Consider the following 56,342-nt stretch of genomic DNA (forward strand, 5'->3'; position numbering starts at 1 on the left):
AAATTAGGGTGTCTATATTTTGTCCGGTTATCCATGCATTAAAAATATCTATAAAACATTCTTACAAGTAAGCAGTGTAAGATACTCTGGTTTGGCGTTATCAGAAGTAAGCCCATAGCCTTTATCTCATGACACTATTAGTCGATGGCTACGACCTAAAGACCTATGGCGATTAGTTCAACCTTCTATAGACAAAAAAAGCCCTTGCGTACTAATTGCCGATGATACATTAAGCATGTTGCTCAATAGTGAAATAAAGTTGCTTAAAATAAAAACAAGTTAGATACATCTAAAAAATACAAAAATAGTTTATTTTTTAATCTTATATGGGTTATTTTTAATGCAAAAATTGATGATTTTATCATCATCGGCTGGTTTTTTTGTAAGTCATAATTAATTTTGCTATTGAGCAACAGGCTTATTGATTGCCAAAACACGTAGTAAAAAAATAGAGATGGTCCATTATCAATATTCAGGTAATGAACATGATGTTATTGCTGGCATAGGTTTAGTTAATTTACGTTGGCATAATCTAACAACTGTTGGATCAATTCCTATTGATTATCGTATTTATGATAAAGATTCTGATGGAAAAACAAAAAACACGCACTTTTCCGAAGTGCTCGCTCTTGCTAAAAAAAGAGGGATCATACCAGAAGCGGTAGTGATGGATGCCTGGTATTCTAGCCTGGATAATCTGAAATCAATTCGCTCTCATGGTTGGGTCTGGGTAACCACGCTGAGGAAAAACAGGATTGTTAACCATAACAAACAACTGAACAAGTTAGACATCTCAGAAGAAGGAACTCCAATACACTTACGAGGCTACGGTTGGGTGACTGTTTTCAAATTTACAACCAAAAACGGCCGCATTGATTACAGAGTAACAAACAAAGACAATCCCACCCGTCAATACGTCAAATCTATCATGGATGCCCGTTGGTCCGTTGAAGTTTATCATCCAGAAGTTAAACAAAATTGTGGTATTGAACGCTGTCAGGCTCGCACTAGCCGAGCGCAAAGAAATCATATATTTCTCGCTATTTCTGCGTGGTTTGAACAACATAAACGTCGTATATCTGAAAAAATACCCCTTTATCAACAAAATTGGGACGTAATCAAAAATGCTATTGCTAAGCACATCCGTGTTTTATTAGCGTACCCAATTAGTTTTGTGCAAAACTCGTGTCCAATAAACTCAAACGCGGCGAACTAAAAACCGGATCCACATTGATACCATAAGCACCATAGCCATAAATCAAAATCGGATTTTTGCTTTTTTGCCATCGATCCTTTACGATATACCAACGAAACTGGCACTTTTGTTCCATCCACGAGTTTCGCACAGGCATATAAAATTCCAGAAATGGCTTAAAAGCAATGGTTAATTTGCAAGTTACTAAAACGTATAAATTTGTTTAAATTACAATAAGTTGCTTTTAATTTATAAGATTTTGTCTATTTATATATTATGCTGAATTAAACTTAAAAATAAAGCGTTTTTTTATTGGTGCGAAACTTGTGACACTATCTGATGAAAATTCGACCTGCAACAGTTCCAATAAACCGATTCTCTCTCCTTTTAGCAATAATGGATGGCTTTTACTCCTCACCTTAAGTGCGATTCAATTTCCTAACCATGAACATCCTGTTGGCAAATTTTTAGTTATTTAATAACACAAAATTAATAAATAAAGGCCTATGATACTAATCGATAAAACAACTATTTTAAATAAATATTTAAACAATTAATCAACAAAATTAACGGCTATATTTTATCTTGCCATAATATAAAAAACCTCTGTTGTCGTGAGTAACAGAGGTCTAAATTTGTGGTTAATTTTATTCTATTAATGGCTGAGTTTGTGCTTCCGCTGCAGCTAGCGCAACCATATTAACGATACGTCGTACCGATACAATCGGTGTTAATATATGTACTGGTTTTGCTACTCCCATTAATACCGGCCCCACAGTGACGCCATTAGAACTGGTAACACGAAGTAAGTTATAACTAATACGCGCAGCTTCCATATTAGGCATAATCAGCAAATTAGCCGATCCTTTTAATGTACTATCCGGCATAATATCTCGCCGAATGTTTTCAACTAATGCTGCATCGCCGTGCATTTCCCCATCAATTTCCAACTCAGGATCGGCACGTTTGACTAATGCCAATGTTTTACGCATTTTTTGTGCTGATGGACAGTCTGAAGAACCAAAACTTGAGCGAGATAATAGTGCCACTTTAGGCTCAATACCAAAACGCCTTACCGCCTGTGCCGCCATCAAAGTAAGTTCCGCCAGCTCCTCAGTGGTTGGATTGTCATTCACATAGGTATCTGCAATAAAAGTATTTCCCGTTGGCAACATCAAGGCATTCATTGCACCCGCTACTGAACTATTCTGCCGGAAGCCAAGCACATTTTTTATAATGGTAAAATGTTGATTATAACTACCAACAGTACCACAAATCATGCCATCGGCTTCACCTTGGCGGATCATCAACGCACCAATTAAGGTTGGGTTATTGATCACTTCTCTACGCGCCATTTCCTGCGAAACACCATGGCGTTTCATTAATTGATAATATTGTTGCCAATAGGTTTTAAAACGCGGATCATTTTCATTGTTAATCAACTCAAAATCTTCACCAATTTTAATTTGTAACCCAAGCTTTTCAATCCGCTTTTCAATCACACTGGGTCGACCAATTAAAATGGGATAAGCCAAACCTAAGGATATTAATTCTTGTGTTGCATGCAATATTCGTTTTTCCTCACCTTCCGCTAATACAATCCGTTTTTTTTCTTTGCGGGCCATAGAAAAAATCGGCTTCATAAATAGATGGGTGCTATAAACAAACTCATTAAGTTTTTCTATATAAGAATCAAAATCTGTAATTGGTCGTGTTGCTACACCAGATTCCATTGCCGCTTTAGCGACTGCTGGCGCAATTTTAACAATTAAGCGCGTATCAAAAGGTTTTGGAATAATATAATCAGCACCAAATTTCAACTCCCGATCACCGTAAGCGGAAATAACAACGTCATTCTGCTCGGCTAATGCCAAATCAGCAATTGCCTGAACACAGGCTAGTTTCATCTCTTCATTAATCGTGGTTGCCCCAACATCCAGCGCGCCGCGAAAGATAAAAGGAAAACAGAGTACATTGTTTACCTGATTAGGATAGTCAGAACGCCCAGTGCAGATAATCGCATCAGGTCGTGCTGCTTTTGCTATTGAAGGAAGAATTTCTGGTTCCGGATTGGCTAATGCTAAGATAAGCGGTGCATTAGCCATCGATTTTACCATTTCCGCAGTCAACACACCCGGCGCTGAGCAGCCTAAGAAAATATCCGCGCCTGGGATAACATCAGCTAGAGTACGTAAACCATTATCTTCAGTTGCATAAGCGGCTTTAGTCTCATCCATCACTTCATCGCGACCACGATAAATAACGCCTTTTGAGTCACAGACAATAATATTGCTACGATTAAGACCTAATGCAACCAATAAATTCATGCAGGCGATAGAAGCCGCACCTGCACCTGAAACAACTAAGCGAACCTGGTCAATTTTTTTATTAACAATGCGTAAACCATTCAATATTGCGGCGGTTGAAATAATGGCAGTACCATGCTGATCATCATGGAAAACAGGGATTTGCATTTTTTCACGCAGTTTTTTCTCAATATAAAAACATTCTGGTGCTTTAATATCTTCCAAATTGATTCCGCCAAAGGTTGGCTCCAATGCGGCAATAACATCGATCAGTTTATCAGGGTTAGATTCGTCTATTTCGATATCAAATACATCAATGCCGGAAAAATTTTTAAATAAAACACCTTTTCCTTCCATAACCGGTTTACCAGCCAAAGCACCAATATTTCCCAGTCCTAACACTGCGGTACCATTAGAAACTACGGCCACTAAATTAGCCTTAGCTGTATATTTGTAAGCAGTCAAAGGATCAGCTGCAATTTCAAGACAAGGATAAGCAACACCGGGAGAATATGCGAGGGCCAGATCTCGTTGTGCCGTTAATGGCTTAGTCGGTGTAACTTCAATTTTACCTGGTTGGGGAAACTCATGAAAATCTAGCGCACTTTGTTTTAATTTTTCATCCATTGTGTGTCCTTAGAGAATTTTTATTAGAAAAACATCCCCATTATAGTAATCTCTATCAATGAAATCATGACATATACAACAATTTCGGCAGAAACTAGCTAAACTTGAATATTCTATAGCTAGGCGACTTAATTTTGATTACAAGGTGTGTTATGAGTTATACAATTGATTTTCGACGTAAAGTAATATCTGTAAGGAAAGCCGAAGGTTTAACAATTCGAGAAACTGCGAAACAATTCCGTATTGGAAAAGCGTCTTTAGTACGTTGGCTTAAACGACCAGAGCCAAAAAATTCAACGCCACGTAAGAGGAAGCTCGATAAAAATGCTTTAGCAAAAGATGTGGAACAGTATCCAGATGCTTACCAAAAGGAACGGGCAGAGCGATTCGGTGTTTGTAAAAAGACTATTTGGCAATCCCTTAAAAAGCTGGGATTAACCTATAAAAAAAAAACTCTATTCCATCCAAAAACCAACGAAAGCGACAGGCTGGCACATCAGCAAAAAAGACAACAGTATGAAAAAAAAAGATAAATCTGTTGTTTTTATTGATGAAAGTGGTTTTTCACATGACACTCCACGAACTCACGGCTATTCCCCAAAAGGTCACCGTTGTTTTGGTCTGAAAAACTGGGGTGCTAAGGGAAGAACAAATGTTATTGGCGCTTTATTGGGAACAACCCTTTTTGCTATCGGATTATTTGATTGCAATATTAATCGTGATGTTTTTTATGTTTGGATCACAAAAATATTGCTCCCAGAACTTCCTGAAAATTCTGTTATTTTTATGGACAACGCTAGCTTTCACAAAGGTAAGAATATTGAACAGGCAATTATAAACGCAGGACACCAGATAGAATATTTGCCTGTGTATTCACCAGATTTAAATCCTATAGAACATAAATGGTCTCAAGCTAAACGTAAAAAGATGGAAACAGGATGCACTATCGATGACCTGTTTTTAATACATATGCTGTAATCAAAATTAAGTCGCCTAGCTATATCAACAAAATCAATATAACTAAATAACCTGAGTTCGGGATAAGCATTATCAATTATGCTTGAAGATATGTTCCTGCCACCGGCATCTTTGGTTTAGATGGAATTAAACAATATGCAACCAGCCCTGCTAATAAATTCACTACAAAGTTAGCAGGAGAGCGGTGCCGCGTATGCTCTATAGCTAAGCGACTTAATTTTGATTACAGCATATGTATTAAAAACAGGTCATCGATAGTGCATCCTGTTTCCATCTTTTTACGTTTAGCTTGAGACCATTTATGTTCTATAGGATTTAAATCTGGTGAATACACAGGCAAATATTCTATCTGGTGTCCTGCGTTTATAATTGCCTGTTCAATATTCTTACCTTTGTGAAAGCTAGCGTTGTCCATAAAAATAACAGAATTTTCAGGAAGTTCTGGGAGCAATATTTTTGTGATCCAAACATAAAAAACATCACGATTAATATTGCAATCAAATAATCCGATAGCAAAAAGGGTTGTTCCCAATAAAGCGCCAATAACATTTGTTCTTCCCTTAGCACCCCAGTTTTTCAGGCCAAAACAACGGTGACCTTTTGGGGAATAGCCGTGAGTTCGTGGAGTGTCATGTGAAAAACCACTTTCATCAATAAAAACAACAGATTTATCTTTTTTTTTCATACTGTTGTCTTTTTTGCTGATGTGCCAGCCTGTCGCTTTCGTTGGTTTTTGGATGGAATAGAGTTTTTTTTATAGGTTAATCCCAGCTTTTTAAGGGATTGCCAAATAGTCTTTTTACAAACACCGAATCGCTCTGCCCGTTCCTTTTGGTAAGCATCTGGATACTGTTCCTTTGCTAAAGCATTTTTATCGAGCTTTCTCTTACGTGGCGTTGAATTTTTTGGCTCTGGTCGTTTAAGCCAACGTACTAAAGACGCTTTTCCAATACGGAATTGTTTCGCAGTTTCTCGAATTGTTAAACCTTCGGCTTTCCTTACAGATATTACTTTACGTCGAAAATCAATTGTATAACTCATAACACACCTTGTAATCAAAATTAAGTCGCCTAGCTATATCTGACAAAGAACTCATCAAATACCGTTTCAATGACAGAACGATGACGCAAGATGGCTTTGTCGAAACAAGTCTGTTCAACAGGCTTCATTTTCTTCTTGATATTCGTTATAAGGTTAATTCCCATTGTTTTCAGTTGCTGTTTCAGTGAAGCCGATAAATACCCTTTATCCGCATACAAACAACCAGAAAGATCTTTTATCAGCTCAGGTAATGGTTTCCGATCATCTGTGTTTCCTGGTGTAAGTCGAAAACTGAGTATTTCCCCCAAATGATTGATAATTACATGAAGTTTGAAACCAAAGAACCAACCTGTTCACGAGTTTCGCACCAATAAAAAACGCTCTATTTTTAAGTTTAATTCAGCATAATATATGAATAGACAAAATCTTATAAATTAAAATCAACTTATTGTAATTTAAACAAATTTATACGTTTTAGTAACTTGCAAATTAACCATTGCTTTTAAGTCATTTCTGGAATTTTATATGCCTGTGCGAAACTCGTGACTACGTGTTTTGGCAATTAGTGTATCGTCAGCTATTAGTACGCAAGGGCTTTTTTTGTCTATAGATGTTTCAACTAATCTCCACAGGTCTTTAGGTCGAAAACACCTGCTTTTTAGCCATCGACTAATAGTGTCATGAGACAAAGGTGATGGGCTTACTTCTGATAACGCCAAACCAGAGTATCTTGTAAGAATGTTTTGTAGATATATTTAATGCATGGATAAACTGACAAAATATAAACACCCTAATTTTTTCTTGTTTTTAAATTTATACTTCTTTTTTGGAGATTGCGAAACTCGTGTAATATTGAAATTAAAATATAAAACTGGTGACCTTTATATTATTAAATTTTTTATAATCATAAAATTTAAGACTATTGAATTTAAAATTATAAAATTCAATGTGTTTTTTATTTAAGATAATTACCTTTTGGTTATTTCATTAATATTGTTTTTCTTATATTCTTGCAATGTTTTATTTTTTCAAAAAACTTTAAAGACTAATAATTAAAATCAGTTGTAAAAACCCATTTATTTCTACAGGTATTTAAAAAGGAATATACTATGTCTAATCATTCAATAATGTTGGTTGATGAACATTCCCTAATACGTCATAGTTTAAAACAACTCATTAAAGCTGCAGATGAATTTAGTGTCGCCGGTGAAGTAAGTAATGGCGTTGATGTTATTAATATAGCCAATCAATTAAAGCCAGATATTATTATGATGGATATTAATATATCTAACATGTATGGTCTTGAAGTTATTCGTCAAATTAGAAAAGAGGGGGATTAAATCTTATATATTAATTCTCTCTTTTTCTGCTAATAGAATTGATGTTTATAATGCTATCGATGCTGGTGCTAACGGTTATTTGTTAAAAAATTGCGAATTAGATATGTTACTTAATAGCCTGAAAAGCGCCACAAATGGTTTGCCAGTTTTTAGCAATCAAATTCATCAGCATTTAAATAATCGTCATCAATATCAAGATCCACTTTCTTCTATTAACAAAACGTGAATTTAAAGTATTACGTGAAATTGCTAATCGATTAAAAAATAGAGAAATATCTAAATCTCTTTTTGTTTCTGAAGAAACAGTCAAAGTACATATTCGTAATTTGCTGAAAAAACTTAATGTGCGTTCTCGCTTAGAAGCCAGCCTAGTTTATGTGCGCGCTAAATAAACTTAACATAGATAAAATATCATTAAAGGATGAAGAAATGATTTATTAAAACATCATCATCTAACATATAGTATATTTATATGCATTGCTTAATTAACACATCATTTTATGTGATGTAGAATATATTTTATTGAATTATTTTATAATCGATTTCTAATAAATTTAATAAGTATTCTACTTAATAGTAGCCCTATATAGATTATTATCGCATTTTGCAGCATTATAGAGATCTTTGCTACATATCAAAAAAGGAAATTATGATGTCAACATCAGCAAGTTACATACTTTATGGTATAAAAAATTGTGATACTATTAAAAAGGCACGTCAATGGCTGGATAATCACCATATAATCTATCAATTCCATGATTATCGCACGGATGGGATATCAAGTGAATTACTCGAAATTTTTATTCAATACTTAGACTGGGAAGCCTTGATCAATAAACGTGGTACGACCTGGAAAAAATTGTCCGATGAGCAAAAAGTTAATATTATTGATGTCGCTAGTGCTAAAGAGTTAATGTTAAAATATCCAGCAATTATTAAACGCCCATTATTAACAACTACTGGTAACCATTATCTACTCGGTTTTTCTATAGACGAATACCAACAATTTATTCATCACAGAGGCTAACTATGATTTGTCCTGTTCTTAAGCTTGCTCAACAACTTATTCAACAACCCTCTGTTAGCCCCGATGATAATGGCTGTCAAACAATTTTAATTAATCGATTGAAAAAACTTGGTTTTTCAATTGAAGTCATGCCCTTTGACGATACCACCAATCTATGGGCATATCATGGCGGACAAGGCGAAACGCTGGCTTTTGCTGGACATACCGATGTTGTTCCGCCAGGTGCAACTCACAATTGGCGTTATCCTCCTTTTATACCAACATTAAATAATGGACTGCTCTATGGCCGAGGAGCAGCCGATATGAAAGGTTCCCTTGCTGCAATGATTATTGCCGCCGAAAGATTTATTAGCGATTTTCCCAACCATTCTGGCCGATTAGCCTTCTTAATTACCTCTGACGAAGAGGCTAAAGCCACTAATGGTACGGTAAAAGTGGTTAATGAATTAATGATACGTAATGAACAAATTGATTATTGCATAGTTAGTGAACCATCTAGCCAGATTAAGATTGGTGATATTATCAAGAATGGTCGTCGAGGATCACTCTACGCCAAACTCACCATCCAAGGAACGCAAGGGCACATTGCCTACCCCCATTTAGCCAATAATCCAATACATAGTTCATTGCCTTTTTTACATGAACTAGTTAATAAAAAATGGGATGCAGGCAATGCTTATTTTCCTTCCACCAGCATGCAGATTTCCAATATTCATGCTGGTACTGGCAGTAACAATATTATTCCTGGCGAGATAGTTATACAATTCAATTTTCGCTTTAGCAACGAGCTCACCGAGCAACAAATTCGCCACCAAGTTGAAGCAATACTAGAAAAATATCAACTCAATTATAAAATTGAGTGGTCATTATCCGGCCATCCCTTTTTAACAGAAAAAGGTAAATTAATTAATATTGTCAGCCAGGTGATAAAACAATATTGCGGCTATCAACCTCAGCTATCAACTGATGGAGGAACATCTGATGGCCGTTTTATTGCTAAAATGGGGGCACAAATTGTTGAATTAGGCCCTTTAAATACAACCATTCATAAAGTTGATGAATGTGTTAGTGTTGCTGATCTTCAGAAATTAAGTCTTTTTTATCAGGAAATTATGCAAAAAATATTATTATGAACACAAAATTTAAATTCACTAGCTATATCATTAACTAAATAATAAATTGGGTTAATTTTTTCCCATCGATTTGTGGCAACCTTAATAGATAAGCGAGCAATATCGCTAAGATAATGAGGAGTGCCCCCTGATCCACCAACTTTCTACAAACCAAAGCGAAAAAATAAAACTAAATAAAATAATAACAATTATCTTAATTTTAACCCCTTTAGGCAGCGCTCTATATTGTTGCCAATGACGAATATACACGAGTTTCGCACAAAACTAATTTGGGTACGCTAATAAAACACGGATGTGCTCAGTAATAGCATTTTTGATTACGTTCCAATTTTGTTGATAAAGGGTTATTTTTTCAGATATACGACGTTTATGTTGTTCAAACCACGCAGAAATAGCGAGAAAAATATGATTTCTTTGCGCTTGTCTACGATCACCGAAAACTGATCCCACTTTTTAGCTAAATACGATCAATCAAAATTGATCCACTATTTTACTCGGTTATTGCTCCTGAGCGCCGCTTATCTTTCAATCGATAGCTTTCACCGCTCAATTGCAGTACATGCGAATGATGAAGTAAACGATCAAGCATAGCGGTGGTTAATGTGTATTAGTCTTAACTTAATCTGAGAATTCTGATTTAAAAAAGAGCGTTACTGGTTTTAATTAACATCATTAGATAATTAAATAAAAGGTAATTCTATGTATCAAACAAATAATCCTATCATCAAACATAAAGTCGGGTTACTTAACCTCGCTGAAGAGCTTAATAACGTCTCAAAAGCCTGTAAGATTATGGGGGTATCCCGAGATACGTTTTATCGCTACCAGGAACTTGTTAACGATGGTGGGATAGACGCTTTAATTAATCAAAATCGACGGGTGCCTAACGTAAAAAATAGAGTAGATGAACAGATTGAAAGCGCTGTAGTCGAGTATGCGATTGAATACCCTGCACACGGTCAACACCGCAGTAGTAATGAACTAAGAAAAAAAGGCATTTTTGTTTCGGGGAGTGGCGTTCGCTCTATTTGGCTGCGCCATAATCTCGAAAATTTTACAAAACGCCTAAAAGCGCTTGAAGATAAAATCGCAACAAAAGGAATTATCCTGTCAGAATCACAAATCAGTGCTCTAGAAAAGAAAGCGCAAGATGATGAAGCCTGTGGTGAGATTGAAACAGCGCATCCAGGTTATCTGGGTTCACAAGATACTTTTTATGTCGGTCATTTAAAGGCGTTGGTCGTGTTTATCAACAAACTTACATTGATACTTACAGTAAAGTCGTTCATTGTAAGCTTTACACAACAAAAAGCGCGATAACGGCGGCAGATTTATTAAATGACAAGGTTCTCCCTTTTTATTCCCAGCATGGGTTACCGGTGTTACGTATACTGACGGACAGAGGCAGTGAGTATTGTGGTAAAGTTGAACATCACGATTATCAACTTTATCTCGCTATCAATGATATTGATCATACAAAAACTAAAGCTCGTTCACCTCAAACTAATGGGATTTGTGAACGCTTTCATAAAACTGTATTACAAGAGTTCTATCAGGTGGCTTTTCGTAAGAAAATCTATAGGGCTTTAGATGAATTACAAGCTGATTTAGATAAATGGTTAGCGGAATATAATAACCAACGCACTCATCAAAGAAAAATGTGTTGCGGTCGAACGCCTATGGCAACTTTACACGATGGAAAACAACTTTGGAGAGAAAAAGATTTAGATCAAATTTAACCTGACAGGTACTGTATAAATAACCGGTAACTGTCAGATCAAGTCTGAGCTACTACAGAAAACGTGGCGATGAGCGAGAAAAACACCAGGCGGCTAATAACAAAAAAGGGGTAGTGGGTAATAATGGCAAAAGTATACCCAATATCGCTAAGATAATGCGAAACCAGCCAACAATAATGAGTAAAATTCGTTGTAAACGCATACTGAAATCTATAATAGTTATACGATGAAAGGAAAAAAGAGTATACTTTATTTACTACATTTGCTAATGAAAAAACAGCTATGCATTGGATAACTGATTACTGGTGGATTATTATTATTTTGCTTCTGATTGGTATCATTTGGAGTGCCATCAAACAGATGCAAAGAATTGATCTTAAACGTTTTTTAGATAACAAACCGAAACTTCCTCCTCACCGTAATTTTAACGACAAATGGGATGATGAAGATGACTGGCCTAAGCAAAAGAAGCATTAACCCATGATTTAAGTTTTTCTGCTCGCTGACAGTCCAATTCTGATAATGCTGCAGCAATATCGTTGCGTACCTGTTTTAACCACATTTTTTGACCTGTCAATTTTAACTGCTGACAGCATATCTCAATAGATAAATTATGTTCACAGTGAATTCTAGTCGCTGCTAAAACCAGTGACGACTGCATTAATAACCGTCGGATCGCTGGATAGCTAGATGAAAAACTTCTATTACCGTAAGCAAAACCTGCCAAAACCTGCCAATCTTCATCACTTAATTGATCATCGCTAATTGCTGTTAGTGTTAAACCGGTTAACTGATTGATATAAAAAGCGTCCCGCTTTAACAAATATTGTGCCCGTGACACCAACTGTTTAGCCTCTGTTGATAAAGGCAATACCGCCATAGCGGTATAATATCCACTGATCGCTTCTTTACGGCTGCCAACTCTGACCAAATGAAAACCATTTTGCTGCCATAATGACTGCAACTGCTCACAATAGCCAAAGCTAACAGAAAGAAAATCTTTCCCCTCTTTCATCGCCTGCTGCTTATAAAAAGTGAGTAATTTTGTTGCCACACCCTGACGACGAAAAGCTGCAGCAACGGTTATACGGCTGATTCGCTGAGAATTCATTTGTGCCGCTTGCGGAAAATAGCTATGTGCTGCTAAAGATTGAACAACTAAATTACCTCTAGGTCGACGCCGTCCAGCCCATACTTCATGGGCAAGCGGCGCAGATAATCCACCTTCATCCACTAACCATAACACAGCTAACAAATTTTCCTTTTGCTGTGCAACCAATAAATGCATCCCTTGCGCATCCAATAATCGTCTTAAATCAAGCGGTGAGGTACGATAATGCGCATTAGTCAGCAAGCCATATATTGCTGATAATAATTTTGGCTTTTCAATTAATGAAGACTGCGATATAGGTAACAACGCCATGTGATGGTTATTTAATTTAGTTACCGTTGTTGATTTTGGTAAATATTCTTTTAATAACAAGCTATTGTTTAACCAATTTTCCAACGGATCATTTGATGCCCAGCGGATCGGCGTGGTTAAAGTGAAAATGTGACATTGCGCTAATTGCGCACAAAGTTTTAGCAAAAATCCACGCCCTGTGCCTTCATAGCCATCAACAGTGGTAGTAAAGAGTAAACGTGAAAAATAGTACGTTAATTGATTTAGTTGCGCAATCGGGATCATCGCCGCTTCATCAATAATTAACCAATCAACCTTGCGTGGTTTTTGTAATCGACAATCAGCCAATAAATGGTCAATTGACCAATAGCGAATTTTTTTGTCGGTATAGTGAGTTAATACCATTGACGCTGATTTTGCCGGCGCACAAACCCAACATTCCCTCTGCCAACGTTCAATTAACATACCTGCTAACGCAGATTTTCCACGACCACGCGGGGCAACTAATGCCCAAACTCCCACCTTACCAGTCAGCAGGCGCTGCAAAATTTTTTGTTGTTCAATCGTTGGTTCTCCATTCGGCTGATGCCAGGCAGTTAATTGTGGTAGCATATTAGCGGTAAAAGGTTTACCTTCACACCACAGCAAAACATTAGCATCATGTTGTAGATGATACTTTAACCAACAGACAAAATTTGGCACTGCTATTTTCGACGCCACTTCATTCCAGCGTTGACTATCTTGATCCGGCTGTTGAGACCAAGTCCTCCACTCAGGCAGGCAAAGAATGAGATAACTACCCGCTTTTAATGTCCCTGCCAACATCAGCAATGCTTCAGTATTAAAACCCTTAGTGGCATCAAAAACGCCATGTAAGAACTCTTGTCCTAATAGTGACACCGCGTTTTGTGGTGGTATAGCATCAAGCCAATGTGGTGAAATGGTTTGCCAATCGCCAATTATCCCCTGCCTAAGTGCAATTAGCTGTTCAATGATCCAGTTGCTATTACCGCTTAGCACGAGTAAGCGGCGTTGCCCCTGAATGCGCAACTGAGATTGTAAATTAATCAGGCTTGTAATAGTCACTAAAACTTACCAATTAGTAACGAGAGAAGACCTGCTGCTATTAATGGACCAACTGGAACACCACGGAAAACAGCAACACCTATCACTGTGCCAACCAATAATCCGGCAACTGTTGACGGTTGATTAGACATCAAAGAGACGCCTCTACTGCCAAGCCAAGAGACCAAAATTCCAATCACAATCGCCAATAACGATTTCCAGTTAAAAAAAGAGTTAATAACATCTTGTGGCGAGATCTTGCCACTCGCGATAGGGGCCATTACACCAATAGTTAAAATCAAAATACCGGTGGTTAAGCCATATTTTTCAACCCAAGGGAAAAAATTATTAAGCGGCGTAATGCGAACAACTAGCAAAAATAGCATCGCCAATGTCACCGTCATGTTATAACTAATTATTCCTAAGCCGGTCAACACTAATAAAATAAGTAATGTTGGATCAAAATTACCCATAAAATTATTTACCCATAAAAATATATAATTAATTTATCCTATCAAAAAATCATGACTGATCAAAATAAATAATAAAACCTATTAGCCGCTAAAATTATGCTAACTCGAGGCAACTTTTATCGCGCTATATATAGTGCGCCAAAAGTATTACAACTTTTAAAATCCCCGCTATCATAGCCTTTTTTAAACCAAGTATAACGCTGCTCAGAGGTACCATGGGTAAAACTATCGGGCACAATACGTCCTTGGCTTTGTTGCTGTAAACGATCATCACCAATTGCCTGGGCCGCCGCTAATGCTTGTTGTAAATCGCCTTCTTCTAGCAGACTTTGCTCATCCATTTTATTGCCCCAAATACCAGCAAAACAGTCAGCTTGCAGTTCAAGCTTAACCGAAAGTTTATTAGCATCAGTACGACTCATACTTTATTGAGCCTCTTTAACTTTCTGAATCAATGCCTAGTAAATGTTGAACATGATGACCTACTTCATGTGCTACAACATAGCCTTGCGCAAAATCACCACCTGCACCAAGCTTATTTTTCATCTCTTCATAAAATGACAGATCAATATAAACTTTTTGATCAGCAGGACAATAAAATGGCCCCATAATTGCCTGACCAGTACCATAAGCAGTGGTAGTATAATCTCGATAAAGCACTAATTTAGGATAAGTATAACTACACCCCAAGCGACTAAACTCTTTTTACCAGACGTCTTCAGTTGACGCTAATATAACTGAGGTAAAATCAGCTAATTGTTGATCTTTAGCACTGATCGGTTAGTAATTTGCTTGTTGAGAGGAGTTAATGCTGGATCCGCCGGTGATAAAGCTGGTTAAATCGATACCATAATAGCCGGCAACGAGAACAACCACTAAAATGAATAAACCACTTTTCCCACGTAACAGCAATCGCATACTACCGCCACCAAAAGGTGATCCCATTCTACCCGATTGATTTCGTCTGTCTTCAATATTATCGCTCCTGCGATGATCCCGCCAGCGCATAATAATCTCCCAATATGACATGAATAATTAGCCCTTGTTGGGATTATAGCGAATCATCGTCATTCTTGTGTAATTATTATCTCACAGTGGTGTAAAATTTAATAAATTCATTTCAATGCTACTGATTAAATAGAAAATAGTTATAAGAAAAAACTAGCAAAAATCGGTGGCAGGTCACAGCGAAGCAGTAAATATTAATACTACGACTCTATTGATTATCTGTATAATCACTCTTGTAGCGGCCATCATATTGTGACCAATCGATATCATTGCCAAATAGGTTAAAGTGATTTTTTTCATAACTATTGTATACATTATTAACTATCTAGTTATCTAATAGCCGTTTAATTCTGCCATAATTTTAGTTAATAATTTAATATTAAAATTATTCCATATCTTTAATAATTAACCATCTACTTAACTTAATCGAATTTAATTAATACAATTCAACTGTTTTCATTTCATCTTTATAAAATAAGATTAAAATTTTACTATAGTAATTCACAATATAGTCTATTCAGCGACTTAATTTAATAAAATCGCGTAGCAGCTAATTAATATTTAAGCTGCTCTTATGTATGTTTTAATAAAAGTAAATTAATAACTAATGACTAGCTATCAATAAAATAAAGTTTTTCTAAGCCAATCTTTACTCGACATCTTTTGCTAGCAAAAAACTTCTTTAATCTAAGCAAACACCTATGCGCTTAGCAACCTCTTCATAAGCTTCAATTAATCCCCCTAAACTCTGGCGAAAACGATCTTTATCTAATTTATCCTTGGTTTTTTTATCCCATAAGCGACTGCCATCTGGCGAAAATTCATCACCCAAAACAACTTGACCATTAAATAAACCAAACTCCAGTTTAAAATCGACCAAAATCAACTCCGCTTTATCAAAAAGCGCATTCAATACTTCGTTCGCTTTATAACTTAATCGTTTCATTTCGCTTAGATGCGCTCTACTAACCCAACCAAAAGTTTCACAGTAAGATTCATTAATCATGGGATCATGCTGCGCATCATTTTTCAAAAACAAATCAAAAATAGGTGGCTCAAGCAACGTACCTTCTTCGATACCAAGCCGTTTAACTAAAGAACCAGCTGATCGATTACGAATAACGCATTCAATCGGGATCATGGTTAATTTTTTTACTAATGATTCAGTATCTGACAGTAATCGTTCCATTTGGGTTGGAATGCCAGCTTGCCCCAGTTTTTGCATAATGAAATGATTAAATTTATTATTTATCATTCCTTTACGTTCAAACTGCTCTATACGCTTACCATCTAGTGCCGATGTATCATTGCGGAATTCTAATACTAATAAATTAGGATCATCCGTAAAATATACGGTTTTCGCTTTTCCACGATACAACTCAGCTTTTTTCTGCATTTTATTTACTCCGAAATTTGATCATTTTAATAAAAAAACGCTTAAATATGGCATTAACGCAAGACGCAAACGTTTACTTTGTTAGGAAAAGGAGAATAACAGATTAGCGGTTATTTATGTTAATTAAATTACTTTACTGGAAACATTTTAATTAGCCTAAAAACTGACCGAGCAAAACAAAAAAAAGATGATCCATAGTGAATAAATCACTACCAACCATCCATTATTTATATAAGCAATGTTATAGCTAATCGTAATAAACCCAGTTTTATTAACTAATTACTACTCACTTTACTAAATGCCGCTTTTAATGCCGCGACCATTTCATCATTTTGTTTTTGTGTTAAGGTTGTCCCTTTTACCGCCATAAATTGCAGACTACTGCGATTATTCATATCGCCAACTTGTAATTTATAATCCCCTTTTGTCATGGTTGGATTATCGACGCCAATCGCTTGCCAATCACTATCACTCATACCATTAAAAGTGAGGGTAATTGATCCGGTCGAACGACTACGGTCACCAACTTGCATACCAATGCTTTCAAGCACAGAGGGTAATCTATCCCAAACAACATCATAAGGCGCACGTACAATGATTTGAGGTAAGCCACTGCTATCACTACCCGTTTGCACATCAATAATGGCATAACGACCTTGGGCACCAGAACTGGTTGTGGTACTACGTAGTTTATTTATTGAATCAATCAACTCATTTAACATTAAAATATTATAGCGCTGTATTTCTGCCTGATCGGTGATGCTCTCTTCACCCTGCTTTATACCTTCATTAGTTACCGTGATGACTATTTGATTATTTTGTGGGTTAAGCTGAATTTTCTGCCGGGTTTGTATCGCAATATCTTCATCTCCTCTCGGCCAGGTAATCCAATCTGTAATTAAGGAGTAGTCGGGATCATTTTTTTGCCTAACTTTAATCATTTTTTGTTGCAAAATAGCGTTAATTTGCGACCAAAGGGCGCTGTTTTCAGCTGTATTAGTTAAAAATAAGCGACTCGCTGTTAGGCTATTTTCAGTATGGGTATCACTAAGTAACGAAAGTGTTTGAATAGGAGGACGAATATCTAATGCTTTACCTACAGCGCCATTTTGATTAGCTGGCGGAATATCATATTCACCGTTTTGTAACGGTAACAATATACCTTGAGGGATCGTCAAATTTTTTAACGGGGGTGTATTTAAGTATGATTCGTCACCACTGACTTGACGCTTATAACGTTGATTGCTTGTGCAGGCTACCAAAAATATAGCGAGTGACAGCCCTGCAAGCTTAATAGCCTTTGATTTGTACAATATTGTTGCCATTAAATTTCCCTAAATTTTTTGTAAATCAGCGATCTTTAGCGCCTTTTGTACCGCTATCTGACCGGTCAGTGTTAATGGTGTCATCGGTAAGCGCAATGTATCAGAATTAATAAGTCCTAACTGATAGCAAGCCCATTTAACTGGAATCGGATTAGGCTCGATAAATAATTGATGATGCAATTCACTTAGTCGATAATTTAACTTATGCGCTTCGGCATACTTTTCTGATAATGCTAATTTGCATATTTCAGCCATTAATTTGGCGGCAATATTGGCTGTTACTGAAATTACTCCTTGCCCACCTAATTGCATAAATTCTAACGCAGTTGCATCATCACCGCTAAGCAAAATAAAATTTTCATCATTAATTAATCTGCGAATGCGATTCACACGACTTAAATCACCACTAGCTTCCTTAAGGGCAACAATATTACCTAACTTTGCTAATCTGGCAACTGTCTCGGGCAATAAATCACATCCGGTGCGCGAAGGAACATTGTATAAGATTTGCGGTAAATTTGTCTGTTCGGCAATGGCGTTAAAATGCTGATAAAGTCCTTCTTGTGAAGGTTTGTTATAGTAAGGTGTTACCGCCAAACAGGCAACAACCCCCGTTTTTTCCAAAGATTTAGTTAATGCAATAGCTTGTTTGGTAGCATTTGCGCCACTGCCTGCAATAATAGGAATTCTGCCATCAGCATACTCTAATGTCGTCAATACCACATCCAAGTGCTCGTTATGATCAAGTGTTGCTGATTCTCCAGTTGTGCCAATAGATACAATCGCGGTTGTGCCATTATTAACATGATAATCAATCAGTTTTTTCAGACTGGGTTTATCTATTTGCCCTTTTATATCCATTGGGGTAACAATCGCAGCAAGACTGCCACGCAAAAAATTCCGATATTTAATAGAATTATTAACCATAACCTTTTTCCTAAATGAGACATTAAAATTATGGTACTTTTTCAGTCTAAAGAAAAAAACCTTCTTACTACACAAAATTTAATGAAACTTATTAATAACCACTCTGTTTTAAGAAAAATAAATAATGATTATCATTCTATTTCCAGTTTATTTTTCTCGCTCAATTTATTATTTTATCAGCAAATAAATCTTTTAAAATTAAAAAATCAGCAAAAATGTGATCATTTCATTCCATTAAATATCATTTTATCACTACTCAGTATGTAAACTTATTATATTGATATATTTGTTTTTTTATCTTGGCAGGAACTTTTTTTTATGGTTACCATAAGATATTCAGAAATCATAAATTTATAAGGAAAACGACTTGCCACATAGTGAACAACAATCAATCATTATTATTGTACTTGTTGCAGATCATCTAGGTAAGATTAATACCGTTATCCAACTGGTCAGCAAATGTCAATGTAATATTGAAGATAGCTGTATGGCTATATTTGGCAAACAATTCTTCTTTATTATGATGTTATCAGATAGCAAGCAATCAATTTCTTTAATAGAAGCAATGTTGCTTAAGCATGATACTGAATTAAAATTATTATCTATTATGCAAAAAACCACTTCTGGCGTTTATAAAGAATATTTTTCAATAATAATTGCCAATGTTATTGTTAATGTCGCTCCCGCTATAGTTGAACAATTTACTTGTTTATTTATCACTCATAACTTCAACCTAACCAAACTGGTTGCAAAAATACAACCAGCGACAAACAAATATGATCAACAACTTGAAATTCATATGAATGCCCAAAGTTTTATTAGTGATAATGAGTGAATTAACAAAATAGATTTAAACAAATTGTGCACAAAATTAAATGTACAATTAGCATTATCAGCAAATCGCAATAACATATAGAATTAAACGGAGAGAATCTAATGAGCCCATTGAAAGCCGGTGATAAGGCCCCCCAATTTAGCCTTCCTGACCAAGATGGCGAAATAATCAATTTATCTGATTATCTTGGTCAACGAATTTTGATTTATTTTTATCCTAAAGCAATGACTCCCGGCTGTACAATACAAGCTTGTGGATTACGTGACGAAATGGATAAATTAAAACAAATGGGTGTTGAAGTTTTTGGTATAAGTACTGATAAAGCAGAAAAGTTATTACGTTTCACTGAAAAAGAGATGCTAAATTTTACATTACTATCGGATCACAAGCACGAGGTAGCGGAAAAATTCGGTGTATGGGGAGCAAAGCAATTTATGGGAAAAACGTTTGATGGCATTCATCGCATCAGTTTTCTGATTAATGCAAAAGGTGAGATTGAACATGTGTTTGACAAATTCAAAACCAGTGATCATCACCAAATTATACTGAATTATCTTAATACTCATCCGTGATTAAAATCGATTGTTAATTGCCCCTGCCTGTTTTGGTGGCAATTAACAATTAAAAAATTATTTTTCAGTTACTAGATTATCTTCTGGCCACACATGACATGCATAACGGCTTTAATTAAAGTAGCCAATGGAATGGCAAAAAATACCCCCCAAAAAAACCAAAGCCCACCAAATACTACAACAGATAAAATAATAACTAACGGATGCAAATTAACCGCTTCAGAGAATAAAATGGGCACCACAATAAGTTGCCATCAAGCCCTTGAACAATTAAATAAGCGATTAGTAAAGTCCCAAAGTCAGGTCCAATACCCCATTGAAAAAGAGCAACTAAAACTACTTGGATGGTAACTACCACAGCACCAATATAGGGGGATCAAAACAGAAATACCAACTAGTACTGACAAAAATAGCGAGTAGCGTAAACCTAAAAAAACAAACGCGATATGAAGTACAGATACCAACAATAACAATTTCAATAACTTTACCAAGGATATAGTTAGTGATCTGTTTGTTCATTTCCTGCCAAACTTGTCCGACTAATAACCGATCACGAGGTAAAATACGCTGCAATCCACGTATCATTCTAGTTTTATCTTTCAGTAAAAAAATACCATCAGCGGTACTAAAACCAGATATATTACTATGGTAATAATACCAATTGACATACTATCCTAGTAAAGTTTGCTATCATAAAAAATATCATTTAACAATATAATCAATCGTAAGGGATACTTCCGGTTTATGAATACAAAATTTACTAAACCACTCATTACTCTTGTAATAACAATAATGTTAGCAGTTCCTATGAAGCCTGTTTATACCGCTATTGAAGATAATTTGCCCGATATTGGTACCACAGCAGGTGGTACACTAACTATTGATCAAGAGATCATTATCGGTGACGCACTAATACGCCAATTACGTGCTAGCATACCACTTATTTACGATCCCTTGTTAAATCAATATATTAATCATCTTGGCATGCGCTTAGTAAAAAATACCCACTCAGTAAAAACTCCGTTCCATTTTTACCTGATAAATAATCCTAATATTAATGCTTACGCTTATTTTGGTGGTAACGTCGTTCTCCATTCTGCCCTGTTTCGTTATAGCCAAAATGAAAGTCAGCTGGCCTCAGTGATCGCCCATGAAATTTCTCATGTAACACAAAGACATCTTGCCCGTATGCTAGAAGATCGTGAACGGAATGCACCATTAGCCTGGATAGGCGCCATTGGTTCAGCACTGTTAGTGATGGCTAATCCACAAGCAGGTATTGCGACACTGACAGGAACATTAGCTGGTGTGCAACAAGGTATAATAAGCTTTACTCAATCTAACGAGCAAGAAGCTGACCGAATTGGTATACAGATTTTACGTCGCGCCGGATTCGATCCGCGCGCCATGTCTGATTTTATGCAAATTTCAGCCGAGCAGAGCCATTATATGTCAAAACTACCTGAGATGCTATTAACCCATCCACTACCAGATAGTCGTTTAGCGGATGCACTAAATCGTTCAAATCAATATCCGAAAGTGAATCTCCCACCATCGTTGAATTTTATGCTGGCTCGGGTACGCATTCTTGCCATGTGTACAGACGGGCAAAAACCGGTTCTTGAACAAATTTTATCTCAGTATAGCCAAGGTGATACTAAAGAAAGAATGGCGGCTGATTATGGTCATGCGCTACAGCTTAATGAAGATAAAAAATATCAGGCTGCTGGCAATATTGTACACTTACTTTTGGCTAAGCAACCTGCTAATCCCTGGTTTATTGATCTAATGACCTATATAGATATAGGGTCAAATCAACCACTAAAGGCTATTTCTCGTTTACAAAATGCACTAACCAAAACACCAAATGACCCAATTCTACAAATTGATCTGGCAAATGCCTATATTGCTAATAATCAGTATGATCAAGGCAGTCAATTATTGCGTAAATACACCTTCGATAACCCCAATGACTTAAATGGTTGGACTTTGTTGGCAGAAGTTTCAGCTAAGCAAGGTAAGCGTAGTGAACAGTTAGCAGCTTATGCTGAAGGCATGGCTTTGCGTGGTAATTATGGTACTGCCATTCAATATCTTACCGATGCCAGTCGGCTAACAAAAACCGGTAGTTATGATCAAGCAAGATATGATGCCCGTATTGATACACTACGCCAGTTACAAACACGTGATAAACAATTACAAAAACGCTAAGGAAATTACCTTATGTCTCAACAAGTGACGATTTACCATAATCCTCGTTGTTCAAAAAGTCGACAGACCCTACAGCTATTAGAAGATATGGGGGTTAAACCACGCATCATTGAATATCTTAAAACACCTCCAAGTATCAATAGCTTGAAAACTTTACTTTCACAACTGGGTTTCACTGAACCGCGTCAATTAATGAGAAGCAACGAAACAATTTATCAAACAGCTCGTTATCAGATTATATATTACTGCAAGCAATTCATGATAACCCAATATTGATTGAGCGACCTATCGTTGTCGTTGATAACCATGCTCAGCTAGGACGGACGTCCACCAGAACAAGTAAAAAAGCTATTTAAATAATCCTGCATCTTTAAGAAGTAAAGTAAGTTTACCTCTTAAATTAAAGTTTAAGAATATCCTTAACAAAGGGAATAGTCAGTTTGCGTTGAGCAACAATCGAAGCATGATCTAACTCATCTAACATAGTAAATAATGTGCGGGTTTTCCTATCCAAACGCTTTAAAACAAAACGACTAACCTCTTCAGATAACTGGAAACCGCGTAATTTAGCGCGTAATTGCAGTGCCTGGATCTTATCTTCATCACTAAGTGGATGAAGTTTATAAATCTGTCCCCAATCAAGTCTGGATGCTAAATCAGGTAATGCTAAATCAATTAATCTAGGCGGCCTATCACCGGTTATCAATAAACAGCTTTTGCCGTTTTCCAAGATACGATTATATAAATTAAAAAGTGCTATTTCCCACTCTTCATCATCGGCAATACAATGAGCATTATCAATGCAAACCAGAGCTAAATGTTCCATACCGTCTAAAACATCAGGGACAAAATAGCTACGTTTATCCAGAGGAACATAACCAACTGCCTCGCCTTTTTGTGACAATTCACTACATGCAGCGTGTAATAAATGACTTTTTCCACTACCTTCTTGCTGAGACCAAAAATAAATATAGCTGCTATGGGATTGGTTAATAGCAGATTTGATAGCCGCTAATAAAATACCATTTTCGCCAGTAATAAAACTGGCAAAGGTTTCATCATCAGGCGTAGATAAAGGTAATGAAAGCTGCGACGGCGTATTCAGAAGCACCTCTTTCTGTATAGAGTAAGAAAACACATACAGCTTAACACAAAAGTTGTAATTAGATGAACTCAAACAATATCATCCGATGGAACTAATAATTTACCTACTATCCCAGTAAAAATTAGCTATTTTTTAATCGGCTCTACCGACTCAAGCTTAGTAGTTATATAAGTTTTTTCCGGACGAATAATATTAATCAGGCGAAAAACTAACGACATAATAATACGTAGTAGATCAGACTTGATCTGACAGTTACCGGTTATTTATACAGTACCTGTCAGGTTAAATTTGATTTAAATCTTTCTCTCTCCAAAGTTGTTTTCCATCGTGTAAAGTTGCCATAGGAGTTCGACCGCAACACATTTTTCCTTGACGAGTGCGTTGGTTATTATATTCCGCTAACCATTTATCTAAATCAGCTTGTAATTCATCTAAAGCCCTATAGATTTTCTTACGAAAAGCCACCTGATAGAACTCTGTAATACAGTTTTATGAAAGCGTTCACAAATCCCATTAGTTTGAGGTGAACGAGCTTTAGTTTTTGTGTGATCAATATCATTGATAGCGAGATAAAGTTGATAATCGTGATGTTCAACTTTACCACAATACTCACTGCCTCTGTCCGTCAGTATACGTAACACTGGTAACCCATGCTGGGAATAAAAAGGGAGAACCTTGTCATTTAATAAATCTGCCGCCGTTATCGCGCTTTTTGTTGTGTAAAGCTTACAATGAACGACTTTACTGTAAGTATCAATGTAAGTTTGTTGATAAACACGATCTGACAGGATAATTCCTTCTGTTGCGATTTTATCTTCAAGCGTTTTTAGGCGTTTTGTAAAATTTTCGAGATTATGGCGCAGCTAAATAGAGCGAACGCCACTCCCCGAAACAAAAATGCCTTTTTTTCTTAGTTCATTACTACTGCGGTGTTGACCGTGTGCAGGGTATTCAATCGCATACTCAACTACAGCGCTTTCAATCTGTTCATCTACTCTATTTTGATTAATTAAAGCGTCTATCCCACCATCGTTAACAAGTTCCTGGTAGCGATAAAACGTATCTCGGGATACCCCCATAATCTTACAGGCTTTTGAGACGTTATTAAGCTCTTCAGCGAGGTTAAGTAACCCGACTTTATGTTTGATGATAGGATTATTTGTTTGATACATAGAATTACCTTTTATTTAATTATCTAATGATGTTAATTAAAACCGGTAACGCTCTTTTTTAAATCAGAATTGTCAGATTAAGTTAAGACTAATACAGATTATTGAAGGTTTCATATTTTACGTCCTTACGATATTTTTGAATTCCCCCTTTTGATGGGGTTGGTCGGGCGCTCAAAACCGTCGTAAGTCGGCGGGCATATTTCCCTTTCGGGTATTGTATTAGCCTCACGCCCGATCATATCAAAATACTATGGACATAAAAAAACCACATGGCTTTCGAGTGTGGGAACCGCTTACGAAGGTGTTTTGAGCACCTAATTTAGAATATAGCGCATGATTTCTTCTTCCGTCAATGGTTATTTAAAAGGTCAATGGTTTATTATGCAGCTGCAATCTCGTTCATCATGACACCTAACAATCTAGGAAACTGGTTATCGTAGAAATGGGGTTGAGTCTGACGGGGATTATTAGGGTCAGTCAGATTTTTACCAAACTGTAGTCCTTTTTCCGTCAATGACCAAAATAGTTTTTCTTTGTCAGGATGTTTAGTACTTGGGCGCGATTTACGCTCGACGATTCCGAGAAGTTGTAACCGTTTAAAGCCAGATTGTGGACTATAAGGCTTTGTAGTGGCATACTAAATTTGGCCACCTAAGTTGAGGTGATATGCTTACCTCATAATTTTTATAGGTGCCGAAATGAGTAAAATAATTACTGCTGAATTTAAATGTGAAACCGCCAAATTAGTCCTTGACCAAAATTACACCTACCAGGAAGCCGCGAAAGGCATGAACGTCAGTCTTTCAGCGATTAGCCGGTGGGTAAGAGCCCTTCGTTTAGAACGTCAAGGGAAAACATCGCCTGGTCTGCCATTAACACCTGAACAAATTGAGTTCAGAGAAATGAAGAAAAAAATCCACCGGCTGGAAATGGAGAATGACATCTTAAAAAAGGCTACTGCGCTCTTAATGTCCGACTCACTGAAAAATTTTCGGTAGTTGAAAAGCTAAGAGTGCTTTATCCGGTGAAAACTTTGTGTCGTATTTTTAATGTTCACCGAAGCAGTTATCGCTATTGGTGTCGGCCTAAGGAGCCAGATATTGAGCGGACGATAAAACGTAGCCTAGTCAGCGAAGCGTGGAACGTTAGTGGCGGCTCTGCTGGCGCAAGGACTATCGCCACGATGGTTACCAATACACACAACGTGAAACTTGGGCGGTGGTTAGCGGGTAAGTTGATGAAAGAATTAATCATCGTCAGTTGCCAAGAGCGAAAACATAAATACAACCGCGGTGGAAATGAACGTATTGATATTCCAAATCTGCTCAATAGGCAGTTCGCTGTTACAAAGCCTGACCAGGGGTGCGGCGATGTAACCTATATTTGGACAGGCTCACGATGGGCCTATCTGGCTGTGGTATTGGATTTGTTCGCCCGAAAACCGGTGGGCTGGGCAATGTCATTTGCACCAGACTCAGAATTAACCGCCAAAGCACTACAAATGGCTTGGGAACTACGTGGGCATCCCAAACAGGTGATGTTCCATAGTGATCAGGGAAGTCATTATACCAGTCGTCAGTATAGGCAGGCATTGTGGCGTTATCAGATGACCCAAAGTATCAGTCGCAGAGGGAATTGTTGGGATAATAGTCCGATGGAACGATTCTTCCGTAGTCTGAAGACCGAATGGGTGCCAACGACTGGCTACCAAAGCTTTAGTACTGCTCAATCAGCCATTATTCGCTACATAACCCACTACTATAGCGATATAAGACCTCACTGGTATAACGGTGGATTAACGCCAAACTAATCAGAGCGACTGTTCCGTGAACAGTCAGGTAGGGTGGCCAATTTTAGTTGACCACTACACTTGCCATGCAGTAGTAAAAGCTCAGTAAAAGAGTGCGTCACTTCGCTTGAACCTGTTAAACTCCCTTCTGGTGCATCAACGGCGTAAGCGGGTAGTATATAGCTAGGCGACTTAATTTTGATTACAGCATATGTATTAAAAACAGGTCATCGATAGTGCATCCTGTTTCCATCTTTTTACGTTTAGCTTGAGACCATTTATGTTCTATAGGATTTAAATCTGGTGAATACACAGGCAAATATTCTATCTGGTGTCCTGCGTTTATAATTGCCTGTTCAATATTCTTACCTTTGTGAAAGCTAGCGTTGTCCATAAAAATAACAGAATTTTCAGGAAGTTCTGGGAGCAATATTTTTGTGATCCAAACATAAAAAACATCACGGTTAATATTGCAATCAAATAATCCGATAGCAAAAAGGGTTGCTCCCAATAAAGCGCCAATAACATTTGTTCTTCCCTTAGCACCCCAGTTTTTCAGGCCAAAACAACGGTGACCTTTTGGGGAATAGCCGTGAGTTCGTGGAGTGTCATGTGAAAAACCACTTTCATCAATAAAAACAACAGATTTATCTTTTTTTTCATACTGTTGTCTTTTTTGCTGATGTGCCAGCCTGTCGCTTTCGTTGGTTTTTGGATGGAATAGAGTTTTTTTTATAGGTTAATCCCAGCTTTTTAAGGGATTGCCAAATAGTCTTTTTACAAACACCGAATCGCTCTGCCCGTTCCTTTTGGTAAGCATCTGGATACTGTTCCACATCTTTTGCTAAAGCATTTTTATCGAGCTTCCTCTTACGTGGCGTTGAATTTTTTGGCTCTGGTCGTTTAAGCCAACGTACTAAAGACGCTTTTCCAATACGGAATTGTTTCGCAGTTTCTCGAATTGTTAAACCTTCGGCTTTCCTTACAGATATTACTTTACGTCGAAAATCAATTGTATAACTCATAACACACCTTGTAATCAAAATTAAGTCGCCTAGCTATATCCGGCATTCCAAGGGAAGATTGGAGTTTTTTCATCGCTCCCAACATGGCGGAAGGCGCAATACGTAGCTCTTGCTTATAAAAAGCGATCATGGCTAAACCAGCTTGTACTTTTTCGACAAGTATTCCGTTATTGCTTTTTACCGAATCACGAAATCGCTCATAAACCTGAACTTCAAAAGCGGGGTCTATCCATGCTGCATATCGAATGGCGATAATTTCAACTGCCCAGCTGCCAGATTCAAGTCCACCTTTGATGATGTTGACCGAAGCACTCTGCGATGCTTCGCTTACTTTTTGCGCAAAAGTGCTGATACCCTCGCTTCTCAGAAACACAGATGGCCGCTGAGACTCAGTTGCTTTACCTTGTGCAACTGCCACACGGTGTAAATCATTCAGACAATAACGCCCGAAAGCATCTTGACGGACAACGGTATTTTCAATAACAACTAATTTAGACATAAAAATATTTCTCCGTAATGAAACGAATTAAGGTATTAACGTGAAAGATTTTGCAGATTGAACCCTAAACCCGTTATACTTACCAAAAAGGAGGATTCCCTATGGGTCAGTTTGCATTTGATACACTACAAGCATCTGAAGAGCTTCAAACGGCTGGACTTACTAGTCAGCAAGCTAAAGCTATTTCACTTGTTGTACGTAGATCGCATGAAGTTGCGGATGTAGCGACCAAAGCTGATATTGTTGAGGTAAATCGCAATATTGCTGATGTTCGTAAAGACTTATCTGCTGAAATAGCTGATGTTCGTAAAGACTTATCTGCTGAAATAGCTGATGTTCGCAAAGATATGGCTGCTCGTTTTGAGAAGAACGAAGCTCAGATACAAGCACGTTTTGAAAAAACTGACGCTCAGATAGCCTTAATTCGTAAGGATGTTGAACATATTGCTACAGGACTACTTTTAAAGCTGGGTAGTGTGATAGTTTTGACTATCGGTGCTGCAACAGCAATACTCAAATTCTTCTAGTCCCTATGTTGCAGGTTCAAATCCTGCACAGCCCGCCAATTTCACGGTATATCTTCATCAGTCTTAAATTCTCTTTTTTAAGACGCTTATTTTCTTTTGTTAAGTTAAGCACTGTATAATTTCTTTCAAAGTTCTTGTTTCCATGTCGTCGTCATTCCATATATCAATGCTACTTAAGTATTTTGCATCGCTCAAATGACGACTACCATTAGTAATCCCAACCAGATTACCCATATTGGGATGCTTTGCCGTTACAATGCGTGGATTGTCCAATCTCATTATGTGTACTCCTTGTTAACATTTGCTGAAAAGTTAGGACGTGTGCCAAGTGCCTCTTGGTGTCCGATTACAGTCATTACGGACGGGTAAACGCAATCAAACTATATTTAGCTATTTGAAAGATAATTTATAGTATGTTGACTGTCCCACGAGCGCATAGCCGCATTCACACATCCTAAAACTGATTAATTGCCTGATGATTTAGCCACCAGGTGGGAGTGTGTTAGTCTTAACTTAATCCGACAATTCTGATTTAAAAAAGAGCGTTACCGGTTTTAATTAACATCATTAGATAATTAAATAAAAGGTAATTCTATGTATCAAACAAATAATCCTATCATCAAACATAAAGTCGGGTTACTTAACCTCGCTGAAGAGCTTAGTATAGCTAGGCGACTTAATTTTGATTACAAGGTGTGTTATGAGTTATACAATTGATTTTCGACGTAAAGTAATATCTGTAAGGAAAGCCGAAGGTTTAACAATTCGAGAAACTGCGAAACAATTCCGTATTGGAAAAGCGTCTTTAGTACGTTGGCTTAAACGACCAGAGCCAAAAAATTCAACGCCACGTAAGAGGAAGCTCGATAAAAATGCTTTAGCAAAAGATGTGGAACAGTATCCAGATGCTTACCAAAAGGAACGGGCAGAGCGATTCGGTGTTTGTAAAAAGACTATTTGGCAATCCCTTAAAAAGCTGGGATTAACCTATAAAAAAAACTCTATTCCATCCAAAAACCAACGAAAGCGACAGGCTGGCACATCAGCAAAAAAGACAACAGTATGAAAAAAAAGATAAATCTGTTGTTTTTATTGATGAAAGTGGTTTTTCACATGACACTCCACGAACTCACGGCTATTCCCCAAAAGGTCACCGTTGTTTTGGCCTGAAAAACTGGGGTGCTAAGGGAAGAACAAATGTTATTGGCGCTTTATTGGGAACAACCCTTTTTGCTATCGGATTATTTGATTGCAATATTAATCGTGATGTTTTTTATGTTTGGATCACAAAAATATTGCTCCCAGAACTTCCTGAAAATTCTGTTATTTTTATGGACAACGCTAGCTTTCACAAAGGTAAGAATATTGAACAGGCAATTATAAACGCAGGACACCAGATAGAATATTTGCCTGTGTATTCACCAGATTTAAATCCTATAGAACATAAATGGTCTCAAGCTAAACGTAAAAAGATGGAAACAGGATGCACTATCGATGACCTGTTTTTAATACATATGCTGTAATCAAAATTAAGTCGCCTAGCTATAACGTCTCAAAAGCCTGTAAGATTATGGGGGTATCCCGAGATACGTTTTATCGCTACCAGGAACTTGTTAACGATGGTGGGATAGACGCTTTAATTAATCAAAATCGACGGGTGCCTAACGTAAAAAATAGAGTAGATGAACAGATTGAAAGCGCTGTAGTCGAGTATGCGATTGAATACCCTGCACACGGTCAACACCGCAGTAGTAATGAACTAAGAAAAAAAGGCATTTTTGTTTCGGGGAGTGGCGTTCGCTCTATTTGGCTGCGCCATAATCTCGAAAATTTTACAAAACGCCTAAAAGCGCTTGAAGATAAAATCGCAACAGAAGGAATTATCCTGTCAGAATCACAAATCAGTGCTCTAGAAAAGAAAGCGCAAGATGATGAAGCCTGTGGTGAGATTGAAACAGCGCATCCAGGTTATCTGGGTTCACAAGATACTTTTTATGTCGGTCATTTAAAAGGCGTTGGTCGTGTTTATCAACAAACTTACATTGATACTTACAGTAAAGTCGTTCATTGTAAGCTTTACACAACAAAAAGCGCGATAACGGCGGCAGATTTATTAAATGACAAGGTTCTCCCTTTTTATTCCCAGCATGGGTTACCGGTGTTACGTATACTGACGGACAGAGGCAGTGAGTATTGTGGTAAAGTTGAACATCACGATTATCAACTTTATCTCGCTATCAATGATATTGATCATACAAAAACTAAAGCTCGTTCACCTCAAACTAATGGGATTTGTGAACGCTTTCATAAAACTGTATTACAAGAGTTCTATCAGGTGGCTTTTCGTAAGAAAATCTATAGGGCTTTAAATGAATTACAAGCTGATTTAGATAAATGGTTAGCGGAATATAATAACCAACGCACTCATCAAGGAAAAATGTGTTGCGGTCGAACTCCTATGGCAACTTTACACGATGGAAAACAACTTTGGAGAGAGAAAGATTTAAATCAAATTTAGCCTGACAGGTACTGTATAAATAACCGGTAACTGTCAGATTAAGTCTGAGCTACTACAGCCTGAAAAGCTTTAACTTGAATAGACAACTCTTCGTTCTTCGCTTTCTGAACTTCAGCTTGCCCTTGCATCAATACCCCTTGAGCGGCTACAAGTTCAGCATTAGGTTGTTGGGCTTGCTGTTGAGCCTGATCAACAACTTGGGCTTCTTCTGCATTACGAGGCTTAACAACGCCTTGAGTTAATAACTGCTTGCGATTGTAATCTTTGAACTCGTCGAGCCCTTCCCCGTCCATATTGTCTAGAATAATCCCCTGAACAACTGCACGCATTGGGTCTTGCGGTAACATTCCAGCCAACAGATTAGTCAGAACTGAAACAGTAGCATCACGTCTCGCGGTATAAGATGGCCCCACATCAACGGTGACATCATAACGACCCGTCGATAAGTCATTCATCGCTACCACTTTTCCTGTCTGCTTATCTTTGATGGCAACCGACATTAACGCTATATCATCAGTGCCATCATCATTAACAATACGGACTTCTCTGTCTGAACCATAGACTTCACGTGCCATCGATAACCAAACTTCACCTGCTCGCTTAAGACTTTTGGCCATGTTATCAAGGTAAATAAATGAGGACATATAGTTAGGCGACTTAATTTTGATTACAGCATATGTATTAAAAACAGGTCATCGATAGTGCATCCTGTTTCCATCTTTTTACGTTTAGCTTGAGACCATTTATGTTCTATAGGATTTAAATCTGGTGAATACACAGGCAAATATTCTATCTGGTGTCCTGCGTTTATAATTGCCTGTTCAATATTCTTACCTTTGTGAAAGCTAGCGTTGTCCATAAAAATAACAGAATTTTCAGGAAGTTCTGGGAGCAATATTTTTGTGATCCAAACATAAAAAACATCACGATTAATATTGCAATCAAATAATCCGATAGCAAAAAGGGTTGTTCCCAATAAAGCGCCAATAACATTTGTTCTTCCCTTAGCACCCCAGTTTTTCAGGCCAAAACAACGGTGACCTTTTGGGGAATAGCCGTGAGTTCGTGGAGTGTCATGTGAAAAACCACTTTCATCAATAAAAACAACAGATTTATCTTTTTTTTCATACTGTTGTCTTTTTTGCTGATGTGCCAGCCTGTCGCTTTCGTTGGTTTTTGGATGGAATAGAGTTTTTTTTATAGGTTAATCCCAGCTTTTTAAGGGATTGCCAAATAGTCTTTTTACAAACACCGAATCGCTCTGCCCGTTCCTTTTGGTAAGCATCTGGATACTGTTCCACATCTTTTGCTAAAGCATTTTTATCGAGCTTCCTCTTACGTGGCGTTGAATTTTTTGGCTCTGGTCGTTTAAGCCAACGTACTAAAGACGCTTTTCCAATACGGAATTGTTTCGCAGTTTCTCGAATTGTTAAACCTTCGGCTTTCCTTACAGATATTACTTTACGTCGAAAATCAATTGTATAACTCATAACACACCTTGTAATCAAAATTAAGTCGCCTAGCTATATCAGAACGATGCATCAGATTATTAACCGTCTCTTTAGCTATATTGCTTGGCATTTGTTGCATAGCCTGACTTGAACCGGTTACTTCTTGAATATCACTACTAGTTTGTTGTAATAATGCCGCCATTGCCTGATTGAGTGGCTGCGGTTGGGTGTATCCTATTGGCGTTGGTGGAGCAATAATATTGCCTTGTTTGTCAACAATCTCATTTAATAAGCGTGTTGCTTAATAGTGAAATAAGGGTATTGGTGATTGAAGTAAATTTTAGGCTGTTCTGAGATGGAAATTCCAAAGACCGGCACTAAGGAGTAAAAAGGTATCATCAATAAAGGGTCTACGATTCCGTAAAATTTGGGTCATACAACCGAGGCGCTTGATACCCGCGATGGCGTGTTCAACCGTAATACGGATGCCCGAGATTATTTTATTTTCTTGTTTTTGTTCAGGCGATAAAGGTCTTTTTCGAGTTCCTTTTTTTGGGATTTGTGTATTAGGATGCTGTTTATCTATACCTTGAAAACCGGTATCGGCCCAGATGGTTACCTCAGGGGGAATATGGCGAATTATATCGACTTTATCGAGTAAGCGTTTATCGTGACGGCGCCCATTTTTGATCATGGGGATAAATCCAATTTTCCTCGTTTCGTCAGTCATAATAAGCCCTTTTCGAGTGGTCTGTCTTTTCTTTCCCGAATACATTTTTTTTCGCCGACGCAGATTCTTAGGCTTTTGGACAGGTCGCTCTGTCCCATCAATAAAGACGTCTTTAACTCCAGGAAAGGCGCGAAAAAATTCCTCAGCAGAGCGAATTTGACGAGCGGGCAAAACACATTCTCGCCCCAAGGTCATCTCTAAAACCGGCAATAATATTTTTACCCAGCGACATACCCGTGTTCTATCTAAACCAAAAAGAAGTCCTTGCAAATCATAGGTCGGATAACATTTTAAATACAATAAAATAAAAAGCAGTTTATCTAATGGGGTTGGGATAAATCCTTTCTGCCCTGCACCCATCTGCCGCTCGTGATCTTTTCGATTCTTTTTCCGATAAATCAAATAACAAGCTGAAAATTCAGCGGCTAAATTTTTCAATTCTTCGACTGATAATCCAATGATTGCTTTACATAAACGATTATCTCGTAACAACCGCTCTTTGTTGATCATTTCAAACCGTTATTTTCTAAGTTAAACCTCTTTTTATTGTCTATAGCGTGACAAAAAATGCAAGTCTCTATTCAGCAACTATTTTAATGGTAAAAAAGCGGGTCTGTCCTTATTTCTAGTTTCCCAATATTTCTCCAGTTTTTTTATCTGACTTTTACCAACAATCGGAATTGAGCCCGTATCCTGAGTCGCAGAATCTGCCAGCATCGACACTTGTAAGTTATACAATCGTTGTGCATCCATGGCTTTTGCTATATGCCCCTCAACTCGCTCAATATCATCGATAAACCACCGCTTACCATAGACTGGAATTAACGGAATATGATCACCTGGTATTCGTTGAGCTTTCTCGAGGAATCCATCACCATCAATCACTGAGACATAAACACGTTTGCGCTTTATGGTTCGCCGAGCTTCCTCAATAAAGCCTATGTCTTCAAGATCATCCTGAACAAGTTGAAGTTGATCACTGTCATAGGTGACTTTTTCATTAGTGAAGGGATTTCTAAAACTAATAACATCGACGGATTCTTTTTTTACTTCATAATACTTGGCAATATAAACAATATCATTATCAAACCACTTATAATCCCAAGTTCTCTCAATTCTGCTATCTAACGTCGACGGATCTTTATTGTATTCAGTTTTGTATTTATCAACTGACAGTGAATACATACAGAAAGCCCATTCAGCATCAGACTTATCATATTTCTTTGCGTCAGGATCAAACCAAACGGAGCGGGCAGGATCATATATTGGCTCCAAGCAAATACGCTGTCTTTCATCCATGGGTTCAAGTTCATTGACTAAATTTGTCGTCAGCCTGAAACAACCAAATCCACCTGTCGCTGCATCATCGAATGCATTATCACATGCCTCACCACCGTCGGTTTCTTCGTAATCAGCACGAAATAAGCCATTTAATTTATTGGCTAATTCTTCGCTAGCTTCCTTGTCACCAGGCCTAAATTTCACCGTAATTCGATTATTGCGATATTCGCTAATGATTCTGTTTAATTCATTAGATATTTTATTGATTTCAAATTTGGGATATTTCTCAAAATGTTTTTTTACTTCAGAGCCAGCGGCCGTTGCACCTTCCCATTGCCCACCAGGAACTCGCGCAAATCTTGTCGCCTCAATACATTTACTTCTTACTTCTCCTTGCGATGAATGCGCACGGTCAAATCTGAGCATAATTTGCTCATGTCTTTTATGTAATGTTTCAGCCATAATTACCAACTAGAAGATGAGGGAACGAATATTTCAGTGTCTTCTTTTAAACGAATGGGATTAGCAAATGACATCATGAGGGTATCAGCCATATTGGGTGATTTTATTCCTTTTGATCTCATCTCCTCTTTGCTAATCAATTGGATTAATCGATTACCCGCGGTGCGTTTTCGTTGTTGTTTAACCAATTCAGACTTAAGTTGTGATAGTTTTTTTATTTTTGATGATAGACTTATCAACTCATCCGGATCAATATATTCTCTCTTTTTTACTGCTCGCCAAGTTTTATAAAATCGGTCAGCTAAATAGACCCAATATTGCGCGCGTTTATTTCTAAACGTATCACGGTTAGTTCTGTCATCATTATTTGTTGATGAAATATATTCACCATTCCCTGGAACATATATTTCATTAGGATAATCAGGAGAATCACCAGCGCCAAAGCCAGTTACAACCATCTTATTACCATCGTTACTCTGTCTTAGATGAGTTTTTACTGTACCCGCACCTAAACCAATGTTGTCATAAATAAAATCATCAGCTCGATAGTCAAATGCTTCATCAAAAGCCCTAATAGTTGCATCTGCCACATCACCTTCTGACCAACTCACACAATCCTCAACAAGAACGCCATAGCGTTTTGATAATGCTTTTTCATCCTGACCAGAATCGGCAGGGTCAAAGGTAACAACACGAATGCCTCTTGGCCTAAGTCCTAACTTGATGTGAGTATCGATCGCAGCATCCACCCACTCAGGCTGAATTAATGCATCATCATAATTAGCATCACACTCGCCACCGTAAACATGAAGCCATTTTTTATAGTTTTCACGTTTCATCTTCTCAGCATCATTTTTGAGTTCTTCTGGTAACCAAGGATTATCCAGATAACTCACTTTACCGACATATATTTCATCATCTTCGTAATAGCCTTGAACATCAATTATTTCCTTGTAAGGCTTAACGAAACGCTTATATACAGCGCCATCTTCTTCTGCCGGATTAAATGAAAACCACAGCTCAGAACCTGACTTACGGATGGTTGGAATAAGTATATCAAGACTTTTTTCGGATACTGTTTCAGCCTCTTCTACCCATGCAACATCAAAATCATGCTTTGACTTGATAGAAGCAATATTACGTGCTAACTGTCCATATTTGAAAATAGAATCATTGATACCTTTAAGGCAATTATCAAGAATACGAAACCGATTTTGTAACCTCAGCGTTTCTACCTCTGCTTGTAAAACAGCGTGTACAGAATCTTCTATAGAATTCATAAATTCACGCAAACACAAAAATCTGCGCCTATTAATCGATGCTGTTATTAATGCTATCTTAGCAAAAGAAAGCGTTTTCATGCCGCCACGACCACCAAAGTAAACTTTTATGCGTTTCGGTTTAAACATTGGCGCGAACTTTTCACTAATTTGCACCTTCACTTATAGTCATTCCTATAAATTCAATACTAATTTTGTTGTCCGTTTCAATTGCGCCGCCATTTTTACCTGACAATTCAGTTTCTTGCTTGTCAGCATATCCATGTTTACTTAACATCAATTTGGCAATAGTAGGATTGAATTCCCCTTTCAAACCAGAATTTAGCAATTTATTTTCTTGCAATGCGAGAATTCCTTCAACGATGTCCGAAAATTCAACATTTGTTGATGACCATTCATAAATTGTCGATCGAGAAATATTGAGATAACAAGCTAAACCAGCGATATTAGGCACAACATCCCCTACTGTTTTATATTCGCCCATTAAATAGGCCTTGGCCTTTTCAAGACTCATGGCTAACTTACTTGGGCGTCCAATTTTCTTTTTGCTCACCATAAGTTACTCTCTAGGTTTACTGGAAAAGGAGTAAAGCCTCTTTCCCTTTTTGAATTGACTTTTGCGCACGGGCGACAGGTGTACTTTCTGCGCCGGATTCGTGCCATAAATCCTTAAATATCTCAAATTTCAGCTTCTCGTCTTTCACAAAATCGATGGTGATTTGTGCTGCTGCTGTATCAAGTAATACCAATCTTAAAATATCAAGACGCACTTGTTGTTCTGCGGTTATTTCTTTCATCATTTCACCTATTTATTTCGAATTAATATTTATGTTTAGCCGCACTCATCGCCCATCGCTTAGCCTGATTGAGACAATCCGCTATCATCTTGCCTCTTCTACTAGCTGGCTGTTTGCGATAATAGCGGATGGCTTCACGGGTGGCTAAGCTGGCGACAGAGGTAGAAAAGCCGAGCTTGATTAACTCGGCCTTGACATTGGTTTCAATGAATTGCTCAGGAGTCATCCTTCTAACCTCATGCTCCCACCAATTAAATCAAGGGAGATTTGAGATAACTCCATTACTGTTTTTTCAGCTTTTTTAAGAATGGGTAAATCATCTTGACGCTTACGTAATCGACGACCAGCATCCGAAGAGTCTTTATCAGACTCTTTTCTGGCTGTAGCAACAATATTTTGTAATTGCTCAATAGTAAAAGCTAATCCTTTATTTTCTTCCAACTCCGTCATGTAGTCATAGATTTTAGCCTGTAACTCATAGCTGTAGCTCATTGCCATTAGACAGGCTTCACGTTTTGGAAATCGGTAAATTTTTCGAATAGACTGGGCACCGTTTCCAGTGGTGAAAATATCATCAGCTAAAAATTTAGCAGATGTTTCTCCAAGAACTTTGGGTACTTTTGCCATAAAATTATTGTGCTGTAATTTACGATATTTTTTGCAAGGAAACGTTAATGCTTCTGCTTCCGCTTTTGATTTCCGGTCAGCATTAATGTAATCCACCATTTCCAGACTGGTCATTGTTGGCATTTCTGTTACTAAAAAATTGTCATTTTTAGTTGTTACTAATTTCATCGTACTTTTCCTTATAGAAAATCGAACCTGCGCGCACAGAACAGCCGCCCACAGAAAAGCACCATTTTAAACGGCGTTCTTCAGGCTCGACTTTCTATAAGGTTCTGTGTTTTATTGATGCGCGTGCGTGGCGCTGAGATTGTTAAGATTTGAACGTGCCAATGACCGATTCAGTGACACTGTGTTTTGATGTACTGCTGTAGATATTCCGTCTGCTTTTCGTTCTCAGCTATCATCGCTCTGAGACGGAAATAATCTTCTCGAGCTGCCTTACTAAGTTGTGGGGTGGCTTCATTATGTCGGCTCTGGGTGGTAGCGGTTTTGGGTATTGGACACACGGCATTGACGTGCAACTGCTTAGTGCCAGCACGAACAGCATCATTGAGCTTAGCAATTTCAGCTTTGGCATTATTTAATTTCTCCGTGTGTTGAATATCGAGTTGGTGCAAAGAATCAATCTTTTGCTGCTGTAATTTCACGGCTTCAATTTGTGCGCGATATTGCTGTTTTAACGTTTGGTAATCTTGCTTGACGATTTGGTAACGAAAGTTGATGAAAATGAGTGATAAAATCAATGCAGCAACAATCACTACGATAAATGTGTAAGGTCGCCATAACATATTACGCTCTCAATTTCCCGACGGGTAATTAGCCCTTTCCAAACTTCGCCTTTCACATAAACCCACCGCTTCATCTCATCACATGCCCCTTTTCGGTCATTGTCGTTGAGCTTTTTGAGCAAGGTCGATTTGGCAAAATTGCCCACGCCCACGTTATAAGCAAATGAGTAAAGGGCTGCCTGTGTTAGCGTGTTGATATTGACCTTAATCAACGGGTCAACATAACGTTTAACGGCTTTTAAATCGTCATTAAGCCACTTATCGCAGTCTTCTTGCGTGTACATCCGGTTACGCACAATATCCTTGCCTGTATGACCATAACAAACAGAGAGTACACCACCTCCATCGAAGTAAGGTTTAAATTTTAATCCTTCAAAATGCGTTATCATCGTTGAGGCTAAAAACAACGCACTACCACCCGTTGCCATCAATATTTTTTTCGGTATTTTCATACTGACGCTCTTTGAGTTTGTACTCCTTTTTGCGGTAGTACACGTTGATAAAGAATGTCCCTATCGTGCAGACAATACCGACTACGGCTACCCACTGCTCAAGGGTGAAGAAACCCCAAATAGTGGTCATAATGCCCCAAAGGTAGGCGGTGGGTGTTGAGTATTTTTCAGACATGCGCATATACCCTCCCGTTGAGGGTTCCATTGCTTTGAATTAAACAGGGCGCCAAACCGCCTTACTCGTTTAGGTTTCTGGCTTTGTGAGTATGGCGGGGGCGTAAATGAAAAAAGCCACATTAAGTGGCTTAATTAAAATTAAAAGTTACTGTGATTTAATGAGTTTTAAGTCATTACTTCGGTATTGCTTTTGTACTTGATAGAAATTTTCATGAGAGCCTAAATTTAAAAGATATAATTCTATTTTATCTTCCAACCAACAATAACCAAGCAATGTTAACTGTTTATTGAGTTGAAATTTATGCACCCTAAGGAAACTTAAATCACCCCTTTTTTGCTCGCCAATTTTTGGATTATCTAATATTTTTTGAATCTCGTCTTCTACCAAAGAAAGAAGCTGATCGGGTAATTTACTTAATGCTTTTGTGAAACGCCTTGTTTCGTAAACATTAATCTTCTGACTTTTTTGTCCTTCTGACATATTGCGACACCTTACCGTTATCGACTTCATTTTTAGCCAGCAAAGAATCAAGAATAAAAGCGTACGGTAAATCCGGATTGTCTTCAGCCATCCGACCAATCTTAGCCCAATGTTCAATCTGCTTTGGCACACTTCTACTGAAAGTGAGTGCATGACTCTTCACTTCGCTTACGAAGTCATCATCTAAACGTATACTTGTAGCCATTTCTTATTTCCTCTGTGATTGTACTACACGCGGGCGAGACGCATACTCAATAGTGAGCAAATTAAGATTACGTCATTTTGTTGCATTTAGCAACATATAAATGCAAAATCAAAGGATGAAAATCCGAATTTCAGCAAAATCAAAAAATAAACCCCACGCTTTCACATGGGGCTATGCACTACTGCCTTATTTATAGCTAGGCGACTTAATTTTGATTACAGCATATGTATTAAAAACAGGTCATCGATAGTGCATCCTGTTTCCATCTTTTTACGTTTAGCTTGAGACCATTTATGTTCTATAGGATTTAAATCTGGTGAATACACAGGCAAATATTCTATCTGGTGTCCTGCGTTTATAATTGCCTGTTCAATATTCTTACCTTTGTGAAAGCTAGCGTTGTCCATAAAAATAACAGAATTTTCAGGAAGTTCTGGGAGCAATATTTTTGTGATCCAAACATAAAAAACATCACGATTAATATTGCAATCAAATAATCCGATAGCAAAAAGGGTTGTTCCCAATAAAGCGCCAATAACATTTGTTCTTCCCTTAGCACCCCAGTTTTTCAGGCCAAAACAACGGTGACCTTTTGGGGAATAGCCGTGAGTTCGTGGAGTGTCATGTGAAAAACCACTTTCATCAATAAAAACAACAGATTTATCTTTTTTTTCATACTGTTGTCTTTTTTGCTGATGTGCCAGCCTGTCGCTTTCGTTGGTTTTTGGATGGAATAGAGTTTTTTTTATAGGTTAATCCCAGCTTTTTAAGGGATTGCCAAATAGTCTTTTTACAAACACCGAATCGCTCTGCCCGTTCCTTTTGGTAAGCATCTGGATACTGTTCCACATCTTTTGCTAAAGCATTTTTATCGAGCTTCCTCTTACGTGGCGTTGAATTTTTTGGCTCTGGTCGTTTAAGCCAACGTACTAAAGACGCTTTTCCAATACGGAATTGTTTCGCAGTTTCTCGAATTGTTAAACCTTCGGCTTTCCTTACAGATATTACTTTACGTCGAAAATCAATTGTATAACTCATAACACACCTTGTAATCAAAATTAAGTCGCCTAGCTATACCTTATATACCATACGAGCTTATAAAAAGTAGTGCGCTAGCAAGATATAATTATTTCGTTAATAACACAATAAAAAACCCCGCAAAAAGCGAGGCTCTATGATTTTTTATATAACTGTATCAGCTTACCTTAAAATTATTGGCCATTTATCCATTAAAGTCAAGTCATAATTTGGTAAAATTAACCACTTTAGCCACAGAGTTTTGATTTTTCATGACAGTTAATAGCGGATTGTGTATTAAATACAAACTGGCATTGAAAATATCATCAATCTCCCTTCTGCATGTTCTAGGTGATGGTCTTTTCCATCTTCCCCCCGCCCTGGTCATCATCCTTCTGGGTTTCGCTATTTTGTGATAATAGTTGGCTATGCTTAATTTTGACTTTCCGTAAACGTAATAACTTAATAGAATCTGGTAGGCTTTCTCATCAATACGCATAACAGCATCAACCACTTGAGAAATGAGCAATCCTTCATCATCGTTACACATTGGCCTCGAAGGTATCACTTCCCCTTTCGCCTTTTGCATGAATCGCCAGATGATATTGAATTGCCATTTATCAAGTTCTCCTGAGCATACCCACGCCCCCCACAACTCAAGCCAACCATTTACCCAGTCATACTGTGCTTTTGTTAATTCCAGCGACTTAACCGCCCTCATCTGTCCTCCGGCAATAAAATATGAATAGAGGCATGGTTTCAATGCCCTGCGTTGAATAGTAATGGTGGTTTCTTGATTATTTGATTTCCCAAATGGTGATAATTAATTTTCCGCCCTTAACGATTTCCTTTCGCTCAACGTGCAACACATCTATCTGAGAATCATCAACTATCAAACTGCCATGACAAAGTGCATCAATCGGTGCTTTCATCAGGTTATAGCTAGGCGACTTAATTTTGATTACAAGGTGTGTTATGAGTTATACAATTGATTTTCGACGTAAAGTAATATCTGTAAGGAAAGCCGAAGGTTTAACAATTCGAGAAACTGCGAAACAATTCCGTATTGGAAAAGCGTCTTTAGTACGTTGGCTTAAACGACCAGAGCCAAAAAATTCAACGCCACGTAAGAGGAAGCTCGATAAAAATGCTTTAGCAAAAGATGTGGAACAGTATCCAGATGCTTACCAAAAGGAACGGGCAGAGCGATTCGGTGTTTGTAAAAAGACTATTTGGCAATCCCTTAAAAAGCTGGGATTAACCTATAAAAAAAAACTCTATTCCATCCAAAAACCAACGAAAGCGACAGGCTGGCACATCAGCAAAAAAGACAACAGTATGAAAAAAAAGATAAATCTGTTGTTTTTATTGATGAAAGTGGTTTTTCACATGACACTCCACGAACTCACGGCTATTCCCCAAAAGGTCACCGTTGTTTTGGCCTGAAAAACTGGGGTGCTAAGGGAAGAACAAATGTTATTGGCGCTTTATTGGGAACAACCCTTTTTGCTATCGGATTATTTGATTGCAATATTAATCGTGATGTTTTTTATGTTTGGATCACAAAAATATTGCTCCCAGAACTTCCTGAAAATTCTGTTATTTTTATGGACAACGCTAGCTTTCACAAAGGTAAGAATATTGAACAGGCAATTATAAACGCAGGACACCAGATAGAATATTTGCCTGTGTATTCACCAGATTTAAATCCTATAGAACATAAATGGTCTCAAGCTAAACGTAAAAAGATGGAAACAGGATGCACTATCGATGACCTGTTTTTAATACATATGCTGTAATCAAAATTAAGTCGCCTAGCTATATCTAAATCTCGCTTACGACGGTCAGGTGGATATACTCCTATCTCAACCCCCAAACGTTGAGGTAATCGTTTACAGAGCTTTTGACGCATTATTTCAGCGACTACCGACTGACGATATAATTTGCCTTTTGTGGTGATGAAGTGTTTGTGTTTGGCGTGATACCAGTAGTGATTGACAGAAGGTGGGAAAGGAACGGTGATGTTATAAGTTTTCATTCATAGCTTAATCTCTCTCATCTCCACCCCTTTAGCGGTATAACCGGTTAACTGTTTACCTGCTATTCGTTGACGCTTTTTCGTCAAAAAGTGGATGTGGTCTTCATAAACATAACGGTATTCACCATCGACAAGGATATGTTTAAAGGCTTTCGTTGGTTGCTTTGCATACTGCACAAATTCATAATAATCATTATTTTTCAATCTATTAGTTGTGCGCACCTCTGAATGATAATCATAAGATTTTTTATCCTGACCTGTTAGTCCAATATCGCTATCTGCCTCATGAACGGAAATCCCCGAATTAAGCCACACTAACCCATTGCCATCGTGTCTTAGTCCCAAATCCGTTAATGTGCAAATACCGTTGTTAATGGCTAACCAGTTGCCCGAAGTAACCGCTTTTCGGAGGTTAAAGATATTGTGGTTCTCACTTTGGGTACGAGGGTATCCCTCACGACTATTTGCTATGCGTTGAATTTTCATGATTTTGCCTATTTGATTTTTATTTGGTGGGTTTTAAGGGATTGATTATCGTTTAACTTTTCTACAACAAAACTGCTCTAGTCTTATTTTTATTTCATCCTTTCTAGGTCTGTTAAATTGATTTTCGTCACGTATCGATAACATTTTCAGGCAATCCTGTTCTGATAGTGCTTTGTCGCTAAAGCGATACCAATGCACAGGCTCGCCACCACACTTAATAATGGTTGCTTCAATTTGGCATTTCATTGGGGGTGTCCTGATACGAATAATCTAACAGTAAACTAAGCGGCTTTTTTGCGTGAACGGTAGCTTTCCCAAGTGAACGTGAGTGTACAACCCCCTCCGTCATTCATCCTGTCCATAACTCGCTCGCCAACAAAGGTTGCTAATTCTTCCTTGAGCAAATTACTAATTAATATCGTTGGTTTTAAATTTTCATAACGACAGTTAATAATTTCAAATAAAATCATTTTTTCCACATCACTACCGAATTGGACACCCACCTCGTCGATAATAAGCAGGTCTGGTGAAGCGTACATTTCAATTACATCTGACTCACGTTCTTCTGAATCCTTCGTCCATGTTGCCTTAAAGTTTCGGGCAATTTTAATAGCTGATGTCAGCCTGACCGAAGCCATGAAGTTTTCAATAATCGATTTCCCTATTCCAATTGCCAAATGGTTTTTTCCTGTCCCTGGCTTACCACACATAACCAATCCTCCGCCTTGTTTCAACCTTTCAGGCCATTTTGCAGCATAGGACTTACAAACAGCTAAACACTGTCTGGCGTAACTATTGATGGGTTCATAGTTATCCAGTGAAGCCATATCAAACCGTTTCGGAACATTGAAAAATTTTAGTAAATTAAGCTTTTCTTGATGAACTCGCTTGAGCTCAACCGCTTGATACTCCTGCTCTAGCGCTATTATTTTTTCTCTCAGGCATTCAGGACATTCACCTTGTGTTTCCATCCCTCTCAGACTCAACAATTTTCGCTTGTAAGTTTGATATTCTCCGTGTTTTTCACAAGTGACAGTTATCTCCTGCACGACAGTATTTTCTATCACTTTCGGTTTTTGAAGTGTATCTTCCAACCGAATTTTCAATGATTCGATTTTTGTTCGATAACCCATGTTACACCTCCGCCCATGATGGAATTTCGGTTTGACCATAATCAAAATGCGAAAAATTAGTCACCATACCTGAAACCTTTCGAACAGGATTTCTTACAGCCTGTTTATTCTGGTAATTCAGTTTCTGACTCGTGGTGATAAACCATTTCTTCGGTTTGTCGTGTTGATATTCAATATCCAGCCTCAGTAATTCACTGGGCAGATCGAGATTGGGGTAAAGTTTTTGCCAATCAGCGAAGTCTTTGTGATTCAGGCGTATCACCTTTCCCTCAAACGCATATTTTTCTGACATCGAATGAACATCAGCAGATATTTCTTCCCCTTCATCCTCACAAGCCATTTTTTCGGCTTGGGTGTTATAGGGAATCAGGTTAAGGGAATCAGGAATCAGGTTAAGGGAATCAGCAGGATTAAAACTGTGCTTGTATGGTGCTTGCACTGTACTTGTACGGTACTCTTCTTTTTTATCTTTTTTTTCAGTAGTTTGAAATAATCCATCATGTTCCTGAACAACAGTCGGCGACAAATTGTTTGGCTGTTCATCCTGTTTAGAAGTCAATGTCGATTGATTATAACCAACATGAGAAGTGTTTAAATTTTGTTCGTTCGTTTGTTGGGTTTTAGGTTTTAAGTGCTTGTCAGATTCTTGCACTGTATTAGTATGGTGCTTTTCTGATGCCGCTTTATTATCAATAAATTGAGTAATCTGTTCAGGGATTTCACTGGGTGACTCTTTACAATGAGGATTTTGATGTTTTTTCCAATTATTAATTTGGATGTAGTCATTCCCATCAACTGAATACCGAGTGATAAAATTTTTACTGTGTAACTGGGACAATAACTTTTCACAATCCGCTTCATCATAAGGTAATACCATTGCTTTTATTTTACGGGGCTTATCTTCAAGACGACCTTCTCTATCCGCAATCGTCCATAATCCCGCGAACAAAAGTCTTGCTAATGGTTCGCACTCAGCTAAATCATCATTGCTGAAAAAACCAGGTTTGATATTTCTTGCTCTTGCCATATAGCTAGGCGACTTAATTTTGATTACAGCATATGTATTAAAAACAGGTCATCGATAGTGCATCCTGTTTCCATCTTTTTACGTTTAGCTTGAGACCATTTATGTTCTATAGGATTTAAATCTGGTGAATACACAGGCAAATATTCTATCTGGTGTCCTGCGTTTATAATTGCCTGTTCAATATTCTTACCTTTGTGAAAGCTAGCGTTGTCCATAAAAATAACAGAATTTTCAGGAAGTTCTGGGAGCAATATTTTTGTGATCCAAACATAAAAAACATCACGGTTAATATTGCAATCAAATAATCCGATAGCAAAAAGGGTTGTTCCCAATAAAGCGCCAATAACATTTGTTCTTCCCTTAGCACCCCAGTTTTTCAGGCCAAAACAACGGTGACCTTTTGGGGAATAGCCGTGAGTTCGTGGAGTGTCATGTGAAAAACCACTTTCATCAATAAAAACAACAGATTTATCTTTTTTTTCATACTGTTGTCTTTTTTGCTGATGTGCCAGCCTGTCGCTTTCGTTGGTTTTTGGATGGAATAGAGTTTTTTTTATAGGTTAATCCCAGCTTTTTAAGGGATTGCCAAATAGTCTTTTTACAAACACCGAATCGCTCTGCCCGTTCCTTTTGGTAAGCATTTGGATACTGTTCCACATCTTTTGCTAAAGCATTTTTATCGAGCTTCCTCTTACGTGGCGTTGAATTTTTTGGCTCTGGTCGTTTAAGCCAACGTACTAAAGACGCTTTTCCAATACGGAATTGTTTCGCAGTTTCTCGAATTGTTAAACCTTCGGCTTTCCTTACAGATATTACTTTACGTCGAAAATCAATTGTATAACTCATAACACACCTTGTAATCAAAATTAAGTCGCCTAGCTATATAACGGTGGATTAACGCCAAACGAATCAGAGCGACTGTTCCGTGAACAGTCAGGTAGGGTGGCCAATTTTAGTTGACCACTACACAGGTGGCTTTTCGTAAGAAAATCTATAGGGCTTTAGATGAATTACAAGCTGATTTAGACAAATGGTTAGCGGAATATAAACCAACGCATTCATCAGGGAAAAATGTGTTGCGGTCGAACTCCTATGGCAACTTGATACGAGAGAAAACAACTTTGGAGAGAAAAAGATTTAAATCAAATTTAACCTGACAGGTACTGTATAAATAACCGGTAACTGTCAGATCAAGTTTGAGCTACTATAAGCTGAAACAATTAGATAAAGAGCGGCAATTTATCCGTTCAGTATACGGTTTAGGTTATCGTTGGGAATTAGTTTAATTAAATTTTGCTAATCCGCTCGCCGGTTGATTTGGATTTCATCACATAAGGCGTTAGAATTAGCTACTTAAAACTTATCCGATTAAGAAATAAGTACTGACTTGTTATCAGATTGAGAAATTATATGTTTACGCCAGAATTACTTTCTCCCGCAGGTTCCCTGAAGAACATGCGTTATGCTTTTGCCTATAGTGCGGACGCTGTTTATGCCGGACAACCGCGCTACAGCCTACGTGTTCGTAACAACGAATTCAATCATGAAAATTTAGCTAAAGGCATTAAAGAAGCCCATAAAATGGGAAAACGTTTTTATGTAGTGGTTAATATTGCACCACATAATGCTAAATTAAAAACCTTTATTCGTGATCTTACTCCGGTCATCGAAATGCAACCTGATGCTTTAATTATGTCCGATCCTGGCCTAATTATGCTAGTGAGAGAAACATTTCCAGCAATGGAGATCCATCTTTCTGTCCAGGCAAACGCTGTTAACTGGGCAACAGTAAAATTTTGGCAACAAATGGGATTAAGCCGAATTATTTTGTCTCGTGAGCTCTCTATTGAAGAAATTGCCGAAATTCGTCAACAGGTACCTGATATTGAATTAGAAATTTTTGTTCACGGTGCACTTTGTATGGCCTATTCTGGGCGTTGCTTACTATCCGGTTATATTAATAAGCGCGATCCCAATCAAGGCACCTGTACCAACGCTTGCCGTTGGGAATATAAAGTACAAGAAGGAAAAGAAGACGCAATCGGTAATATTGTTCATCATCAACCGATTAAGATAAAAAATATTCAGCCGACATTAGGTAGTGGACAGTCTACCGACAAAGTTTTTTTAATTGAAGAAAGCAAACGTCCCGGTGAATATATGACCGCTTTTGAAGATGAGCATGGCACCTATATTATGAATTCGAAAGATCTACGGGCAATCGAACATGTTGAACGCTTAACTCAAATTGGCGTTCATTCTTTAAAAATTGAAGGTCGCACCAAATCCTTCTACTATTGTGCTCGAACTGCCCAGGTTTATCGTCGGGCGATTGACGATGCCGTTGCGGGTAAACCTTTCGATCCCTCATTGCTAACTACACTAGAAGGCTTAGCTCACCGAGGTTATACCGAAGGTTTTTTACGTCGACATAACCATGATGCGTACCAAACCTATGAATATGGTTATTCTGTTTCGGATCGCCAACAATTTGTTGGTGAATTCACCGGCCAACGCAAAGATGGGCTGGCAGAAGTGGACGTGAAAAATAAATTCAGTCTGGGTGATAACTTAGAGTTAATGACACCAGCAGGTAATATTCAATTTACCTTAACTGACTTATTTGATAAAAAAAACCTACCTATTCAAGTTGCACCAGGCAATGGCTATAAAGTTTATCTCCCGATCCCTGAGGATGTTGATCTGCAGTTTGCGCTATTAATTCGCAATTTGGCTGGCACAACGACCAGAAACTCCCATAACAAACAACAGATTCAAACGATAAAGTAAGTTCAAAAACTAAAGTAAACAGTAATATGTTTGCTTTAGTTATGAGCAATTTTAGTAACCTTAAGTAGGGATAATAACAATACATAATTTAAGGAAAAATTCCATTTTTATGTATTAGATCACAGCAATATAATATTCATTATCATAAGATAGTTAGCGAAAAATGTAGAACTAAAAATTAATAGTAAGACTAGGAACCCACCTTCTTTGCTAACTCAATCTCCCTTAAGTTAGCTTTTTTTTTGTGGCCAATAAAATTCCACTCTTTTTATCAGCAACTATTGTTAATAAATAACAATAAATAGTTAATAAAATAGTATCCATCATTTTAATAACCTACGCTAAAACTAACATTAAACTGAAGCGATCTAGCTTGTTTTTCACACTATAATGGATAACAATCAATCACAACGTCAATAAACGGGAGTAAATTATGACCGATATCGAGACATTGCTAGGCGCGGAAGCTGACAATCTATTACAGCATCGCTGCCAAACCATCGCCCAAGAAAAATTATACCTACCCGGCACTGATTTTATTGATCGCGTTATGATAGATAATAACCGTCCAAACCCAGTTTTACGCTCGATGCAAACCCTATTTGATCACGGCAGACTCGCAGGTAGTGGCTACCTTTCAATTCTCCCTGTAGATCAAGGTGTAGAACATTCGGCGGCTGCCTCATTCGCGGCTAATCCACTTTATTTCGATCCTAAAAATATTGTCGAACTGGCTATTGAAGCCGGCTGTAACTGTGTCGCCTCCACCTACGGCGTTTTAGCCGCAGTTTCACGTCGTTATGCACACAAAATACCCTTTTTAGTAAAACTGAATCACAATGAAACACTTAGCTATCCAACTCAATATGATCAAACGCTTTATGCCAGTGTTGAGCAAGCTTTTGAAATGGGAGCGGTTGCGGTTGGAGCTACCATTTATTATGGTTCATTGGAGTCCCGACGTCAGATTGAAGAAATTTCCGCTGCCTTTGAACGTGCTCACGAACTGGGTATGGTGACAGTACTATGGGCATATTTACGCAATTCAGCTTTTCAGAAAGGAAAAAATGATTATCATACTAGTGCCGATCTTACTGGCCAAGCAAACCATTTGGCGGCAACGATTGGTGCTGACATTATTAAACAAAAAATGGCTGAAAATAATGGTGGCTACAAGGCTGTTGGTTTTGGCTATACCGATGAGCGGGTATATAGCCATTTAACAACCGATCATCCGATTGATTTAGTTAGATATCAATTAGCAAATTGCTATATGGGTCGTGCTGGATTAATTAATTCAGGCGGTGCTGCTGGTTCAAACGACCTAAAAGAATCAGTTCGTACCGCAGTGATCAATAAACGTGCTGGTGGTATGGGATTAATTCTCGGTAGAAAAGCGTTTAAAAAATCGATGAAAGAAGGTATAGCTCTTATTAATGCCGTGCAAGATGTTTATTTAAATAAAAAAATAACCATTGCTTAATTTTTATTGTTTACCCAAATATAATAACGTGATTAATAATATAACGTTGGCGGTGATAAACATTTATTTTTATCACCGTTTATAATTTTTATCTTATTAAATAATATAAAATCATCTACACCATATATTGAAATTCTCACTATCAGTTAATTTCGATATACAACAAAAAAAGCTAAATAGAGTAGATTCTTATAAAATTAATAACAATAATGTTAGAATTAGATAAATAATAATATAGCCCAGTTAATTAACAGTTTATCAATTAGATCTGGATAGCCAATAACAAATATTATTTAGTTAACACATAAAACTAACATTTTATTATCATAATATTACTTAAAGATGATAATTTATTTTGTAAATTAGGTTATTCTATAAGGAGGTAAAAACAATGTTAAAATATCCATATGGCTTTGATAGCTTTACCAATTTTTTAGCTAAATGTGGTTTAGGTGAAATAGAATTAATCTCAAAAGGATATTGCTTTTGTTATCTACTACCGCAGGGAGTAAGCATCTATTTATATAAGAACGGTACCATACTAATACAAGGTAATCTTGCAATCAAACATGCTATTGAAATGACAATCAAAGAATTGCTACAAAAAACAAGTTAATACATTTAGTTAATGAAGGAAATTTGAAATTACACATAGATCATGGCTTATTATTAATAGTGGTATTCAATATAGTGATATTAGTAATAATATTCATGAGCAGAATTATTCTTATTTTCTTTAATGCAACGATAAAGTAAATCAACTAGTTAAAATAATAAAATTTATTTTCATATTTCAATTTTTTATTAATTATATAAACGTACAATTTCTTATATCAATTAAATTGATACAGCCTAATAGTAATGCTACTTAGATCCAGCTGATAAATAAAATAGATCCTTTCATCTACACGAGTTTCGCACCAATAAAAAACGCTCTATTTTTAAGTTTAATTCAGCATAATATATAAATAGACAAAATCTTATAAATTAAAAGCAACTTATTGTAATTTAAACAAATTTATACGTTTAGTAACTTGCAAATTAACCTTGCTTTTAAGCCATTTCTGGAATTTTATATTCCTGTGCGAAACTCGTGATCTAGTCAAATAAGTTTTAGCAATATTTCACTCTTTTTATGCAATAAAAAATATAGCACGAGTTTCGCACCAATAAAAAACGCTCTATTTTTAAGTTTAATTCAGCATAATATATAAATAGACAAAATCTTATAAATCAAAAGCAACTTATTGTAATTTAAACAAATTTATACGTTTTAGTAATTTGCAAATTAACTATTGCTTTTAAGCCATTTCTGGAATTTTATATGCCTGTGCGAAACTCGTGTATAGCATAGCTAATAATAAATTATTGCCCACCTAATTCCATTTTAGTTCTGTGATGATACAACAGAACCAAATGGGTTGCAGTTAACTAGTAATAACGTTTTGTTATAATAGCCTGTTAATATTTTGATCATTTTTATATACAAATGGTACGGGCCTATATTTCCATGAAAGAAATTCTTTTGAATTACTCAATAAACTGTATGGATTTTGTTTATCAAGATGGTCGCCTATGGCGACGACTTGTCATTGCTTGTTAGTACTGGTATAACCCGATACCTATTGTCTCAATCTTTTGGTCCCTTTTATGTCACCGCGTTTTAGTCATGTTTTTCAATTTGGTCAACGCTGACTCAATTGGCTTAATCGCCAACCCCCCGATAGTGTCCGCACTGTTGTGATGGAAACCATGGTAAAGATTATGGCTTGCGGCACTTCGCTTATGGGGTGGTCAATTTGGCGCTGTCCTGACCCTCAATGTAATTCTGAGAAACGGGTTAAATTTACCTGCAAAAGTCGAAGCTGCCCACATTGTGGCGTCAAAGCTTGTCTACAAAGGATTAACAATACGCTAGCTTGGTTACCCTAAGCACATCACTTTTACCATGCCTTGTGAATATTGGCCTATTATTCGCGCCAACCGTTGGCTTCTCGGTGAAATGAATCGATTAGCCGCTGATGTGATATTAACCATCTGCCGTGACCTCAATATCACCCCGGGCGTTTTCACTGCCATCCATACCTGGGGACGAGACCAAAAATGGCATCCGCATATTCATTTTTCAACCACCGCCGGCGGGGTGACTAAAAAGAATACCTGACGGGATATCAGCTTTTATCGCGAAAACATTATGACAATGTGGCGATAACGGCATTATTGAGAAAACATTATTACACGCTCACCATTCCCGATGAGCTTAAAGCTGAAGGAAGAAGTAAAGCATCATGGAATCAATTACTTAACACTCACGACAAGCGTGGGTGGAATATTAATTTTTCTGATATTTTTTCCAATATTACCCATGTCACCCTTTATCTCGGATTTTATCTAAAGAAACCCCCTGTCTCGCTCAGTCGCTTAAAACATTATTCCGGCGAAGATAACATCACGTTATGCTATAAGAGCCACCGCACAAAAAAACAGGAAGACTTGGTCATGACATCCGATGAATTTATTACCCTGTTTGCGTCTCATGTGCCAGAAAAATGGTTTCACATGATCCGCTATTACGGCTTTTAAAGTCCATCAGCACGGATGCGAAAAATGTTAACGGAGGTTGTTTATCCTTTAGCCCAGCAAGATAAAAAACCCGCTAAAAAAGTCACCTGGCGAAACATGTATCAACACGTCTTTAAAGTCGATCCACTTGCTTGTCTCTTATGTGGGAAAAAATTACTTTTCGCAGGAATGAATTTTGGATTGAATCGTAAAGAACTTATGGCACGTCACCATGATCTGGCTTGTTTGCGGTGGCGATAAAAATTCACGACAGGGTAGATCTATCCTTTTGTCCAAAATTGATTGATAATTAATCGTTTTTTAACCATCTATTCCGTTCCTTATCTCAACCTTCAACATAATTTTGACAAAATTTAGAAGAAAATAAAGAGGATTTCATCATGACGCAGGTTAATGACTAACCATTTCGGGTATTAATTTCTTATACATCAAGCATAATTGATAATGCTTATCCCGAACTCAGGTTATTTTTAAGTTTAATTCAGCATAATATATAAATAGACAAAATCTTATAAATTAAAAGCAACTTATTGTAATTTAAACAAATTTATACGTTTTAGTAACTTGCAAATTAACCATTGCTTTTAAGCCATTTCTGGAATTTTATATGCCTGTGCGAAACTCGTGTCCTCTTTTTTAGCAAGAGCGAGCATTTCGGAAAAGTGCGTGTTTTTTGTTTTTCCATCAGAATCTTTATCTTAAATACGATAATCAATAGGAATTGAGTCAACAGTTGTTAGATTATGCCAAAGTAAATTAACTAAACCTATGCCAGCAATAACATCATGTTCATTACCTGAATATTGATAATGGACCATCTCTATTTTTTTACTACGTGTTTTGGCAATCAATCTATCATCGGCAATTAGTACGCAAGGGCTTTTTTTGTCTATAGAAGGTTGAACTAATCGCCATAAGTCTTTAGGTCGAAAACATCTACTTTTTAGCCATCGGCTAACACTGTCATGAGATAAAGGCGATGGGCTTACTTCTGATAACGCCAAACCAGAGTATCTTATAGCTAGGCGACTTAATTTTGATTACAAGGTGTGTTATGAGTTATACAATTGATTTTCGACGTAAAGTAATATCTGTAAGGAAAGCCGAAGGTTTAACAATTCGAGAAACTGCGAAACAATTCCGTATTGGAAAAGCGTCTTTAGTACGTTGGCTTAAACGACCAGAGCCAAAAAATTTAACGCCACGTAAGAGGAAGCTCGATAAAAATGCTTTAGCAAAAGATGTGGAACAGTATCCAGATGCTTACCAAAAGGAACGGGCAGAGCGATTCGGTGTTTGTAAAAAGACTATTTGGCAATCCCTTAAAAAGCTGGGATTAACCTATAAAAAAAACTCTATTCCATCCAAAAACCAACGAAAGCGACAGGCTGGCACATCAGCAAAAAAGACAACAGTATGAAAAAAAAAGATAAATCTGTTGTTTTTATTGATGAAAGTGGTTTTTCACATGACACTCCACGAACTCACGGCTATTCCCCAAAAGGTCACCGTTGTTTTGGTCTGAAAAACTAGGGTGCTAAGGGAAGAACAAATGTTATTGGCGCTTTATTGGGAACAACCCTTTTTGCTATCGGATTATTTGATTGCAATATTAACCGTGATGTTTTTTATGTTTGGATCACAAAAATATTGCTCCCAGAACTTCCTGAAAATTCTGTTATTTTTATGGACAACGCTAGCTTTCACAAAGGTAAGAATATTGAACAGGCAATTATAAACGCAGGACACCAGATAGAATATTTGCCTGTGTACTCACCAGATTTAAATCCTATAGAACATAAATGGTCTCAAGCTAAACGTAAAAAGATGGAAACAGGATGCACTATCGATGACCTGTTTTTAATACATATGCTGTAATCAAAATTAAGTCGCCTAGCTATACACTGCTTACTTGTAAGAATGTTTTATAGATATTTTTAATGCATGGATAACCGGACAAAATATGAACACCCTAATTTTTTCTTGTTTTTAAATTTATACTTCTTTTTTGGAGATTGCGAAACTCGTGAACTTATTAGATACACGAGTTTCGCACAGGCATATAAAATTCCAGAAATGGCTTAAAAGCAATGGTTAATTTGCAAGTTACTAAAACGTATAAATTTGTTTAAATTACAATAAGTTGTTTTTAATTTATAAGATTTTGTCTATTTATATATTATGCTGAATTAAACTTAAAAATAGAGCGTTTTTTTATTGGTGCGAAACTCGTGAGATATTTTTATTTCCACTAATTAGCCATAAATAAAAAATAGGCACCCAAATTGGATGCCTATTTTATCAACTAACAGCTAACCTAAAATGTTAACCAACTCTTCACTGACTTCAGTAACCTTACGGGTACCATCCAATTTAAAGTACCTAGTATGACCAGCAGCAGCTTCTTGACGATAATAAGCAATTAAAGGCTTAGTTAACTGATGATATTCCACTAATCGCTTGCGAACCGTTTCTTCTTGATCATCTTTGCGAATGCTTAATTCTTCACCGGTAACATCATCTCTGTTTGCTATTTTCGGTGGGTTAAATTTAATATGATAAACACGCCCCGAAGGCATATGGACTCGACGACTAACAATGCGTTCAACAATAATGTCATCTGGTACATCAAATTCCAACACATAATCTACCGCAATACCCGCATTTTTCATTGCGTCTGCTTGTGGGATAGTGCGAGGAAATCCATCTAGTAAGAAGCCGTTTCGGCAATCATCCTGTGCTATACGCTGTTTAACTAAAGCAATAACTAATTCATCAGTAACAAGTTTACCGTTATCCATTAATTCTTTCGCTTGTAGACCCAACTCTGAACGCGCCTTTACGGCAGCACGTAGCATATCACCGGTAGAAATTTGTGGAATACCATACTTTTCCATGATGAATTGTGCCTGAGTCCCCTTACCTGCGCCTGGCGCGCCGAGCAAAATAATACGCATTGCGTAAACCCCTTGCTATTTCATTTTTATAATTTGAAAGAAAAGTTACCTTATCATTAGGCATACCTATAACTCAAGAAAACAGATAACCATTGAATAATCAAATTATTTTCGTTAAAAAAACAAACCACGTCTTAAAATAACTAAAACGTGGTTTTATGTAGTAGCTCAGACTTAATCTGACAGTTACCGGTTATTTATACAGTACCTGTCAGGTTAAATTTGATTTAAATCTTTCTCTCTCCAAAGTTGTTTTCCATCGTGTAAAGTTGCCATAGGAGTTCGACCGCAACACATTTTTCCTTGATGAGTGCGTTGGTTATTATATTCCGCTAACCATTTATCTAAATCAGCTTGTAATTCATTTAAAGCCCTATAGATTTTCTTACGAAAAGCCACCTGATAGAACTCTTGTAATACAGTTTTATGAAAGCGTTCACAAATCCCATTAGTTTGAGGTGAACGAGCTTTAGTTTTTGTATGATCAATATCATTGATAGCGAGATAAAGTTGATAATCGTGATGTTCAACTTTACCACAATACTCACTGCCTCTGTCCGTCAGTATACGTAACACCGGTAACCCATGCTGGGAATAAAAAGGGAGAACCTTGTCATTTAATAAATCTGCCGCCGTTATCGCGCTTTTTGTTGTGTAAAGCTTACAATGAACGACTTTACTGTAAGTATCAATGTAAGTTTGTTGATAAACACGACCAACGCCTTTTAAATGACCGACATAAAAAGTATCTTGTGAACCCAGATAACCTGGATGCGCTGTTTCAATCTCACCACAGGCTTCATCATCTTGCGCTTTCTTTTCTAGAGCACTGATTTGTGATTCTGACAGGATAATTCCTTCT

The 56,342-nt window shown here is 37.3% G+C and carries 60 protein-coding genes and 22 pseudogenes (1 of these 82 running past the window's edge); 30 read left to right on the plus strand and 52 right to left on the minus strand.

The window, feature by feature from the left end:
• Positions 1-19: 19 nt before the first annotated feature.
• Both AYJ55_RS36170 and AYJ55_RS15245 read left to right on the plus strand, forming a co-directional pair.
• A pseudogene (locus tag AYJ55_RS36170) lies at positions 20-229 on the plus strand (IS701 family transposase); the annotation flags it as partial.
• 180 nt (positions 230-409) lie between these two features.
• Positions 410-1,216 (plus strand): annotated as a pseudogene (locus AYJ55_RS15245) (IS701 family transposase); the annotation flags it as partial.
• Positions 1,217-1,842: 626 nt separating this feature from the next.
• Here the strand turns inward: AYJ55_RS15245 and AYJ55_RS15250 are convergent.
• On the minus strand, positions 1,843-4,128 hold the full coding sequence (locus AYJ55_RS15250; protein WP_063657148.1) for an NADP-dependent malic enzyme: 2,286 nt from the start codon (positions 4,126-4,128) through the stop codon (positions 1,843-1,845).
• Positions 4,129-4,280: 152 nt separating this feature from the next.
• On the opposite strand from AYJ55_RS15250, the gene AYJ55_RS15255 reads away from it, so the two are divergent.
• On the plus strand, positions 4,281-4,661 hold the full coding sequence (locus tag AYJ55_RS15255; protein WP_063657149.1) for an IS630 transposase-related protein: 381 nt from the start codon (positions 4,281-4,283) through the stop codon (positions 4,659-4,661).
• On the plus strand, positions 4,645-5,106 hold the full coding sequence (locus tag AYJ55_RS15260) for an IS630 family transposase (RefSeq protein ID WP_063654041.1): 462 nt from the start codon (positions 4,645-4,647) through the stop codon (positions 5,104-5,106). Before AYJ55_RS15255 ends, AYJ55_RS15260 begins: the two co-directional genes overlap by 17 nt.
• A gap of 76 nt (positions 5,107-5,182) precedes the next feature.
• Here AYJ55_RS15260 and AYJ55_RS33350 read toward each other — a convergent pair.
• The 5 genes and pseudogenes from AYJ55_RS33350 to AYJ55_RS29300 form a co-directional block, all read right to left on the minus strand.
• Positions 5,183-5,308 (minus strand): annotated as a pseudogene (locus AYJ55_RS33350) (IS982 family transposase); the annotation flags it as partial.
• 21 nt (positions 5,309-5,329) lie between these two features.
• On the minus strand, positions 5,330-5,791 hold the full coding sequence (locus AYJ55_RS15265) for an IS630 family transposase (RefSeq protein ID WP_063654041.1): 462 nt from the start codon (positions 5,789-5,791) through the stop codon (positions 5,330-5,332).
• Positions 5,788-6,147 (minus strand): IS630 transposase-related protein, encoded by a 360-nt coding sequence (locus AYJ55_RS15270; protein ID WP_063653651.1) that lies wholly within the window; start codon positions 6,145-6,147, stop codon positions 5,788-5,790. The genes AYJ55_RS15265 and AYJ55_RS15270 overlap by 4 nt, the downstream gene beginning before the upstream one ends.
• Positions 6,148-6,197: 50 nt before the next feature.
• A pseudogene (locus AYJ55_RS15275) lies at positions 6,198-6,500 on the minus strand (transposase); the annotation flags it as partial.
• Between the two features lie 192 nt (positions 6,501-6,692).
• Positions 6,693-6,925 (minus strand): annotated as a pseudogene (locus AYJ55_RS29300) (IS701 family transposase); the annotation flags it as partial.
• 349 nt (positions 6,926-7,274) lie between these two features.
• Between AYJ55_RS29300 and AYJ55_RS35165 the strand changes: the two are divergent.
• From AYJ55_RS35165 to dapE, 5 genes are all read left to right on the plus strand, one after another.
• Positions 7,275-7,487 (plus strand): response regulator, encoded by a 213-nt coding sequence (locus AYJ55_RS35165; RefSeq protein ID WP_342668173.1) that lies wholly within the window; start codon positions 7,275-7,277, stop codon positions 7,485-7,487.
• Positions 7,450-7,713, plus strand: coding sequence for a hypothetical protein (locus AYJ55_RS35170; protein WP_342668174.1), 264 nt, complete (start codon positions 7,450-7,452; stop codon positions 7,711-7,713). The genes AYJ55_RS35165 and AYJ55_RS35170 overlap by 38 nt, the downstream gene beginning before the upstream one ends.
• Before the next feature lie 46 nt (positions 7,714-7,759).
• The gene (locus AYJ55_RS35175) at positions 7,760-7,879 is read left to right on the plus strand and encodes a LuxR C-terminal-related transcriptional regulator (protein WP_342668180.1); all 120 of its coding nucleotides are present in this window, start codon (positions 7,760-7,762) and stop codon (positions 7,877-7,879) included.
• Positions 7,880-8,136: 257 nt separating this feature from the next.
• Positions 8,137-8,514, plus strand: coding sequence for an ArsC family reductase (locus tag AYJ55_RS15285; protein ID WP_074168087.1), 378 nt, complete (start codon positions 8,137-8,139; stop codon positions 8,512-8,514).
• 2 nt (positions 8,515-8,516) lie between these two features.
• Positions 8,517-9,647 (plus strand): succinyl-diaminopimelate desuccinylase, encoded by a 1,131-nt coding sequence (gene dapE, locus AYJ55_RS15290; protein ID WP_063657152.1) that lies wholly within the window; start codon positions 8,517-8,519, stop codon positions 9,645-9,647.
• Between the two features lie 264 nt (positions 9,648-9,911).
• Here the strand turns inward: dapE and AYJ55_RS15295 are convergent.
• Positions 9,912-10,070 (minus strand): annotated as a pseudogene (locus tag AYJ55_RS15295) (IS701 family transposase); the annotation flags it as partial.
• Between the two features lie 67 nt (positions 10,071-10,137).
• Positions 10,138-10,248 (minus strand): annotated as a pseudogene (locus AYJ55_RS29305) (ATP-binding protein); the annotation flags it as partial.
• A 98-nt stretch (positions 10,249-10,346) separates the two neighbouring features.
• Here AYJ55_RS29305 and AYJ55_RS15300 point away from each other — a divergent pair.
• Positions 10,347-11,386, plus strand: a pseudogene (locus tag AYJ55_RS15300) (IS481 family transposase).
• A 58-nt stretch (positions 11,387-11,444) separates the two neighbouring features.
• On the opposite strand, the pseudogene AYJ55_RS26430 reads toward AYJ55_RS15300, so the two are convergent.
• A pseudogene (locus AYJ55_RS26430) lies at positions 11,445-11,588 on the minus strand (DUF454 family protein); the annotation flags it as partial.
• A gap of 80 nt (positions 11,589-11,668) precedes the next feature.
• Between AYJ55_RS26430 and AYJ55_RS15305 the strand changes: the two are divergent.
• Complete coding sequence (locus AYJ55_RS15305; RefSeq protein WP_063657154.1) at positions 11,669-11,863, plus strand: YpfN family protein; 195 nt, start codon at positions 11,669-11,671, stop codon at positions 11,861-11,863.
• Here the strand turns inward: AYJ55_RS15305 and AYJ55_RS15310 are convergent.
• The 6 genes and pseudogenes from AYJ55_RS15310 to dapA form a co-directional block, all read right to left on the minus strand.
• Entirely contained in the window at positions 11,844-13,874 is a 2,031-nt protein-coding gene (locus AYJ55_RS15310; RefSeq protein WP_245677385.1) for a tRNA(Met) cytidine acetyltransferase TmcA, read from the minus strand. The genes AYJ55_RS15305 and AYJ55_RS15310 overlap by 20 nt on opposite strands.
• Positions 13,874-14,326 carry a DUF441 domain-containing protein gene (locus tag AYJ55_RS15315; RefSeq protein ID WP_063657155.1) on the minus strand — a complete coding sequence of 151 codons (453 nt, stop codon included), beginning with the start codon at positions 14,324-14,326 and terminating at the stop codon, positions 13,874-13,876. Before AYJ55_RS15315 ends, AYJ55_RS15310 begins: the two co-directional genes overlap by 1 nt.
• A 116-nt stretch (positions 14,327-14,442) precedes the next feature.
• Positions 14,443-15,334 (minus strand): annotated as a pseudogene (gene ypfJ, locus AYJ55_RS29310) (KPN_02809 family neutral zinc metallopeptidase).
• Between the two features lie 682 nt (positions 15,335-16,016).
• Positions 16,017-16,730, minus strand: coding sequence for a phosphoribosylaminoimidazolesuccinocarboxamide synthase (gene purC / locus AYJ55_RS15325; RefSeq protein ID WP_063657156.1), 714 nt, complete (start codon positions 16,728-16,730; stop codon positions 16,017-16,019).
• A 275-nt stretch (positions 16,731-17,005) separates the two neighbouring features.
• The gene (gene bamC, locus AYJ55_RS15330; RefSeq protein ID WP_063657157.1) at positions 17,006-18,055 is read right to left on the minus strand and encodes an outer membrane protein assembly factor BamC; all 1,050 of its coding nucleotides are present in this window, start codon (positions 18,053-18,055) and stop codon (positions 17,006-17,008) included.
• Between the two features lie 9 nt (positions 18,056-18,064).
• Entirely contained in the window at positions 18,065-18,982 is a 918-nt protein-coding gene (dapA, locus tag AYJ55_RS15335; RefSeq protein WP_063657158.1) for a 4-hydroxy-tetrahydrodipicolinate synthase, read from the minus strand.
• Positions 18,983-19,349: 367 nt separating this feature from the next.
• On the opposite strand from dapA, the gene AYJ55_RS15340 reads away from it, so the two are divergent.
• Together AYJ55_RS15340 and bcp are read left to right on the plus strand one after the other, a co-directional pair.
• Positions 19,350-19,817: an ACT domain-containing protein gene (locus AYJ55_RS15340; protein WP_187153286.1), complete on the plus strand. Its 468-nt coding sequence runs from the start codon at positions 19,350-19,352 to the stop codon at positions 19,815-19,817.
• A 101-nt stretch (positions 19,818-19,918) separates the two neighbouring features.
• A complete protein-coding gene (bcp, locus tag AYJ55_RS15345) occupies positions 19,919-20,389 on the plus strand; it encodes a thioredoxin-dependent thiol peroxidase (RefSeq protein WP_063657159.1) in 471 nt (156 codons plus the stop codon).
• A 71-nt stretch (positions 20,390-20,460) separates the two neighbouring features.
• On the opposite strand, the pseudogene AYJ55_RS15350 reads toward bcp, so the two are convergent.
• Positions 20,461-21,051 (minus strand): annotated as a pseudogene (locus AYJ55_RS15350) (AI-2E family transporter); the annotation flags it as partial.
• A gap of 82 nt (positions 21,052-21,133) precedes the next feature.
• Here AYJ55_RS15350 and bepA point away from each other — a divergent pair.
• A complete protein-coding gene (bepA, locus tag AYJ55_RS15355; RefSeq protein ID WP_063657160.1) occupies positions 21,134-22,600 on the plus strand; it encodes a beta-barrel assembly-enhancing protease in 1,467 nt (488 codons plus the stop codon).
• Positions 22,601-22,612: 12 nt separating this feature from the next.
• Positions 22,613-22,956 (plus strand): annotated as a pseudogene (gene arsC, locus AYJ55_RS15360) (arsenate reductase (glutaredoxin)).
• Between the two features lie 44 nt (positions 22,957-23,000).
• Here arsC and hda read toward each other — a convergent pair.
• Together hda and AYJ55_RS15370 are read right to left on the minus strand one after the other, a co-directional pair.
• Positions 23,001-23,711: a DnaA inactivator Hda gene (gene hda, locus AYJ55_RS15365; RefSeq protein ID WP_222703519.1), complete on the minus strand. Its 711-nt coding sequence runs from the start codon at positions 23,709-23,711 to the stop codon at positions 23,001-23,003.
• A 276-nt stretch (positions 23,712-23,987) separates the two neighbouring features.
• Positions 23,988-24,877 (minus strand): annotated as a pseudogene (locus tag AYJ55_RS15370) (helix-turn-helix domain-containing protein).
• 698 nt (positions 24,878-25,575) lie between these two features.
• On the opposite strand from AYJ55_RS15370, the gene AYJ55_RS15380 reads away from it, so the two are divergent.
• A protein-coding gene (locus AYJ55_RS15380) for an IS3 family transposase (protein ID WP_162505620.1) occupies positions 25,576-26,687 on the plus strand; the annotation gives its coding sequence in 2 pieces (ribosomal slippage) (positions 25,576-25,831 and positions 25,831-26,687; 1,113 coding nt in all).
• A 181-nt stretch (positions 26,688-26,868) separates the two neighbouring features.
• On the opposite strand, the gene AYJ55_RS15385 is transcribed toward AYJ55_RS15380, so the two are convergent.
• From AYJ55_RS15385 to AYJ55_RS15395, 3 genes are read right to left on the minus strand one after another with little or no spacing between them, the layout of a single operon-like run.
• Entirely contained in the window at positions 26,869-27,402 is a 534-nt protein-coding gene (locus AYJ55_RS15385; protein WP_342668181.1) for an IS630 family transposase, read from the minus strand.
• Positions 27,326-27,691, minus strand: coding sequence for an IS630 transposase-related protein (locus tag AYJ55_RS15390; protein WP_063653415.1), 366 nt, complete (start codon positions 27,689-27,691; stop codon positions 27,326-27,328). The genes AYJ55_RS15385 and AYJ55_RS15390 overlap by 77 nt, the downstream gene beginning before the upstream one ends.
• Complete coding sequence (locus tag AYJ55_RS15395) at positions 27,675-28,190, minus strand: KilA-N domain-containing protein (protein WP_245677387.1); 516 nt, start codon at positions 28,188-28,190, stop codon at positions 27,675-27,677. The genes AYJ55_RS15390 and AYJ55_RS15395 overlap by 17 nt, the downstream gene beginning before the upstream one ends.
• Positions 28,191-28,291: 101 nt before the next feature.
• Between AYJ55_RS15395 and AYJ55_RS15400 the strand changes: the two genes are divergently transcribed.
• Entirely contained in the window at positions 28,292-28,717 is a 426-nt protein-coding gene (locus AYJ55_RS15400; RefSeq protein WP_063657163.1) for a hypothetical protein, read from the plus strand.
• A gap of 99 nt (positions 28,718-28,816) precedes the next feature.
• Here the strand turns inward: AYJ55_RS15400 and AYJ55_RS30900 are convergent, their stop codons facing one another.
• Positions 28,817-28,996, minus strand: a complete 180-nt coding sequence (locus AYJ55_RS30900) for a hypothetical protein (protein WP_063657164.1) — start codon at positions 28,994-28,996, stop codon at positions 28,817-28,819.
• Between the two features lie 315 nt (positions 28,997-29,311).
• Here AYJ55_RS30900 and AYJ55_RS34705 point away from each other — a divergent pair, with 315 nt between their 5' ends.
• From AYJ55_RS34705 to AYJ55_RS15420, 4 genes and pseudogenes are all read left to right on the plus strand, one after another.
• Positions 29,312-29,434 carry a hypothetical protein gene (locus tag AYJ55_RS34705; RefSeq protein ID WP_281181157.1) on the plus strand — a complete coding sequence of 41 codons (123 nt, stop codon included), beginning with the start codon at positions 29,312-29,314 and terminating at the stop codon, positions 29,432-29,434.
• Positions 29,418-29,783: an IS630 transposase-related protein gene (locus AYJ55_RS15410; RefSeq protein ID WP_063653415.1), complete on the plus strand. Its 366-nt coding sequence runs from the start codon at positions 29,418-29,420 to the stop codon at positions 29,781-29,783. Before AYJ55_RS34705 ends, AYJ55_RS15410 begins: the two co-directional genes overlap by 17 nt.
• Positions 29,752-30,240, plus strand: coding sequence for an IS630 family transposase (locus tag AYJ55_RS15415; protein ID WP_063653499.1), 489 nt, complete (start codon positions 29,752-29,754; stop codon positions 30,238-30,240). The genes AYJ55_RS15410 and AYJ55_RS15415 overlap by 32 nt, the downstream gene beginning before the upstream one ends.
• A 23-nt stretch (positions 30,241-30,263) precedes the next feature.
• Positions 30,264-31,235: pseudogene (locus AYJ55_RS15420) on the plus strand (IS481 family transposase); the annotation flags it as partial.
• 56 nt (positions 31,236-31,291) lie between these two features.
• On the opposite strand, the pseudogene AYJ55_RS15425 reads toward AYJ55_RS15420, so the two are convergent.
• From AYJ55_RS15425 to AYJ55_RS34710, 20 genes and pseudogenes are all read right to left on the minus strand, one after another.
• Positions 31,292-31,879, minus strand: a pseudogene (locus tag AYJ55_RS15425) (portal protein); the annotation flags it as partial.
• Positions 31,880-31,902: 23 nt separating this feature from the next.
• Complete coding sequence (locus AYJ55_RS15430) at positions 31,903-32,436, minus strand: IS630 family transposase (protein ID WP_162505291.1); 534 nt, start codon at positions 32,434-32,436, stop codon at positions 31,903-31,905.
• Entirely contained in the window at positions 32,360-32,725 is a 366-nt protein-coding gene (locus tag AYJ55_RS15435; protein WP_063653415.1) for an IS630 transposase-related protein, read from the minus strand. The genes AYJ55_RS15430 and AYJ55_RS15435 overlap by 77 nt, the downstream gene beginning before the upstream one ends.
• 13 nt (positions 32,726-32,738) lie before the next feature.
• A pseudogene (locus AYJ55_RS29325) lies at positions 32,739-32,975 on the minus strand (portal protein); the annotation flags it as partial.
• A gap of 51 nt (positions 32,976-33,026) precedes the next feature.
• A complete protein-coding gene (locus AYJ55_RS15445) occupies positions 33,027-33,926 on the minus strand; it encodes a transposase family protein (protein ID WP_063653812.1) in 900 nt (299 codons plus the stop codon).
• An 81-nt stretch (positions 33,927-34,007) separates the two neighbouring features.
• Positions 34,008-35,159, minus strand: a pseudogene (locus tag AYJ55_RS15450) (portal protein); the annotation flags it as partial.
• A 2-nt stretch (positions 35,160-35,161) separates the two neighbouring features.
• A complete protein-coding gene (locus AYJ55_RS15455) occupies positions 35,162-36,601 on the minus strand; it encodes a PBSX family phage terminase large subunit (protein WP_245677389.1) in 1,440 nt (479 codons plus the stop codon).
• On the minus strand, positions 36,585-36,995 hold the full coding sequence (locus tag AYJ55_RS15460; RefSeq protein WP_063657169.1) for a DNA-packaging protein: 411 nt from the start codon (positions 36,993-36,995) through the stop codon (positions 36,585-36,587). Before AYJ55_RS15460 ends, AYJ55_RS15455 begins: the two co-directional genes overlap by 17 nt.
• Before the next feature lie 16 nt (positions 36,996-37,011).
• Positions 37,012-37,236, minus strand: coding sequence for a DUF2560 family protein (locus tag AYJ55_RS15465; RefSeq protein WP_063657170.1), 225 nt, complete (start codon positions 37,234-37,236; stop codon positions 37,012-37,014).
• Positions 37,237-37,258: 22 nt separating this feature from the next.
• On the minus strand, positions 37,259-37,462 hold the full coding sequence (locus AYJ55_RS15470) for a hypothetical protein (RefSeq protein ID WP_063657171.1): 204 nt from the start codon (positions 37,460-37,462) through the stop codon (positions 37,259-37,261).
• Positions 37,459-38,031, minus strand: a complete 573-nt coding sequence (locus AYJ55_RS15475) for a hypothetical protein (RefSeq protein ID WP_063657172.1) — start codon at positions 38,029-38,031, stop codon at positions 37,459-37,461. The genes AYJ55_RS15470 and AYJ55_RS15475 overlap by 4 nt, the downstream gene beginning before the upstream one ends.
• 170 nt (positions 38,032-38,201) lie before the next feature.
• On the minus strand, positions 38,202-38,651 hold the full coding sequence (locus AYJ55_RS15480; RefSeq protein WP_063657173.1) for a lysis protein: 450 nt from the start codon (positions 38,649-38,651) through the stop codon (positions 38,202-38,204).
• Complete coding sequence (locus AYJ55_RS15485; RefSeq protein ID WP_063657174.1) at positions 38,621-39,103, minus strand: lysozyme; 483 nt, start codon at positions 39,101-39,103, stop codon at positions 38,621-38,623. Before AYJ55_RS15485 ends, AYJ55_RS15480 begins: the two co-directional genes overlap by 31 nt.
• Positions 39,063-39,278, minus strand: a complete 216-nt coding sequence (locus AYJ55_RS15490) for a phage holin family protein (RefSeq protein ID WP_342668175.1) — start codon at positions 39,276-39,278, stop codon at positions 39,063-39,065. The genes AYJ55_RS15485 and AYJ55_RS15490 overlap by 41 nt, the downstream gene beginning before the upstream one ends.
• Positions 39,279-39,425: 147 nt before the next feature.
• Positions 39,426-39,761 (minus strand): type II toxin-antitoxin system RelE/ParE family toxin, encoded by a 336-nt coding sequence (locus tag AYJ55_RS15495; protein WP_063657176.1) that lies wholly within the window; start codon positions 39,759-39,761, stop codon positions 39,426-39,428.
• The gene (locus tag AYJ55_RS15500) at positions 39,730-39,966 is read right to left on the minus strand and encodes a TA system antitoxin ParD family protein (protein ID WP_063657177.1); all 237 of its coding nucleotides are present in this window, start codon (positions 39,964-39,966) and stop codon (positions 39,730-39,732) included. Before AYJ55_RS15500 ends, AYJ55_RS15495 begins: the two co-directional genes overlap by 32 nt.
• A gap of 215 nt (positions 39,967-40,181) precedes the next feature.
• Positions 40,182-40,715, minus strand: a complete 534-nt coding sequence (locus AYJ55_RS15505) for an IS630 family transposase (protein WP_162505291.1) — start codon at positions 40,713-40,715, stop codon at positions 40,182-40,184.
• A complete protein-coding gene (locus AYJ55_RS15510; RefSeq protein WP_063653415.1) occupies positions 40,639-41,004 on the minus strand; it encodes an IS630 transposase-related protein in 366 nt (121 codons plus the stop codon). Before AYJ55_RS15510 ends, AYJ55_RS15505 begins: the two co-directional genes overlap by 77 nt.
• A 202-nt stretch (positions 41,005-41,206) precedes the next feature.
• Positions 41,207-41,704: an antiterminator Q family protein gene (locus tag AYJ55_RS15515; RefSeq protein WP_063657178.1), complete on the minus strand. Its 498-nt coding sequence runs from the start codon at positions 41,702-41,704 to the stop codon at positions 41,207-41,209.
• Between the two features lie 76 nt (positions 41,705-41,780).
• Complete coding sequence (locus tag AYJ55_RS34710; RefSeq protein WP_281181159.1) at positions 41,781-41,915, minus strand: RusA family crossover junction endodeoxyribonuclease; 135 nt, start codon at positions 41,913-41,915, stop codon at positions 41,781-41,783.
• 43 nt (positions 41,916-41,958) lie between these two features.
• Between AYJ55_RS34710 and AYJ55_RS33355 the strand changes: the two are divergent.
• Positions 41,959-42,276: pseudogene (locus tag AYJ55_RS33355) on the plus strand (IS630 transposase-related protein); the annotation flags it as partial.
• A 17-nt stretch (positions 42,277-42,293) separates the two neighbouring features.
• Entirely contained in the window at positions 42,294-42,782 is a 489-nt protein-coding gene (locus AYJ55_RS26450; protein WP_063653499.1) for an IS630 family transposase, read from the plus strand.
• Here the strand turns inward: AYJ55_RS26450 and AYJ55_RS26455 are convergent.
• From AYJ55_RS26455 to AYJ55_RS15545, 7 genes are read right to left on the minus strand one after another with little or no spacing between them, the layout of a single operon-like run.
• A complete protein-coding gene (locus tag AYJ55_RS26455) occupies positions 42,713-43,021 on the minus strand; it encodes a RusA family crossover junction endodeoxyribonuclease (RefSeq protein WP_074168092.1) in 309 nt (102 codons plus the stop codon). The two genes, AYJ55_RS26450 and AYJ55_RS26455, sit on opposite strands and share 70 nt — an antisense overlap.
• Positions 43,022-43,507 carry a hypothetical protein gene (locus AYJ55_RS15525; RefSeq protein ID WP_063657179.1) on the minus strand — a complete coding sequence of 162 codons (486 nt, stop codon included), beginning with the start codon at positions 43,505-43,507 and terminating at the stop codon, positions 43,022-43,024.
• Positions 43,508-43,552: 45 nt separating this feature from the next.
• Positions 43,553-43,753 carry a DUF1187 family protein gene (locus AYJ55_RS36175; RefSeq protein ID WP_162505622.1) on the minus strand — a complete coding sequence of 67 codons (201 nt, stop codon included), beginning with the start codon at positions 43,751-43,753 and terminating at the stop codon, positions 43,553-43,555.
• Between the two features lie 35 nt (positions 43,754-43,788).
• On the minus strand, positions 43,789-44,640 hold the full coding sequence (locus tag AYJ55_RS15530; RefSeq protein ID WP_063657180.1) for an ATP-binding protein: 852 nt from the start codon (positions 44,638-44,640) through the stop codon (positions 43,789-43,791).
• Between the two features lies 1 nt (position 44,641).
• Entirely contained in the window at positions 44,642-45,667 is a 1,026-nt protein-coding gene (locus AYJ55_RS15535; RefSeq protein ID WP_063657181.1) for a hypothetical protein, read from the minus strand.
• 23 nt (positions 45,668-45,690) lie between these two features.
• The gene (locus tag AYJ55_RS15540; protein WP_162505291.1) at positions 45,691-46,224 is read right to left on the minus strand and encodes an IS630 family transposase; all 534 of its coding nucleotides are present in this window, start codon (positions 46,222-46,224) and stop codon (positions 45,691-45,693) included.
• Positions 46,148-46,513, minus strand: a complete 366-nt coding sequence (locus AYJ55_RS15545; RefSeq protein ID WP_063654718.1) for an IS630 transposase-related protein — start codon at positions 46,511-46,513, stop codon at positions 46,148-46,150. Before AYJ55_RS15545 ends, AYJ55_RS15540 begins: the two co-directional genes overlap by 77 nt.
• A gap of 122 nt (positions 46,514-46,635) precedes the next feature.
• Between AYJ55_RS15545 and AYJ55_RS15550 the strand changes: the two are divergent.
• The 5 genes and pseudogenes from AYJ55_RS15550 to AYJ55_RS15575 all read left to right on the plus strand — a co-directional run.
• Positions 46,636-46,771, plus strand: a pseudogene (locus AYJ55_RS15550) (IS481 family transposase); the annotation flags it as partial.
• A 306-nt stretch (positions 46,772-47,077) separates the two neighbouring features.
• Positions 47,078-48,457, plus strand: a complete 1,380-nt coding sequence (trhP, locus tag AYJ55_RS15555) for a prephenate-dependent tRNA uridine(34) hydroxylase TrhP (protein WP_063657183.1) — start codon at positions 47,078-47,080, stop codon at positions 48,455-48,457.
• Positions 48,458-48,890: 433 nt separating this feature from the next.
• Positions 48,891-49,940, plus strand: a complete 1,050-nt coding sequence (gene fbaB, locus AYJ55_RS15560; protein WP_063657184.1) for a class I fructose-bisphosphate aldolase — start codon at positions 48,891-48,893, stop codon at positions 49,938-49,940.
• Positions 49,941-50,331: 391 nt separating this feature from the next.
• The gene (locus AYJ55_RS15565) at positions 50,332-50,556 is read left to right on the plus strand and encodes a hypothetical protein (RefSeq protein WP_063657185.1); all 225 of its coding nucleotides are present in this window, start codon (positions 50,332-50,334) and stop codon (positions 50,554-50,556) included.
• A gap of 1,034 nt (positions 50,557-51,590) precedes the next feature.
• Positions 51,591-52,763: pseudogene (locus AYJ55_RS15575) on the plus strand (IS91 family transposase).
• Positions 52,764-53,155: 392 nt separating this feature from the next.
• Here the strand turns inward: AYJ55_RS15575 and AYJ55_RS15580 are convergent.
• Positions 53,156-53,542 (minus strand): annotated as a pseudogene (locus AYJ55_RS15580) (IS701 family transposase); the annotation flags it as partial.
• Between the two features lie 35 nt (positions 53,543-53,577).
• Here AYJ55_RS15580 and AYJ55_RS15585 point away from each other — a divergent pair.
• Together AYJ55_RS15585 and AYJ55_RS15590 are read left to right on the plus strand one after the other, a co-directional pair.
• Positions 53,578-53,943, plus strand: a complete 366-nt coding sequence (locus AYJ55_RS15585; RefSeq protein WP_063657187.1) for an IS630 transposase-related protein — start codon at positions 53,578-53,580, stop codon at positions 53,941-53,943.
• A gap of 131 nt (positions 53,944-54,074) precedes the next feature.
• Positions 54,075-54,401 (plus strand): annotated as a pseudogene (locus tag AYJ55_RS15590) (transposase); the annotation flags it as partial.
• A gap of 434 nt (positions 54,402-54,835) precedes the next feature.
• On the opposite strand, the gene adk reads toward AYJ55_RS15590, so the two are convergent.
• Both adk and AYJ55_RS15600 read right to left on the minus strand, forming a co-directional pair.
• Entirely contained in the window at positions 54,836-55,480 is a 645-nt protein-coding gene (gene adk / locus AYJ55_RS15595) for an adenylate kinase (protein WP_063657188.1), read from the minus strand.
• Positions 55,481-55,696: 216 nt separating this feature from the next.
• A protein-coding gene (locus AYJ55_RS15600; protein ID WP_063654070.1) for an IS481 family transposase crosses the window boundary here: on the minus strand, positions 55,697-56,342 show its 3' portion. The gene runs 395 nt beyond the window's last position; only the last 646 of its 1,041 coding nucleotides appear in the window; its start codon lies off the right edge, out of view; the stop codon is at positions 55,697-55,699.

The organism is Candidatus Arsenophonus triatominarum (genome assembly GCF_001640365.1).
GTDB classification, from domain to species: domain Bacteria; phylum Pseudomonadota; class Gammaproteobacteria; order Enterobacterales; family Enterobacteriaceae; genus Arsenophonus; species Arsenophonus triatominarum.

Coding starts and splice junctions, on each gene's coding strand:
- AYJ55_RS34705 (WP_281181157.1), top strand. CDS start 29,312: ATGTATCAAACAAATAATCCTATCATCAAACATAAAGTCGGGTTACTT.
- AYJ55_RS15470 (WP_063657171.1), bottom strand. CDS start 37,462: ATGACTCCTGAGCAATTCATTGAAACCAATGTCAAGGCCGAGTTAATC.
- AYJ55_RS15535 (WP_063657181.1), bottom strand. CDS start 45,667: ATGGCAAGAGCAAGAAATATCAAACCTGGTTTTTTCAGCAATGATGAT.
- AYJ55_RS30900 (WP_063657164.1), bottom strand. CDS start 28,996: ATGAGATTGGACAATCCACGCATTGTAACGGCAAAGCATCCCAATATG.
- fbaB (WP_063657184.1), top strand. CDS start 48,891: ATGACCGATATCGAGACATTGCTAGGCGCGGAAGCTGACAATCTATTA.
- AYJ55_RS15400 (WP_063657163.1), top strand. CDS start 28,292: ATGGGTCAGTTTGCATTTGATACACTACAAGCATCTGAAGAGCTTCAA.
- AYJ55_RS15435 (WP_063653415.1), bottom strand. CDS start 32,725: ATGAGTTATACAATTGATTTTCGACGTAAAGTAATATCTGTAAGGAAA.
- adk (WP_063657188.1), bottom strand. CDS start 55,480: ATGCGTATTATTTTGCTCGGCGCGCCAGGCGCAGGTAAGGGGACTCAG.
- AYJ55_RS15510 (WP_063653415.1), bottom strand. CDS start 41,004: ATGAGTTATACAATTGATTTTCGACGTAAAGTAATATCTGTAAGGAAA.
- dapE (WP_063657152.1), top strand. CDS start 8,517: ATGATTTGTCCTGTTCTTAAGCTTGCTCAACAACTTATTCAACAACCC.
- AYJ55_RS36175 (WP_162505622.1), bottom strand. CDS start 43,753: ATGAAATGCCAAATTGAAGCAACCATTATTAAGTGTGGTGGCGAGCCT.
- AYJ55_RS15460 (WP_063657169.1), bottom strand. CDS start 36,995: ATGGTGAGCAAAAAGAAAATTGGACGCCCAAGTAAGTTAGCCATGAGT.
- AYJ55_RS15485 (WP_063657174.1), bottom strand. CDS start 39,103: ATGAAAATACCGAAAAAAATATTGATGGCAACGGGTGGTAGTGCGTTG.
- AYJ55_RS15585 (WP_063657187.1), top strand. CDS start 53,578: ATGAGTTATACAATTGATTTTCGACGTAAAGTAATATCTGTAAGGAAA.
- AYJ55_RS15270 (WP_063653651.1), bottom strand. CDS start 6,147: ATGAGTTATACAATTGATTTTCGACGTAAAGTAATATCTGTAAGGAAA.
- AYJ55_RS15565 (WP_063657185.1), top strand. CDS start 50,332: ATGTTAAAATATCCATATGGCTTTGATAGCTTTACCAATTTTTTAGCT.
- AYJ55_RS15500 (WP_063657177.1), bottom strand. CDS start 39,966: ATGGCTACAAGTATACGTTTAGATGATGACTTCGTAAGCGAAGTGAAG.
- AYJ55_RS35165 (WP_342668173.1), top strand. CDS start 7,275: ATGTTGGTTGATGAACATTCCCTAATACGTCATAGTTTAAAACAACTC.
- AYJ55_RS34710 (WP_281181159.1), bottom strand. CDS start 41,915: ATGAAAGCACCGATTGATGCACTTTGTCATGGCAGTTTGATAGTTGAT.
- AYJ55_RS15285 (WP_074168087.1), top strand. CDS start 8,137: ATGATGTCAACATCAGCAAGTTACATACTTTATGGTATAAAAAATTGT.
- trhP (WP_063657183.1), top strand. CDS start 47,078: ATGTTTACGCCAGAATTACTTTCTCCCGCAGGTTCCCTGAAGAACATG.
- bamC (WP_063657157.1), bottom strand. CDS start 18,055: ATGGCAACAATATTGTACAAATCAAAGGCTATTAAGCTTGCAGGGCTG.
- AYJ55_RS15390 (WP_063653415.1), bottom strand. CDS start 27,691: ATGAGTTATACAATTGATTTTCGACGTAAAGTAATATCTGTAAGGAAA.
- AYJ55_RS15525 (WP_063657179.1), bottom strand. CDS start 43,507: ATGAAAATTCAACGCATAGCAAATAGTCGTGAGGGATACCCTCGTACC.
- AYJ55_RS15480 (WP_063657173.1), bottom strand. CDS start 38,651: ATGTTATGGCGACCTTACACATTTATCGTAGTGATTGTTGCTGCATTG.
- AYJ55_RS15410 (WP_063653415.1), top strand. CDS start 29,418: ATGAGTTATACAATTGATTTTCGACGTAAAGTAATATCTGTAAGGAAA.
- AYJ55_RS15445 (WP_063653812.1), bottom strand. CDS start 33,926: ATGATCAACAAAGAGCGGTTGTTACGAGATAATCGTTTATGTAAAGCA.
- AYJ55_RS15305 (WP_063657154.1), top strand. CDS start 11,669: ATGCATTGGATAACTGATTACTGGTGGATTATTATTATTTTGCTTCTG.
- AYJ55_RS15255 (WP_063657149.1), top strand. CDS start 4,281: ATGAGTTATACAATTGATTTTCGACGTAAAGTAATATCTGTAAGGAAA.
- AYJ55_RS15265 (WP_063654041.1), bottom strand. CDS start 5,791: ATGAAAAAAAAAGATAAATCTGTTGTTTTTATTGATGAAAGTGGTTTT.
- AYJ55_RS15475 (WP_063657172.1), bottom strand. CDS start 38,031: ATGAAATTAGTAACAACTAAAAATGACAATTTTTTAGTAACAGAAATG.
- AYJ55_RS15515 (WP_063657178.1), bottom strand. CDS start 41,704: ATGAGGGCGGTTAAGTCGCTGGAATTAACAAAAGCACAGTATGACTGG.
- bcp (WP_063657159.1), top strand. CDS start 19,919: ATGAGCCCATTGAAAGCCGGTGATAAGGCCCCCCAATTTAGCCTTCCT.
- AYJ55_RS15260 (WP_063654041.1), top strand. CDS start 4,645: ATGAAAAAAAAAGATAAATCTGTTGTTTTTATTGATGAAAGTGGTTTT.
- AYJ55_RS15465 (WP_063657170.1), bottom strand. CDS start 37,236: ATGAAAGAAATAACCGCAGAACAACAAGTGCGTCTTGATATTTTAAGA.
- AYJ55_RS26455 (WP_074168092.1), bottom strand. CDS start 43,021: ATGAAAACTTATAACATCACCGTTCCTTTCCCACCTTCTGTCAATCAC.
- AYJ55_RS15495 (WP_063657176.1), bottom strand. CDS start 39,761: ATGTCAGAAGGACAAAAAAGTCAGAAGATTAATGTTTACGAAACAAGG.
- AYJ55_RS15490 (WP_342668175.1), bottom strand. CDS start 39,278: ATGTCTGAAAAATACTCAACACCCACCGCCTACCTTTGGGGCATTATG.
- bepA (WP_063657160.1), top strand. CDS start 21,134: ATGAATACAAAATTTACTAAACCACTCATTACTCTTGTAATAACAATA.
- AYJ55_RS15545 (WP_063654718.1), bottom strand. CDS start 46,513: ATGAGTTATACAATTGATTTTCGACGTAAAGTAATATCTGTAAGGAAA.
- AYJ55_RS15395 (WP_245677387.1), bottom strand. CDS start 28,190: ATGTCTAAATTAGTTGTTATTGAAAATACCGTTGTCCGTCAAGATGCT.
- AYJ55_RS15250 (WP_063657148.1), bottom strand. CDS start 4,128: ATGGATGAAAAATTAAAACAAAGTGCGCTAGATTTTCATGAGTTTCCC.
- AYJ55_RS15315 (WP_063657155.1), bottom strand. CDS start 14,326: ATGGGTAATTTTGATCCAACATTACTTATTTTATTAGTGTTGACCGGC.
- AYJ55_RS15530 (WP_063657180.1), bottom strand. CDS start 44,640: ATGGGTTATCGAACAAAAATCGAATCATTGAAAATTCGGTTGGAAGAT.
- dapA (WP_063657158.1), bottom strand. CDS start 18,982: ATGGTTAATAATTCTATTAAATATCGGAATTTTTTGCGTGGCAGTCTT.
- purC (WP_063657156.1), bottom strand. CDS start 16,730: ATGCAGAAAAAAGCTGAGTTGTATCGTGGAAAAGCGAAAACCGTATAT.